The 43,279-nt window shown below is 42.0% G+C and carries 37 protein-coding genes (1 of these 37 running past the window's edge); 16 read left to right on the top strand and 21 right to left on the bottom strand.

The genetic code is table 11. The features are described from left to right. The 4 genes from QZ576_RS13980 to QZ576_RS13965 form a co-directional block, all read right to left on the bottom strand. A partial coding sequence (locus QZ576_RS13980) for a GNAT family N-acetyltransferase (RefSeq protein ID WP_297098208.1) occupies nt 1-1,115 on the bottom strand: 1,115 nt, incomplete at its 3' end. Nucleotides 1,116-1,165: 50 nt separating this feature from the next. Next, nucleotides 1,166-2,329 carry a GNAT family N-acetyltransferase gene (locus QZ576_RS13975; RefSeq protein WP_297098206.1) on the bottom strand — a complete coding sequence of 388 codons (1,164 nt, stop codon included), beginning with the start codon at nt 2,327-2,329 and terminating at the stop codon, nt 1,166-1,168. Nucleotides 2,330-2,446: 117 nt separating this feature from the next. Continuing rightward, on the bottom strand, nt 2,447-3,217 hold the full coding sequence (locus tag QZ576_RS13970) for a Bax inhibitor-1/YccA family protein (protein WP_297098204.1): 771 nt from the start codon (nt 3,215-3,217) through the stop codon (nt 2,447-2,449). A 171-nt stretch (nt 3,218-3,388) separates the two neighbouring features. Continuing rightward, a complete protein-coding gene (locus QZ576_RS13965; protein ID WP_297098201.1) occupies nt 3,389-4,093 on the bottom strand; it encodes a hypothetical protein in 705 nt (234 codons plus the stop codon). A 138-nt stretch (nt 4,094-4,231) separates the two neighbouring features. Here QZ576_RS13965 and QZ576_RS13960 point away from each other — a divergent pair, with 138 nt between their 5' ends. From QZ576_RS13960 to QZ576_RS13920, 9 genes are all read left to right on the top strand, one after another. Continuing rightward, a complete protein-coding gene (locus QZ576_RS13960; RefSeq protein ID WP_297098199.1) occupies nt 4,232-5,578 on the top strand; it encodes an oligosaccharide flippase family protein in 1,347 nt (448 codons plus the stop codon). Nucleotides 5,579-5,580: 2 nt separating this feature from the next. Then, nucleotides 5,581-7,131: a hypothetical protein gene (locus tag QZ576_RS13955; RefSeq protein ID WP_297098198.1), complete on the top strand. Its 1,551-nt coding sequence runs from the start codon at nt 5,581-5,583 to the stop codon at nt 7,129-7,131. Nucleotides 7,132-7,184: 53 nt separating this feature from the next. Further along, nucleotides 7,185-8,315 (top strand): AI-2E family transporter, encoded by a 1,131-nt coding sequence (locus tag QZ576_RS13950; protein WP_297098196.1) that lies wholly within the window; start codon nt 7,185-7,187, stop codon nt 8,313-8,315. A gap of 190 nt (nt 8,316-8,505) precedes the next feature. Beyond that, nucleotides 8,506-9,666, top strand: coding sequence for a cytochrome c3 family protein (locus tag QZ576_RS13945; protein WP_297098195.1), 1,161 nt, complete (start codon nt 8,506-8,508; stop codon nt 9,664-9,666). Between the two features lie 32 nt (nt 9,667-9,698). After that, nucleotides 9,699-12,638, top strand: a complete 2,940-nt coding sequence (locus QZ576_RS13940) for a TAT-variant-translocated molybdopterin oxidoreductase (RefSeq protein WP_297098193.1) — start codon at nt 9,699-9,701, stop codon at nt 12,636-12,638. A gap of 6 nt (nt 12,639-12,644) precedes the next feature. After that, on the top strand, nt 12,645-14,030 hold the full coding sequence (gene nrfD, locus QZ576_RS13935) for an NrfD/PsrC family molybdoenzyme membrane anchor subunit (protein ID WP_297098191.1): 1,386 nt from the start codon (nt 12,645-12,647) through the stop codon (nt 14,028-14,030). After that, complete coding sequence (locus QZ576_RS13930; protein WP_297098189.1) at nt 14,023-14,520, top strand: DUF3341 domain-containing protein; 498 nt, start codon at nt 14,023-14,025, stop codon at nt 14,518-14,520. Before nrfD ends, QZ576_RS13930 begins: the two co-directional genes overlap by 8 nt. Nucleotides 14,521-14,530: 10 nt before the next feature. Continuing rightward, nucleotides 14,531-15,088 carry a cytochrome c gene (locus QZ576_RS13925; RefSeq protein ID WP_297098187.1) on the top strand — a complete coding sequence of 186 codons (558 nt, stop codon included), beginning with the start codon at nt 14,531-14,533 and terminating at the stop codon, nt 15,086-15,088. Between the two features lie 98 nt (nt 15,089-15,186). Continuing rightward, nucleotides 15,187-16,347 carry a hypothetical protein gene (locus tag QZ576_RS13920; protein WP_297098186.1) on the top strand — a complete coding sequence of 387 codons (1,161 nt, stop codon included), beginning with the start codon at nt 15,187-15,189 and terminating at the stop codon, nt 16,345-16,347. A 547-nt stretch (nt 16,348-16,894) separates the two neighbouring features. On the opposite strand, the gene QZ576_RS13915 is transcribed toward QZ576_RS13920, so the two are convergent. Beyond that, nucleotides 16,895-17,203, bottom strand: coding sequence for a hypothetical protein (locus tag QZ576_RS13915; RefSeq protein ID WP_297098183.1), 309 nt, complete (start codon nt 17,201-17,203; stop codon nt 16,895-16,897). Nucleotides 17,204-17,234: 31 nt separating this feature from the next. On the opposite strand from QZ576_RS13915, the gene QZ576_RS13910 reads away from it, so the two are divergent. The 6 genes from QZ576_RS13910 (at nt 17,235) to QZ576_RS13885 (ending at nt 21,954) form a co-directional block, all read left to right on the top strand. Then, nucleotides 17,235-18,158 carry an ABC transporter ATP-binding protein gene (locus QZ576_RS13910; RefSeq protein WP_297098181.1) on the top strand — a complete coding sequence of 308 codons (924 nt, stop codon included), beginning with the start codon at nt 17,235-17,237 and terminating at the stop codon, nt 18,156-18,158. Between the two features lie 10 nt (nt 18,159-18,168). Then, complete coding sequence (locus QZ576_RS13905) at nt 18,169-19,512, top strand: ABC transporter permease (protein WP_297098179.1); 1,344 nt, start codon at nt 18,169-18,171, stop codon at nt 19,510-19,512. Nucleotides 19,513-19,826: 314 nt separating this feature from the next. Further along, a complete protein-coding gene (gene cysK, locus QZ576_RS13900; protein WP_297098177.1) occupies nt 19,827-20,738 on the top strand; it encodes a cysteine synthase A in 912 nt (303 codons plus the stop codon). A 144-nt stretch (nt 20,739-20,882) separates the two neighbouring features. Beyond that, a complete protein-coding gene (locus QZ576_RS13895) occupies nt 20,883-21,353 on the top strand; it encodes a DUF302 domain-containing protein (RefSeq protein WP_297098175.1) in 471 nt (156 codons plus the stop codon). Between the two features lie 27 nt (nt 21,354-21,380). Further along, nucleotides 21,381-21,689: a heavy-metal-associated domain-containing protein gene (locus tag QZ576_RS13890; protein ID WP_297098173.1), complete on the top strand. Its 309-nt coding sequence runs from the start codon at nt 21,381-21,383 to the stop codon at nt 21,687-21,689. A 112-nt stretch (nt 21,690-21,801) separates the two neighbouring features. Further along, on the top strand, nt 21,802-21,954 hold the full coding sequence (locus QZ576_RS13885) for a hypothetical protein (protein ID WP_297098171.1): 153 nt from the start codon (nt 21,802-21,804) through the stop codon (nt 21,952-21,954). A 53-nt stretch (nt 21,955-22,007) separates the two neighbouring features. Here QZ576_RS13885 and QZ576_RS13880 read toward each other — a convergent pair whose 3' ends face one another. The 16 genes from QZ576_RS13880 to QZ576_RS13805 form a co-directional block, all read right to left on the bottom strand. Next, nucleotides 22,008-23,207 (bottom strand): ABC transporter permease, encoded by a 1,200-nt coding sequence (locus QZ576_RS13880; protein ID WP_297098169.1) that lies wholly within the window; start codon nt 23,205-23,207, stop codon nt 22,008-22,010. Between the two features lie 5 nt (nt 23,208-23,212). Continuing rightward, nucleotides 23,213-24,394, bottom strand: a complete 1,182-nt coding sequence (locus QZ576_RS13875) for an ABC transporter permease (protein WP_297098167.1) — start codon at nt 24,392-24,394, stop codon at nt 23,213-23,215. Between the two features lies 1 nt (nt 24,395). After that, a complete protein-coding gene (locus QZ576_RS13870; RefSeq protein ID WP_297098165.1) occupies nt 24,396-25,382 on the bottom strand; it encodes an efflux RND transporter periplasmic adaptor subunit in 987 nt (328 codons plus the stop codon). Between the two features lie 24 nt (nt 25,383-25,406). Further along, nucleotides 25,407-26,933: a TolC family protein gene (locus QZ576_RS13865; protein WP_297098164.1), complete on the bottom strand. Its 1,527-nt coding sequence runs from the start codon at nt 26,931-26,933 to the stop codon at nt 25,407-25,409. A 33-nt stretch (nt 26,934-26,966) separates the two neighbouring features. After that, entirely contained in the window at nt 26,967-27,545 is a 579-nt protein-coding gene (locus QZ576_RS13860) for a TetR/AcrR family transcriptional regulator (protein ID WP_297098161.1), read from the bottom strand. A 170-nt stretch (nt 27,546-27,715) separates the two neighbouring features. Beyond that, nucleotides 27,716-28,654, bottom strand: a complete 939-nt coding sequence (locus QZ576_RS13855; protein WP_297098159.1) for a sugar phosphate isomerase/epimerase — start codon at nt 28,652-28,654, stop codon at nt 27,716-27,718. Between the two features lie 210 nt (nt 28,655-28,864). Further along, nucleotides 28,865-31,150 carry a patatin-like phospholipase family protein gene (locus tag QZ576_RS13850; RefSeq protein WP_297098157.1) on the bottom strand — a complete coding sequence of 762 codons (2,286 nt, stop codon included), beginning with the start codon at nt 31,148-31,150 and terminating at the stop codon, nt 28,865-28,867. Between the two features lie 91 nt (nt 31,151-31,241). Next, the gene (locus QZ576_RS13845; RefSeq protein WP_157470744.1) at nt 31,242-31,418 is read right to left on the bottom strand and encodes a hypothetical protein; all 177 of its coding nucleotides are present in this window, start codon (nt 31,416-31,418) and stop codon (nt 31,242-31,244) included. A gap of 60 nt (nt 31,419-31,478) precedes the next feature. Beyond that, on the bottom strand, nt 31,479-32,249 hold the full coding sequence (locus tag QZ576_RS13840) for a LytTR family DNA-binding domain-containing protein (RefSeq protein ID WP_297098154.1): 771 nt from the start codon (nt 32,247-32,249) through the stop codon (nt 31,479-31,481). A 93-nt stretch (nt 32,250-32,342) separates the two neighbouring features. Further along, nucleotides 32,343-33,413, bottom strand: a complete 1,071-nt coding sequence (locus tag QZ576_RS13835) for a sensor histidine kinase (protein WP_297098152.1) — start codon at nt 33,411-33,413, stop codon at nt 32,343-32,345. A gap of 19 nt (nt 33,414-33,432) precedes the next feature. After that, nucleotides 33,433-34,827, bottom strand: coding sequence for a TolC family protein (locus QZ576_RS13830; RefSeq protein WP_297098150.1), 1,395 nt, complete (start codon nt 34,825-34,827; stop codon nt 33,433-33,435). A gap of 156 nt (nt 34,828-34,983) precedes the next feature. Continuing rightward, nucleotides 34,984-38,031 carry an efflux RND transporter permease subunit gene (locus tag QZ576_RS13825; RefSeq protein WP_297098148.1) on the bottom strand — a complete coding sequence of 1,016 codons (3,048 nt, stop codon included), beginning with the start codon at nt 38,029-38,031 and terminating at the stop codon, nt 34,984-34,986. After that, complete coding sequence (locus tag QZ576_RS13820) at nt 38,031-39,104, bottom strand: efflux RND transporter periplasmic adaptor subunit (protein ID WP_297098146.1); 1,074 nt, start codon at nt 39,102-39,104, stop codon at nt 38,031-38,033. The genes QZ576_RS13825 and QZ576_RS13820 overlap by 1 nt, the downstream gene beginning before the upstream one ends. A 107-nt stretch (nt 39,105-39,211) precedes the next feature. Continuing rightward, entirely contained in the window at nt 39,212-39,982 is a 771-nt protein-coding gene (locus QZ576_RS13815; protein WP_297098144.1) for a glycosyltransferase family 2 protein, read from the bottom strand. Nucleotides 39,983-40,185: 203 nt separating this feature from the next. Continuing rightward, complete coding sequence (locus QZ576_RS13810; RefSeq protein WP_297098143.1) at nt 40,186-41,307, bottom strand: adenylate/guanylate cyclase domain-containing protein; 1,122 nt, start codon at nt 41,305-41,307, stop codon at nt 40,186-40,188. Between the two features lie 9 nt (nt 41,308-41,316). Beyond that, on the bottom strand, nt 41,317-42,480 hold the full coding sequence (locus tag QZ576_RS13805; protein ID WP_297098142.1) for a Pycsar system effector family protein: 1,164 nt from the start codon (nt 42,478-42,480) through the stop codon (nt 41,317-41,319). A 176-nt stretch (nt 42,481-42,656) separates the two neighbouring features. Here QZ576_RS13805 and QZ576_RS13800 point away from each other — a divergent pair, with 176 nt between their 5' ends. Next, a protein-coding gene (locus QZ576_RS13800; RefSeq protein WP_297098141.1) for a BamA/TamA family outer membrane protein crosses the window boundary here: on the top strand, nt 42,657-43,279 show its start. Its footprint extends 3,013 nt past the window's final position; 623 of the gene's 3,636 nt are visible here — the first part of the coding sequence; the start codon lies at nt 42,657-42,659; its stop codon lies off the right edge, out of view.

The following is a 43,279-nucleotide window of genomic DNA, read 5'->3' as shown; positions in this document are numbered from 1 at the left end:
CGCATGGTGTAATGCGTTTTGGCCTTTTTAGCGCCTGTTGCCTCGTAAATTGCAATAATTTTCGGGTTGAAATCACCTGCCCACGACAACTCAACTTCGGTGTAATGTTTGTGCGATTTCTGTTTCATTATCTGTTCCTGGTGCCAGAAAATTCCTGATTCGATACCGGCACGCTGGTATTTTGGATCAACCCCCATCAAAAAGATCCTGGTGCGATTCATCACCTTTTTCTTTTTGTAATAAAAGAACTTTAAAATACCGGGTAAATTCAGTTTGCCGTTAAGTTTTATCAATAGCTGATTAATGTCCGGAATCATCACAAACATAGCAATCGGCTTATCTTCTGCGTACGCAAACCAGATCATTTCAGGATCAAGAATCGCTTTCGATTCGGTAAGAAAATCATACAGATCGTCCGGATCAAGCGGTTTGTAATGTTCATGATCTGACCAGGCCGCATCGTAAATGGTACAAAAATCTTTTACGAACTTATCGGTTTGTTTAAAATCGAAATGTTTGAACTGGTATTGCGGTTTTTTAGCCACCCAGCCGGCAATTTTCCAGAAACGCTCGGGAAACGGGACAGTGTAATCGAGGTGGAAACAATACTGCTCGAAATACACTTCGAAACCAAAGTTGCGAAACAGCTTTTCGTAATACTTAGGATTGTAAGGCATTCCAAAACCCTGCGGCATAAAACCATCAACCAGTAACCCCCAGTTTACGTAGTTCTCGCCAAAATTTATCGGGCCGTCCATGGCTTCCATGCCATTTTCTTTGTTCCAATCGGCAGCCGCTTTAAAAAGTGTATTTGCTGCTTCCTGGTCGTCGATGCACTCAAAAAAACCACAGCCACCTGTTGGTTGCTCGTAAGTTTTTGCCAGGTTGAAATTTATAAATGCAGCAATCCGACCGATTAAATTCCCTTTATCGTCAACTAAAATCCAACGAATAGCTTTTCCATTCCGAAAGGTTTTGTTCTTTTTCGGATCAAAAATTCCCTCAACCATCCCCTGCAAAGGAGCGGCCCAGTTTGGATCATTCTTATAAATGATGTGTGGTACTTTATGAAATTGTTTCTTCGTCTTTTTGTCAACGACCTCTAGTAACTGCATCTGTCAAATTTGTCGCAATAATAGTTTAAAAAATACAATCTGTGCCAATTTTATTCAATAATCGGTGCCCGTACAAATTCTTTGTCCCGATCGAATAAATAGCGCATTGTGCAGTGGGTTTGTGTGCGGTCGGCGCCAAACGATTTAAACATGGCATTCATCTTCGGATTAAAATCTCCGATCCAGCTCATTTCCATATCGTCGTACCACTTTTTTCGTAGCATTACTTTTTTGAGATGATGGAAAATTGCCGATTCAATTCCCTTGCCCTGGTAACCCGGAACCACACCCAAAACAATTACCCGACAACGAGTAATAGTTTTTCGTTTTTTTAGATACAGCAGTTTTAATCCTTGCCATAAACTCAGTTTGCCGGTTTTTAATTTTTGCAGAATCTGGTTCAAATCAAGTATCTGCATAAAAAAAGCAATGGGCTTTCCGTTGTGGTAGGCGTACCAAATAAATTCCTCATCGAGAATAATTTTTGCACTCGACAACATATCTTTCAACAACTGAAATTTAATCGGCTTGTAATTGCCATGATTTCCCCAGGCCTTTTCATGTATCTCAAGAAAATCACGAATACATTTATCTTGATTTTTAAACGAAAAATGCTCGAACGAATAACCCGGTTTTTTCGCCACCCATTCTGCAATTTTCCAGAACCGATCGGGCAAGTCGGGATTTGTTATATCAAGCGAGTAACTGTATTGCTCGTAGTAAGTTTTAAAACCGTAAGCTGCAAATAAATCGTTGTAATACGGTGGGTTGTAGTTCATACCAAAAGTTTGTGGTTTAAACCCGTCTTTTAGCATTCCCCAGAAAAAGAAGTTCTCATCGAAATTTACCGGGCCATCCATGGCTTCCATACCTTTTTCTTTCAGCCAATCGCGTGCAGTGTCGAAAAGTTTAAATGCCGCTTCTTCGTCGTTTACACACTCAAAAAAACCACAACATCCGGTGGGCTGATCGTAGCCCGAAGAATAATCATCGTCGTAAAAGGCGGCAATCCGACCTACTAATTTCCCATTGTTTTTTAATACCCAACGCCGTGCATCGCCTTTTTTGAAACGCCCGTTCTTTTCCGGATCAAAAGTATTTTCGACCATCATCCGAAGTTGGGGGATCCAATTCCGATCCTTCTTGTAAATTATTTCCGGTACTTTATGAAAATCATCAACCAGGTTTTTACCGGTAACCTGAATAACCTCCATACCTTTCTGGTTTATGGTTGAACAATATTCGAAAATAATACTTCGCCGTTAAAAATGAAAAAAGGACTTACCCTTTCATTCAGAATAAGTCCTCTTTTAAAATTGAATTGAGCTATCTTAATCTCGGCTCGCCAGTTTTGACAGCAGACGCAAGATTTCGAGGTACAACCAAATTAGTGTTACCATTAATCCGAAAGCCCCGTACCATTCCATATATTTTGGAGCGCCAGACTCTGCAGCCCGCTCGATAAACGAAAAGTCGAGTACTAGGTTCAGTGCTGCAACAGCAACAACAACCAGGCTAATTCCGATGCTGAGGTTTGAATTGCCGTACAAAAACGACATTTCGGCACCAAACATTCCGGCAATAAAGCTGACAAAATATACCAGTGCAATACCGGCTGTAGCAGCAAAAACGCCCATCATAAATTTTTGTGTCACCTTAATAATTCCCGAGCGATACAAAAACAGCATCACCATAAAAACGGCCAGCGTAAGCATTACGGCACGCATTACAACTCCTGAATATTGCATCTCGAATATGGCTGAGATTCCGCCAAGGAACAGCCCTTCGAAAATAGCATAAATTGGCGCCGAAATACCCGAACTCTGCGGGCGAAATACCGTTACCAAAACGGTAATAAATCCACCTATTCCGCCAATTGCCAACCACGGTCCAACAGCAGCTAAACCGGCTTCAGGATTTGTGGCAACAGCTTCAAAAAACTTATTCCAGGTAAATACTGCACCGGCAATTACCAACAGCAACATTAATGCTGTTTTATTAATGGTTCCGTTTACAGTCATTACATCCGACTGCATTGTATAATCTCTGCTAAAAACTTTTTCTTTTAAAACAGGATTTGAAGATTTTGATAGATTCATCATTTTATTCAATTAAACGTTCAGTGCTCAGTTTATTGTTTTACTGAGTCGTGACAATGATAACAAAGAACCTGCCATGAAGTTTCGGCATGACAGCTTTGCAGTTAAAGAAAGTTAATTAGTCAAAATTGCAAGACACAAGTTGCGAGTATCAAGGATCCAGTATCCAGTGAGCTATTCCTTAAATTGCTCCTGAAAATACTCACTGGTTAACTCTTCAAATAAACTCTCGCCAAGCTTCACTGCATTTTCCGATTCGCTCAACTGAAACTCTTTTGCCAACTCAATACACTGTTCATTCAGCATTTTCGAGCGGCTTCCCATTCCAACAACCGAACGATAGATTGGCGTATACAATTTTTTGTCTTTCGCCAGTGTAATCAGCTCGTCGAAAAAAGGCTCGAACATTTCGTCGATAGCTTTTTTGTCAGCTATTGCCAATCGCCCAATCAGGTGAACTCCGGTAAAACGCACCAGGTGTTTTTTGCCGCGGCACCACTCCAGCGCTTTTACAAAAGCAAATTTGCTTTTCACCCACAAATTTGTTGAGGCTTGTTCGGCAATCTCGATATTCTCGAAACTTTTTGTCCAGAAATCCATCTGTTCTTCGGTTACCTCTTCCGGGTTATCAATTAAGGTAGCCAGAATCATGGTTTCGCGCCACTGTTTGTTCCAAAGTTTTAGCGCCAGCAAATGATCAGCATCGTACGCTTCGGCAATTTCGCGCAAATCGAGCAAGGAAACTCCCCAATTCATTTTGTAGGAAATCCCGCGTTCGTTCATCGCTGTCGCAACTTCTCCGCTTTGACGCAGACGGATCACTTTTATCAGCTGCTGAAATTTCTTTTCTGTTTCGTGATTATCGAGAATAAAATCCATTATTGCTACTTTGCGTTTTACTGTTCAACGAACAAAAATATAAAAAGCACCTGTATTTCTTTGTTTTCGCGAAAAAGCTTAATCAAAGCAATTATTTTTATGATATTTACATAAAATAAAACACCGCGTTTTAAGTGCATGAGCCTTTCCAGCTATTTCAGAAATATTATCCGCCGGTTTAACCAAAGTGAGTTTTATAAAAACATTGCTTCGCTGTTTACCGGAATGGTGCTGGCCCGTGCTGTTCCATTTTTATTCGCGCTGGCAATTGCACGTTTGTATGCACCCGAACAGTTTGGCGATTTTGTACTTTACCTTACAATAGCCTCGGTGCTTTCCATCATATCCACCGGCAAATACGAAAAAGCAATTATCCTGGTTGAGACCTCAAACGAACGGAAATTAATCGGGAGTTTTGCCCAGAAAATAAATGCTGCCGTAAACTTAATTGCACTTGCTGTAGTTGGCTTATCTATCCTGGTTTGGCAGCCAGAAGAAAGCGAAAAAATACATTTGTTACTTGTTCCGTTTTACGCTTACTTTTTTAGTGCCATTCAACTGATCCGGAATATTTACATCAGCAAAAAGCAGTTTAACCGGCTATCGGTTTTAGAAATAACGAGAGCGATTTTAACGGGCGTTTTGCAATGCTCATTTTTTCTCTTCCCGTCAACCGGGTTATTTTTAGGAGCTGTAATCGCTCAGCTTTTCACCTTTTTTGTATTCTCGTTTCGGGTTGAGGAAGCAAGTTTGTTTCGCCTCGGAAAATTTAATATGGAAGAAAAGGCACTGGCACAACGCTACATTAAATTTCCGAAATTTTCGATCCTTTCAGAGGTGATGAATTTTGTAAGCAGTCAACTACCGGTCTTTCTTTTTAAACCGTTTTTTGGCGATAAAATGCTGGGGCTATATTCTTTTTCGCACCGCTACATCAGTGTGCCGGTTCAGTTGCTAAGCATTTCCATTTCCAGCGTTTATATCCAAAATGCAAAAACGCTCGAACAAACACCTGCCAAATTAAAAGAACTTACCTACTCCCTTTTCCGAAAACAAGTTTTGCTTGGCATCATTCCATTTGCCATACTTGGTTTTTGGGGGCAACAACTTTTCATCATATTTTTTGGAGAAGAATGGGCATTCTCTGGTTACCTGGCCCAGTTTATTGCGCCCTGGCTTTATTTTGTAATGCTGGGTTCGCCGCTTTCGGCAATCCTGATCGTTAAGGAAAAACAAAACGTATCGATGTGGTACAACATATTTTTGCTCATTGCCCGCATTGCCAGTTTACTGGTTGGAGGATTGATCTTAAAAGATGTTGTTTCCACCCTAATTTTGTATAGTTTGTCGGGGGTGGTATTTTTCGCGTTTTTAACGATTTACTCCTTGTTTTTGGCAGGCGTAAATTTGAAACAGGCGGGAGTTTACTTTTTAAAAATGGTACTTTTGATCATTCCAATTGCACTGCTTAAAATCTGGTTGTAAGAATGTTGTATCTCAAAAAATATAGTTGGACGACAGAAAAAAATGTCAGTGTTACCGGCTTTGCCTGGCTGGGCGAAGAATATTTTGATGGACAGGATTTTGCAGCACAAACACAAAAACACACCGCTAATTTTAGGCAATTTAAAGATTTTATTTCCCGATTGAACGGACAATTCTCTATCGTTGTAAACAACGAAAATGAAACCTGGGGCACGTGTTGTCACACCTGGAGTTTTCCGTTATTCTATAAAATAGACAAGGATAATTTTTTCATCAGCGACCAACCCGAAAAATTACAGCAAATAAAGGCTGACGAAGAAATTGATGCATTTGCATCCTCTTATTTTTTGCAATTTGGCGTAACGCCTTTTCAACAGACACTGCACAAAACCATCGCACAAATTCAACCTGGCGAAATTATTAGGTTCAAAAATAATTCGGAGGAAATAAATTCTGATTTTGCATTTCAACTTCAACAAAAACCAATTGCAGAACGCACTACAAAATATATTGCAACTCATTTCCGAACCGTTTTTGAAAAGTACTACAAGCAAATAAAAAACAAACAAATATTACTGCCGCTTACACGTGGCTACGACTCGCGTTTACTGGCTTGTCTACTGGCAGAGTTCGGTCACAAAAATGTGCTATGTGCCACATGGGGAAGAAAAAATAATAGCGAAAAACAGACTGCCCAAAAGGTGGCCGAAAAGCTTGGATTTAAGTACCGGTTTATTGAGTACAACGAAGAGTTGATTAATAATTTTAAAAGCGACCCGACATTTACCAACTATGCAAATTACGCGGGGCACTACTCGTCGATGCCGTATTTGCAGGATTACTTTTCCATAAAATTGCTGAAAGAACAAAAGCTCATCGACGAAAATACGGTGGCGCTGCCCGGTCATCCCGGCGATTTTTTACGAGGCGCCCACCTTAATAATTCAATCCTCAATCTGGAAGTATCGGAACTGGGAACTGCCTTGATAAAAACATTGGGAACTTCACTTCCGGCAAAACCTGAATTTAAAGCAACCCTGCAGGAAATCCTCGAAGAAAATCTTTTAAAACAGAAAAATATCTCTCCGGCTGAAGCCTACGAATTTTGGGATTTACAGGAGCGGCAGTGTAAGTTTATCAGCAACTCCAACCAGGTTTATTCCTTTTTCGGAGTTGATGTTTTAATGCCACTGTTTGATAAAGAAAGCCCTCAGTTTTTTGCCGGTATAAATGCCCGAAACAAAAACCGTGAGCAACTTTACAACCAAACGCTCGAAGATCATTTTTTCAAAAAACACGGAGTTGATTTTGATTTAAAGCAAATTGCAGATCAGGAAAACTCAAAACTCCAGAGGCTAAAAAACGGGATTATTAAAGCAGCACCACATCACTTAAAAACCTTGTATTACCCCATGAACGACGGAATTTTTTACCGCGAAATAACCGATCAATTGCGGCAAAACATAAAAATGAAACATCCGCTTAAACCACATTCGTTTAATGCGTACATCGTTCAATGGTATTTGCATTTTCTGGCTTCTCAATCTAAATGACAAACTATTTCGTTCATCCTAAATTTGGTTATATTTGTTAAAAACGATCAAAAATGATTCAACTTAAAGGCTGGACACGCAATACACTTTTTATTGTCGGACTTCTTTTTATCATTTTTCTGTTGTGGTATTTTAGTGCCATTGTCACCTACATTCTTATTTCGGTGGTGCTATCGTTTATTGGCCGCCCACTCACCCGCTGGCTGACAAAAATAAAATACAAACGTTTTAAAATCCCCAAAGGGCTGGCTGCTTTTGCAACGCTCGTCAGTTTATGGATCGTTTTTATTTCTTTTTTCAGGTTCATTATTCCACTCTTGCTCAGCGAAGTAGAAACCCTTTCGCAAATTGATTTCACCCTCGTTCTCGATTCCATTGAAGATCCTTTGCTGAATCTCATTCACTTTTTTGGCAAAGACACGGTGAGCATCGAATCGAAAAACTTTATGGATATTGTAACAGAAAGCCTGGGCGCTGAAATTGATTTTTCGCAGGTATCGAATTGGTTTGGGCTGGTTGCCGGAACAGTTGGTGAGCTGCTAATCGGTTTCTTTTCCGTTTCGTTTATCACCTTTTTCTTTTTGAAAGAAGAAACGATGTTCCGCACTTTCATCATACTACTGGTGCCTACCCATTTGGAAGAAAAAGTTGCCCATATTCTCGATTCCATTTCTTACTTATTACGACGCTATTTTATCGGCTTACTTTTCGAAGTTTTTATGGTAATGCTGCTCGATACCATTGGCCTCACCATTGTTGGCATCGAGTTTAACCACGCGGTTGTAATCGGTTTGTTCTGCGGAATGTTCAACGTTATTCCCTATCTCGGCCCGTGGATGGGTGCAGCACTCGGCTTACTAATTGGGGCAGCTTTACATATTAATCTCGATTTTATGAACGAAGTTTTGCCAACTTTAGGATGGATGACCGTAGTTTTTCTTTCCGTTCAGGTAATCGACAATGTTCTTTTTCAGCCACTTATTTATTCCAGCAGCGTAAAAGCACACCCGCTCGAAATTTTCCTTGTAATTATGGCCGCCGGAAGTATGGCCGGAATTATCGGAATGATCCTGGCTATTCCTGTTTACACGATTCTTAGGGTAATTGCAGCCGAATTTTTCGAGAACATGAAACTGGTGAAAAAGCTTACCGAACACCTCGAAAAAGAGAAATCGAAAGGCTGAAAAATCCCGCACCTTATCGATATTAGAAATGGAAAAATCATTTTCCATAAATGTAACCAATCGCATTTCCCAAACATTCTCAGCTATTTAACGTAAAAAATCTAATTCTTTTAGAACCTTAAGGTCTTTTTATTGTTAATAGGTTAAGTCTAGATAAAAAGGCCTTTATTTTAATACTAAACTTAACAGAATGAGAGAACACTTCTTTTGGGGAGGTTTCATGAAAAAAACGCAAATTTTCATATCCCTGTTCGCTTTTGTTACCTGTATTTTGCTATCCACTAATTTGTATGCCGATTCTTCCGAATCAGTTGTAACCGATGGACATTCGCACGAAGATGTAAAACGCGGCGAACGTTTTTTCAAAGGTTTATTGCCCTTCGATCGTGAGTATTCGTCGTGTGTTTCCTGTCATAATTTGAACCGGGTCGACACGCTGAACTGGAATCCTTCGGCAATGGATATTGCAGTAAAATTCGTAGACAAGGATTTTGAATCGTTTCAAGCCTCGGTAATGAATCCGGTTGGTGTAAAAATGGAAGCTTCGCATGTTAATTTCGATATTTCAGAAGAAGATCTGCAAACAGTAAAAATTTATCTCGACAATTTGGCGCACACCGGGGTTCCTCCGGCAAAACCAACGCACTACAACCTCATTCTGTTCCTGTTTTTAGGATTGTTAATCACCTGGGCAGTTGTTGAGTTGATCTTCATCCGAAAAATTAAACTGAAATTCATTCCTCTGATAATATTGCTTGGCGCTTTTGGCTGGCAGGTAAAAATGATTGTTACCGATGCTATTAAATTGGGCCGCCAGGAAAATTATGCGCCCGATCAACCCATAAAATTTTCGCATAAAGTTCATGTCGGCGAAAACGGAATCGATTGTATGTATTGCCATACAACGGTAGAACAAAGTAAATCGGCGGGGATTCCTGCCACAAACCTTTGTATGAACTGCCACATTCTGATTCGCGAAGGAACAAACAGCGGCAAATTTGAGATTGCCAAAGTAGTTGATGCCGCAGAAAATGGTCATTCAATCGAATGGAAACGGATTCACAACCTGCCTGATCATGTTTATTTTAGTCATGCGGTGCACGTTGGCTCCGGAAAACTCGACTGTATGCAATGTCACGGTCCGGTTGAAGAAATGGATATTATGGAGCAACACAGCGACCTGTCGATGGGCTGGTGCGTTAACTGCCACCGCGATACCGAAGTGGATTTTGGCAATAATGGCTATTACGAACATTACGTGAAATTGCACGAAGAGATGAAATCCGGTGCGATCGACTCGGTAAAAGCAGTTGATATTGGCGCCAATGATTGTATGCGCTGCCACTATTAATTTTTCAAGTTTAAAGCAGAATCAAACAAACTATGACAAAATATTGGAGAAGTTTAGACGAGTTAAATAATCCGGCAGAGTTTAAGCAAAACGAGATTAAACTGGAGCTGGACGCCAAACGTGCCGTAATAAAAAAGGCTTCCGGCTCATCGCGTCGCGATTTTCTGAAGGTTTTTGGATTTAGCGTTGCAACCGCAGCGGTTGTTGCCAGCTGTAAACGGCCGGTCGATAAAGCGATTCCATACCTGGTAAAACCGGAAGAAGTTACACCCGGAATGGCCAATTATTACGCCTCAAGTTATTTTGAAGCCAACGAATATTGCAGTGTTTTGGTGAAAGTGCGCGACGGCCGCCCCATTAAAATTGAAGGCAACGATCTGTCACCTGTTTCGCAAAAAGGAACTTCTGCACGCGTTCAGGCATCGGTTCTTGATTTGTATGATGATGCCCGTTTTAAAACACCACTAAAAAGAGGCGAAGCAACCAACTGGGAAGAAGTTGACAGCTACATCACAAAAAAGTTAGAGCAGTTAAATACTGACAATCAAAAAGTTGTCTTGCTCACATCAAGTATAATTTCGCCAACAACAAAAAAAGTAATTGCAAGCTTTCAGGAAAAATACCCCAATGTTGAGTGGGTAAAATACGATGCGGTTTCGGCAAGTGGAATTTTGGAGGCCAACCAACAGAGCTTTGGTACGGCATTGATTCCTGACTACCGTTTCGAACGTGCACAAGTAATTGCCAGTTTTGGAGCCGACTTTTTAGGCACCTGGCTTTCGTCAACAGAATATACAAAAGGTTATGCAGCTGGCAGAAAAGTACTGGATAAAGGCGATGAAATGAGCCGTCATTACCAGTTCGAGTCGGGAATGACTTTGACAGGTTCAAATGCCGACGTGCGAGTCCCCATAAAACCATCGGAAGAAAAGACGATTTTAACAGCGCTGTATTACCAGTTAATGCAGGCAAAAGGTTTTATGACCATTGCAGCTCCAGGCAGCCCGGTTGATGTAACAGGATTGGCTGAAGATCTGCTGGCAAACGAAGGAAAATCGCTGGTAATTTCGGGGAGCAACGATTTAAATATCCAATTGATCGTAAACGCCATCAATAATCTTTTGGGAAATTACGGTTCAACGATTTTGTTCGACCGGCCATTAAATACTCATCAGGCAATTGATGCCAATTTTGAAAAAGTAATTGCCGGATTAAAAAATAAAGAAATTGCCGGAGTGCTTTGCTGGGGAGTTAATCCGGTTTACAATCATCCAAAAGGTCAAGAACTAAAAGAGCTGATTTCAGGAGCCGAGCTTTCAGTTTCGTTTTCCGACAGAAAAGACGAAACAACAGCCGCTTGTCATTGGGTGTGCCCTACCCCACACTACCTTGAAGCGTGGAACGACGCCGAGCCAAAAACAGGACTTTACAGCTTGTCGCAACCTACGATATCAAAACTTTTTGATAGTCGGCAGGGGCAGGAAACCCTGCTAAAATGGGCGGGCGAAGAGCAGCCCAACTATTACGAATTTTTAAAAACAAACTGGGAAGAGAGCTTCACCGGCTTGCAATCAAAATATTCTGATTCCCGATTATTCTGGAACGATGCCTTGCAAAAAGGTGTTTTCGAAACAGAGATAACTGCCGAAGCACCGGTGTATAGTGAAAATGGATTAGAAGATGCCTTACAACTCGGCGGTGCTGAATCACAGGGATGGGAAATTGTTTTCTATCAGAGTGTGGCTTTGAAAGACGGAAGTTCTGCCAACAACCCGTGGCTGCAGGAATTGCCCGATCCCGTTGCAAAGATCAGCTGGGATAATTTTGCTGCGGTTCCGGTAAAATGGGCTGAAGAAAATGGCGTTCAGAATGAATCGGTGATCACCATAAACGGAATTGAAATGCCGGTTTTTGTCCAGCCCGGACAAGCACCTGACACCATTTCTGTTGCATTAGGTTATGGCCGCGAAGTTGCTGGAAAAGTTGGCGACGGTGTTGGTAAAAATATGTATGCACTGGCATCGATACAAAACAATGCCAAACAACTTTGGCTTAGTGGTGCCGATGTGCAGACCACAACAAAAACTTTCGAACTGGCGCTGTCGCAAACACACCATTCAATGGAAGGCCGGCCAATAGTCCGTGAAACCAATTTCGATAAATGGCAACTTGATCCGGCTTCGGGCAATGAAATCCGCAAGGAGCATCTGGAACACCACGTTTCGATGTATCCCGAACAGGAATTTAAAGGTCACCATTGGGCAATGGCAGTCGATCTGGGAAGTTGTGTGGGATGTGGAAACTGTTCCATCTCGTGCCAGGCCGAAAACAACGTGCAGGTAATCGGAAAAGAACAAGTGCGCAACCGCCGAATCATGCACTGGATTCGTGTTGACCGCTATTTCTCGAACGATGCAGAAAATCCGGATGTGTATCATCAACCGGTAATGTGTCAGCATTGCGATAATGCACCGTGCGAAAATGTTTGTCCGGTTTCGGCCACGCCACACAGCGAGGAGGGATTGAACCAAATGGCTTACAACCGTTGCGTAGGAACCAAATATTGCGTGAACAACTGCCCGTACAAAGTGCGTCGTTTTAACTGGTTCCAGTACGTTCAAAATCCGGAGTTCGATTTTGCATCAAACAGCGATCTGGGACGTATGGTTCTTAACCCTGATGTTACCGTTCGTTCGCGAGGTGTGGTTGAAAAATGCTCGTTCTGTGTGCAGCGTATTCAGGAGAAAAAAGCGGAGGCTAAAGTTGCCGGCAGAATGTTAAAGGATGGTGAAGTTCAACCGGCATGCGTTCAGTCGTGCCCGGCCGATGCTCTGGTATTTGGCGATCTGAACGATGAGAACAGCAAAATCAACAAGCTGTTTAAAAACGAGCGCAATTACCATTTGCTGGAAGAATTGCACACCCTGCCATCGGTAGGATATTTAACTAAAGTAAGAAACAAAAAAGCATAAACGCCTATGTATAATTCAGCCGTAAGGGGAAAGCTAATTGATGGCGACAAGTCGTTCAGCCAGATCTCTAAGGATATATTAGCACCCATCCACGCCAAAACGCCGCTGTGGTGGTATGCAGCCATGCTGGTGAGTTTGGGCATGTTCGGATTTGGTTTGTATTGCAAATACATCACCGTTTCAACCGGAATTGGTACCTGGGGAGTAAATAACTCGGTAGCCTGGGGTTGGGCCATCATCAACTTTGTTTGGTGGATCGGTATCGGACATGCCGGAACAGCATTTTCCATTTTCCTGCTCATTTTACGGCAGAAATGGAGAACTGCCATTAACCGTGCAGCAGAAGCGATGACCGTGGTTGCCGTTTTCTGTGCCAGCCTTTTCCCGCTGTTGCACATGGGGCGTCCGTGGTTGTTTTTCTTCATTTTCCCGTATCCGAATACGCGTGGTCCGCTTTGGGTGAATTTTAACTCACCACTTTTCTGGGACTTTGTGGCCATTTCTGCTTACCTGCTTATTTCAGCAAGTTTCTGGTATTTCGGGATGGTGCCTGATTTTGCAACCATTCGCGACACAGCAAAATCAAAAATTAAAAAGGCCGTTTATGGATTTTTTGCCTTTGGCTGGACAGGTTCGAGCCGCGAGTGGTTACGTTTTGAAGGCCTGAGTTTTGTTCTTGGTGGAATTGCGGCTGTGTTAGTTGTTTCGGTACACTCGATTGTATCTACCGACTTTGCTGTTTCAGTACAAGCCGGATGGCACACCACCATCTTCCCTCCTTATTTTGTTATCGGAGCTATTTTCTCAGGATTTGCCATGGTGCTTACCCTGGTTATCACGATGCGCGGATTATATAAGATGAACGACTTTATTACCGACCGACACGTTGATGCGGTTTGCCGGATTCTGATATTTATTTCGCTGATTATGGGAACTGCCTACATGACCGAAATCTTTATCGCGTGGTATTCGGCTTCGGAATACGAAACGTATATGTTCTTTAAAAACCGTTTGTTTGGTGATTATGCTTTCCAGTTTTGGGCTATGTTTACAGCCAACGCTGTGATTCCGCAGTTGTTCTGGTTTAAAGCGGTGCGCAAACGCATGTGGATCGTATTCATTATTTCCATCATTATCAATATCGGTATGTGGTTCGAGCGTTTTAACATTGTGGTTACCACGCTTAGCCGCGACTATCTTCCTGCCGCATGGGCAAATTACTCACCTACCTATGTTGAAATAGGATTCTTTGTCGGTACACTTGGAATGTTTTTGGCCGGAGTGCTATTATTCTTCCGCTACATTCCAATGATTGCCATTTCTGAATTAAAAAGTGTGGCAAAATTCGACAAACCAAATAACGGACAACTAAAAGCAAAGAGTCATGAGTAAAAAATATATCCTTGGCGTTTTTGACGACGAAGCAACTTTAGTTGATGCCTTTGAAAAACTAAAAGACAAAGGAGTAATGCCGGTGGAGGTTTACACGCCATATCCCGTGCACGAAATATTGGAAGGAATGCCCATAAAAACACGCATTACACATGCCGCTTTCTTTTACGGATTGTTTGCAGCGCTGGGTATTCTTGGATTCCTGACTTATGCTGCCTCGATCAGCTGGCCTTTGCACTACGGAGGAAAACCGTTTAATGCATTCCCGTCGTTTATTGTGGTTACGATTGTAGCAACTATTCTAGCCATAACGCTGCTTACGCTTTTTACTTTTTCGGCACGGGCAAAAATATTCCCCGGCAAAAAAGCAGAGATCTTTCACGAACAAGCCACCGACGATAAGTTTGTTATGGTTTTCGACGAAGCCGGAATTGCAAACGATAGCGAGTCAGTAAAATCGATCCTCACAGAACATGGTAAAATTGAATAACTGTATCGGTATGAAGAAATTAAAATATATAACACTGTTTGGAGTATTGCTTTTTGCCTTTTCTTCTTGTGATTATAATCGCCGAACAACGGGCTGGCAATATTTCGATGATATGGTTACCTCCCCGGCTTACGAGAGTTACACACCCAACCCAAATTTTGCCGACGGAAAAACCATGCAGCCTCCTGTTGCCGGAACCATTCCACGAGGAACAGTTCCATATGCTTATGAGAAAAGCGATGAAGACCGGGCACTGGCAGCTGCCACACTGGTAAATAATTTGGAACCAAGCAAAGAAAACCTGCAACGCGGTGAAAAAATGTATGGCATTTATTGTATGCAATGCCATGGCGAAAAAGGCGATGGACAAGGATCGTTGTATGTGAGCAAAAAATACACGTATCCGCCGGCAAGTTTGCTGAGTGAAAAAATGATGGCGAATCCGGAAGCGGATATTTACCACGTGATTACAGTGGGGTTTGGGATTATGGGCGAGCATGGTTCGATGATAAAACCGGACGACCGCTGGAAAATCTCGATGTACGTAAAAGAGGTATTACAAAATTAAGTACGTCATGCTGAACTTGTTTCAGCATCTTCGTAAGATTCCGAAACAAGTTCGGAATGACGGAATAAAGAACAGATGAAGAATTAAAAGGAACAGATATGGAAGACCGATTAACACTTTCCAATAAGTTTAAAATGCTCACCTACGCGCTGATGGGTGTTGGTGTGGTTTCGTTTGCACTGGGTTTTGTTTTCGATGCCGAGCGCACCTGGGCAAACTACCTTTTAAACAACTACTATTTTGTGTCGCTGGCCATTGGCGCCGCCTTTTTTGCCGCCATCCAGTACATTACTCAATCGGGCTGGTCGGCCATGTTTAAACGTGTGCCCGAAGCCATGGTAGCTTATCTTCCGTTTGCTGCGGTTTTCTTCCTGATCCTGTATTTTGGTATGCATTCGGTTTTCGAGTGGACACACCATGAGGTTGTTTCGCACGACCATATTTTGCAGCACAAATCGCCTTATTTGAATGTGCCTTTCTTCTTTGCACGGGTAGTTGTATTCTTTGCTGCTTGGATCATTCTATCGAAAGTTTTGCGCAAATTCTCGTTAAAAGAAGACGAGGTTGGCGGCATGCTATATTTCGAAAAATCGGAGTTCTATTCCAAGATCTTCATTTTTGTGCTGGCACTTTCATTCAGCCTGTTTTCGGTTGATATGTTGATGTCGCTCGAGCCACACTGGTTCAGTACCATGTTTGCAGGAAGAAGTTTTATGGCCGGAGTTCTGCACGCCTCATCAATAATTGCGCTGATTGTAATTATTCTATCGAAGCAAGGGAAATTTCCACTACTAAACCACAGTCACCTGCACGATTTTACTCGTTATATTTTTATGTCGAGCATCGTTTGGGGCTACTTCAATTTTGCCGAATTCATGTTAATCTGGTACGGTAACATTCCTGAAGAAACTTCGTATTTTGTACATCGCTGGCACGGGGTTTACAAAATCCTGTTTTTTGCCAATATCGTTATCAACTGGGGCATCCCGTTTTTGGTACTGATGCCACGAAAAAGCTCGAGAAGCAAACTATTTATGATACCTGTGATCATTCTGTTGATGATAGGACAATACACCGAACTGTACTACATTATCTGGCCGGCAACGGTACATGAAGCAAAGTTTGGCTTACTCGAAATCGGGACTTTCCTGGGTTATGCCGGATTATTCTCTTGGGTAGTTGGCACAACGCTTACAAAAGCCAGTCTGGTTCCGAAAAATCATCCTTACCTGGAAGAAAGTATTCAGCACCATTTCTAAGGAATTATTCTTTAGCATACATTGCATTTTCTAGGAAGATGAATATAAATTTAAACCACCATTAGTTTAATCATATCTCAAGCCTTATCAGGCGGATTTTACTATTTGGCTTAGCCCAAATAGTAAACACAAAACCCAAGGCTGCGCCCACTTCACTCGGAAAAACTACGCGATGTCAGCTAAAATTCCTGAACTCGTCGTTCCTCCTCAGACAGCAGTAATTTTTTAACGCTGCCATCACTTGTTTTCCGGTTCACTGGCCGAGGCCGAAGCTTCGAAGTTGCTTTACAAATGTACATGCCTGTCATAAGTGGAACGGCCTCTGTTGATTTTTAGCCGGAGTTGAAATAAAACCTTAATGAGAGCGGGAAGCTCCGAAATATTGAGGAGATCACCCGTCCGAATTTGGGTTTTATAAAAACGGAGGATAAAGATTAACAGCCGCCTTGATTTTTTTGCATCGTTTTTGCATTAAGGCAAAAATGATGGCTTCCGGCAGGAAATTAATTACAATATAATTCCAGCGAATCATCCATATTTCAAAATATTAGTTTTTGGGAGTATACTCACATCCCCGGTTTTCTTGTTTCGGGATTACTCCCAAAGCTTTCCATTCTCGTTTTTTCCCTTTTGGGAGTATGCCCAAAGGCTCCCCAACGCGTTTTTCTCCTTTTGGGAGAACTCCCAAAGCTTCACTGATGCAGATTTCTTGCTTTAGGAGTACTCTCGAAGCCTCAAAGGATAATCCTGATTCCAATTCATCCCCTAAAAGTCCCCATTCGCCGATATTTCTTTCAAAAGGCAGTATTTTCGGACTTACTTTATGATTATTTAAAACCAAACCTGTAATTTGCACAGGTTAAATCTTACTATTCAATAAAAACAATATGGAGTTATTCGAAGCGCGCAATGTAAACAAGGTTTTTGCCAGCACTCAGGCTTTAACCGATGTTAGCATTTCGGTGAAAGAACAAAGCATTTTTGGCTTGCTTGGTCCCAATGGGGCGGGCAAAACCACCCTCATCCGCATTATTAACCAGATTACCGCCCCCGACAGTGGCGAAATTTTTCTGAACGGTGAAAAAATGACCCGGGCAGACATTTCGCAAATTGGCTACCTGCCCGAAGAACGCGGACTATACAAAAAAATGAAGATTGGCGAGCAGGCGATTTACCTCGCTCAGTTGAAAGGCATGTCGCAACGCGATGCAGCAAAAAACCTGAAACAATGGTTCGAGAAATTCGACATTATGCCCTGGTGGAACAAAAAAGTGGAAGAGCTGTCGAAAGGGATGCAGCAAAAAGTACAGTTTATAACCACTGTTGTTCATCAACCTAAACTGTTGATTTTTGATGAGCCTTTTAGCGGTTTCGACCCGATAAATGCCAACCTGCTGAAAAAGGAAATTCTGAACCTGAAAGCAGAAGGTGCAACCATTATTTTCTCTACCCACAATATGGGATCGGTTGAAGAATTGTGCGACCACATTGCACTCATCAACAAATCGAAAAAGATTGAAGACGGGCCAACCGACGAGATCCGGATGAAATACAAATCCAACACTTTCGACATAAAATACCGGGGCGAATTCAAAGATATTGACCTGGCTTTGGGAACCGATTACAAAATCATCAGCCACGATGAGTCGGAAAAAGCGAACACCCTGAAAGTGCAGTACATGAACGGAAAATCGAATAACGAGCTGTTATCGGCGATTATGCCGGCCGCCGAGATCATGTCGTTCGAGGAGCTGATTCCGAGCATGAATGACGTATTTATTAAAGCCGTTGAAGAGTCGAACAAAAACTAAACCAGCCAACATGAGCAACACATTACTGATATTAAAACAAGAATACCTGAAACGGGTAAAAAAGAAATCGTTCATCATATTAACCATCCTGATGCCGTTTTTAATTGCCGGCGTTTACGGTTTGGTCATCTATTTTTCGATAAAAGACGATACCGAAGAGCGCAAGATAGCCGTGTACGATGCCACCAATTTATTTCTTGGCGAATTCAGCGAAGAAGGAACGACCAGCTATCATTTTATTCCGAAAGAAGAATATGCAACGTTGAAAACCAACCTGAAAGGAAGTGGTTATTACGGCGTCCTCTTTATTCCATCAGATATTTATTCGAACAACCAGGCGCAGCTTTTCTCCGAGAAACAGTTGCCGTTTGAATTGACCGAACAGATTGAGCGCAAACTGAGTCGTTTTATCGAGAATGACAAGCGACAAAAAGTAATTGAAGAATCGGGCATTCCTGATTTAGAAGATCGACTGAGCAAAACACGCACCAGTGTAAACCTGAGTACATTAAAAATATCGCAGTCGGGCGAAACCAAAAAAAGCTCGTCGGTAGTGGCTTTTATTGCCAGTTACGCGATGGGGCTAATCATTTATTTCTTCGTATTTATGTACGGCGCCATGGTTATGCGCAGCGTAATGGAAGAAAAGAAAAGCCGCATCATCGAGGTAATTATTTCGTCGGTGAAACCAAGCCAGTTAATGGCCGGTAAAATTATTGGAACTGCTTTGGTTGGCCTCACACAGGTTGCCATCTGGCTTATTTTAGGAGGAATTGGGCTGGTAGTGGTGCAGAGTTTCTTTTTCACGCCTGAGTCGGCACAGCAAATGGGACAAAGCATTATGGAATCGCAGGGACAAATGAACCCGGCAGCCATGCAGGCAGCGCAGTCGAACCAGGTTATGGAAGTTATGGAAATGATCGGCAACCTGAATCTGCCACTTATTTTATTCTCTTTCGTGTTCTATTTCCTTGCAGGTTATTTATTATACAGTGCTTTATTGGGTGCTGTTGGTGCCGCTGTTGATAACGACGAAGATTCGCAGCAAATGGTTTTCCCGGTAACTTTCCCGTTGATCCTTTCAATTATGCTACTCTTCCCCATTGCGAAAAATCCTGAAGGTCCGCTCGCATTTTGGTGTTCTATAATTCCGTTCACTTCGCCGGTAGCCATGATGGCACGTGTACCTTACGATCTGCCAATCTGGGAGCTGTTACTTTCTATGGGACTGCTCGTACTTACAACAATCGTCTGTATTATGGCGGCGGCCAAAATTTACCGTATCGGCTTGCTCATGTACGGTAAAAAGGTAAATATTAAAGAGCTGATTAAGTGGCTTCGCTATAAAGGCTAATGCTTAAAATTAGTGATACCCTCACTCAGACTTAGGGTATCACTAAAAGTCCGATTTCTTAACAAAGAAGTGAAAAACATGATTTTTTTCATGATTTTTATTTAGAATAAATAAAAATTACATATATTGCACACGATATGAAAAACACCGGTAACAATATGATGATGTGTTGTTGTTTCCTTCAAAAAGGGAAAGGTGTTATAGTGTTTTAACTTGAGCTTAATTGCAAGATTATACGAGGCCTTTCCGTGAACGGAAAGGCCTTTTTTTTGTTTAATGAATATTTACCGAGATAACTCAATAATTAAAAACAGATGAAAGCAAAGAACATTTTAGAGACCATTGGCAACACGCCACATGTAAAAATTAACCGCCTCTACCCTGAGGATTACGAAGTTTGGGTGAAAGTTGAAAAAACAAATCCCGGAGGTAGTATAAAAGACCGTATTGCACTGGCGATGGTAGAGGATGCGGAAAAGAAAGGGATATTAAAAGAAGGTTCGGTGATTATTGAACCTACATCAGGAAATACCGGAATCGGGTTAGCACTGGTAGCAGCCGTAAAAGGTTACCGTTTAATTCTTACCATGCCAGAGTCAATGTCGTTGGAGAGAAGAAGAGCATTGAAAGTATTTGGTGCCGAGCTGGAATTAACACCTAAAGAAAAAGGGATGAAAGGTGCCATTGCCAAAGCTGAAGAACTGGCCAGTGAACTGGACAATGCCTGGATTCCACAACAGTTTAACAACCCGGCAAACGTAGCGGTACACCATAACTTTACAGCACAGGAAATTCTGAAAGACTTCCCTGAAGGTTTTGATTACCTGATTACCGGTGTTGGAACCGGAGGACACATTACCGGTGTTGCTGAGGTTTTAAAAGAGAAATTTCCGAACCTGAAAGTTTTTGCAGTTGAACCGGATTCAAGCCCAGTAATTGGCGGAAAAGATCCCGGTCCACACGGAATTCAGGGAATTGGAGCAGGCTTTATTCCTAACAACCTGAATACCGATCTGCTTGACGGAACGGTTGAAATCAGCAAAGACGAAGCTTTTGAATATGCACAAAAAGCAGCACGAGAAGAAGGTTTGTTTGTCGGTATTTCATCGGGAGCATCGTTGGCAGCGGTTGCCAAAAAGATAAAAGAACTTCCAAAGGGATCGAGAATTCTTACTTTCTCGTACGACCACGGCGAGCGCTATTTATCAATTGAAGGTTTATATTAAAACTAACTTCAATATACAGGAAGGGGATCATTCGGATGAGTGGTTCCCTTTTTTTTTATAGGTTTCTAAGCACCATCAAGCAAATCTATCAAACAAAAGTTTCCAATTGTTTGTTCTTTCTTCGTATCTTATTAAAAACTAAGAATGAAAGGATTAACTATGTTTTTCACCGGACTTATTGCAGGAATAATTTTAACAGTGGTTCTTTTGATTGTAATCATGCCCAAACAGATGTTTGTGGTAAACGAAAGCAAACTGGGATTTGACGAAACTGTTGCCGCCATTGAACAATCAGCAAAAAACAACAACTGGAGCATGCCGCATTTATACGATTTGCAGGCTACCATGAAAAAGCACGGTTTTGAAGTAAAACCTGTTAAAGTTTTTTCGCTGTGCAAACCCGATCATGCTTACCAGATTTTAAGCAGCGACCAGGAACGTGTTGTTTCGGCACTAATGCCATGCCGCGTTGCAGTTTACGAACGAAATGGAAAAACCTATGTATCGATGCTGAACTCCGGCCTCTTCTCGAAATTTATGGGGAACAAAGTTAAAACCGTTATGGGAGCGGCCAGCGAAGAAAATAAACAGATACTGGCTCCCGTTATCAAGTAATTAAAACTAAAAACAATAAAAACTACCATGAAAAAACTATTGTATTTATTCATCCTGATGGGATTTGTAGCCTGTAACTCAGGAACACAAAAAACCACTGAAGTTGCTCAACCGGAGCAGATTGTAGAATCAACTATTGATATTGGCGGATTGCATTGCGACGCCTGCGTGACTTCGGTAGAAAAGGGAGTAAATTCCCTGAGTGGGATTGAATCGGTAAAAGTGACACTCGCTGACTCCACTGCCATTGTTACATACAACGCATCGGCAGTGTCGATCGATGATATTGAAAAAAGCATTGAAAAGCGCGGATATACTATAAAAGCTGTAAAATAGGCGTTGCCGGCAGTTAAATTACTACTGCTCACAATGTTCTGGTGATAAATCACCTCGTTTTTCGGCATAATATTTGTAAAATTCCGTACATTGCATAAAAGCCATAGAAACAATGAAAGACAATTTTAAAAACGGAAAACCGGAATTACAAGAAACAGGTGCGGTGTGGAACGTAAAAGTTGACATTCCAACTGCCGTTTCTAAAGATTCCATCAGGCTTTACAAAAAAGCCCGAAAATTGAAACTGAAAGTAATTTTGAATTAAATAAAAAGCTTTGACCATCGGATCAAAGCTTTTTTTTTCTATTACTTCAGTTGTCACTTTCTAATTTTCCCTACATACAACCGAATGTAGAAATATGCAATCGTCAGAATGGCGTAACTCCCGGCCTGCAAATACAACTTTAGCACTTCTGATTTAACCTCTGTAATTCCCACGCCCATTGTGCGCAAACGCAAGTAGGCAGGAACAGTAGTTGTGCCGGGCAGAATTTTGGAAAGACCTACTAACCAATCGGGCATGGCAGAAACAGGCCACGAAATACCGCTTAAAAATAAGGCTATCGGCGACAAAAACATCATAAATACAATGGCCGACTCACGATGTTTAAAGAAAGTCGACAGTCCAATTCCGAAGAAGATTACTGCCAATAAAAACGGGAATAATAACATTAGCACATCAAACATATTGCCTTTGTCGGGATAGTTGAACCAATCGTGAATAATGATCAGTGCCAGACAAATATTAAATGCTGAGATTAGTAAATAAGCCCCAACCCGACCCAAAACCAGTGGAATGATTTCGCGTCTGCGTTTGTTTTCCGGCAACCTGAACGGCGATCCTTTTGACTCGGAAAAAGTACCTCCCATAATTCCGATACCAATCAGTAATGTTTGCTGAATGATGATGATGATCAATCCCGGCATGATAAAACTACCGTACGAACCAGCAGGAATGTAAAGCATATGCGTTTGAATACTCAGCGGACTAGCCGAAACTTTTGCCTGTCGCAACGATTTCCCTTCGGCCAGGTAATGCTGCACTCCTACTCCTGCCCCAAAATAAGCATTAACGGTTTGTGCCGCCGTGTAGAATGTTTTGTATTTTAACAGGTAACTACCATCGGCGTAAACAGCAACATTGGCCTGTTTGGTCGACAGTACGTTTTTCTGAAATCCCTTCGGGATAAGTAAAACACCATCAATTTTATTGGCCATAAAAAGTTCTTCGGCCTCTTTCAAACTTTGCGGATTATATGAAACCTCAACATCGCGCGATGCATCCAACATATTTGTGTATTTCCGGCTAGTGGCTGTTTGATCCAAATCGACAACACCAATCGGCAAATCGGTAAGCACTTCGTTAAAGTATCCGAAAGAATACAACAATGGATAAATTAGCAGCGCACCGACCAAAATCAACACAGCCCCGCTATCCGTAAAAATAGCTTTCAATTCATTCTTAAAATGAAAAGCCATTAATTCGAAGCTGTTTATTTTATTCTTGTCTTTCGTCATAATTCCTATTGTTTTCCCCAGTGTTTCGGATCGCTCAGGCTCTTCTTATACATTTTAAATACAGCCATTCCCGATAGCATAAATAGGAGGATGTAACACAAATACGGCAGCGCTTCTTTTATTGGTGCTCCGCGTAACGATTGCGAAATAAAAAGTTTCTCCCACCAGGTAAAAGGGAAGATCGCCGTAAGCATTTTTACAAAAGGCATCATTCCTTCTATCGGGAAAGTAAGTCCCGAGAATGTAATTCCCATCATTATATAAGCACTCCCAACCGACAGCGACAAACGCAGGTTTTTGGTTAATGAAACGAATATCAATCCCAGCATCTGGTAAGCGATAATCGTAATAAACTGACCGCAAAAAATGACAACAAAGCTGCCATTTAACGGCATTCCTTCAACCTCATAGAGCAGGTAGGCAATCAGCATTGCGAAACCCGAATAAATTACGGTGTACGGAAAAAGTTTCCCAACAATTGCCATACGCACACTGTTGTTTCCAGCTTCTAAAAGACTTTGTCCTGTGCCTCGTTTCAACTCATTCCCGAAAGTGTAAACCGAGCTCATAAAGGCAAACAAAAACAAAGTAAAGTAAAGCATTGCCGAGTTAAGGAAGTAGGCATAATTTGTATACGGATTGAACAAGACATGCTTTTGAATTTGCACAGGAACAACCCGCGCCATCGCTTTTTGAGCATTGTTGCCTTCAAGGGCCAGTTTTTTAATCTGAATTCCGGCCGACAAGGTATTAAGCGTAGTTAAAACCGAACGTTGGACAACTCCTGCAACCGTTACGTTTGTACCGTTGATGTAAACCGGAACAGGTGCTTCCATTCCCTGGAATACTTTTTTCTCCAGCTCATTGGGCAATACAACAATTGCCTGAACAAGACCCTGTTTTAACCACTCCTGCGCCTGGAACATATCAGGTGCTCCGGCTACAATCTCCACATCGGGCGAGGCATTTAAAGCATTTCCAACTTTTACGGAAAGTGATGAATTATCCTGATCCACCAAAGCAATGGGTAATCGTTTTGCCGCTCCTTGCTGAAAGATAAAAAAGAGCAGCAGAATACCCGTGATCGGCCCGATTAAAAGCAGAAACCGATAGGCAGGATTTTGCTGAATCCGCCTGGCCTCACGAATCATTACTTCAAAAATAGGATGTCTCTGTTTCCCGTCCATTTTATTTCATTTCGGGTAAGGTAACAACAGCTGTCATTCCGGGTCGCAGACCATCGATTTTATTCACCGGGCGCGCCTCAACTTCAAACGATTTTAAGTCGAATTCTCCCGAAGTTTTTGTTGCATTCCATCGGGCAAAATCAGCCGACGGGCTAATGTATTTTACTTTGAATTCGAACTCCTGCCCGTCAAGACCGGGGATTACAGCCTTAAACACACTTCCCATTTTAAAATGAGTCATGTAATCTTCGCGGATGTAAAGAGTCACCCAAATATCGTTCAGATCGAGTAGGGTTACTACCGGAAAACCTGTTGAAACCAATTCTCCTTCTTCCACATTTACTCCCGACACTTCGCCGTCGGCGATAGCATTAATTGATGTTTCTTCCAGGTAAGCTTCCACCTCGGCAATGGCTGCCTCAGCACGTTTTACCATTGCTGCAGCAGCTTCTTTATCTTCTTCGCGGGCGCCTTTTTCTGCTTTCTGCCAAATGGCCTTGGCTGCATTTGCAGTTTCGCGGGCGGCCTTCATTTGTGTTTCAACCTCGTCGCGTTTTTGTGCAGGCACCACTCCTTCGTCATATAAATTCTGAATGCGTGCAAATGTCTTTTCAGCAAACTGGGCGGCAGCTTCGGCTTTTACATAGGTACTGTAGGCTGCAGTAATATCTTCCTGTTGCGCTCCGTTTTGTGCTTTTCGGCTTTGAGCGCTTGCGGCAGTGCGGGCGGCATTTGCATTGGCCAGTTTTGCATTGATCTCAGGACTATCTATGGAAAAAATAAAGTCGCCTTTTTTAACTTTTTGTCCCCTATCCACAGCAACCTTCTGTATTCTGCCGGGAACTTTTGAAGCAATATTGTATTGCTGAGCTTCAACCTCTCCCTGCAGAATTACAGGCTCGGGTTTTGTAACAACAATAAATGTGTATACTATAAATGCTACGATAGCCACAAGTACAATTATTGAGCTTAACGTCTTCTTATTCATGATCTATGTTTTTTGCTTTTGTTTTTAAAGTGATTCGGTTACGGTATTATCTCCACTCGAGAAATCGATGTATTGTTCCGGAACACCCGCTGTTTGCAGGAAATTCGCCAAACCAACATCGTAATTATATAAAACACTCAAGCGTAATGTTTTTACCTGCATTACTTTTGTGTTGGCCTCAACCACGTCGGTAGACGTTGCAAATCCTTCATTAAAGGCTGTCTCTGTACTTTGGCGGTATTCGTTTGCCAACTCCAACGTTGTTTCCAGTTCGGTTTTTTGCTCCATTTGCATTTGCAATTCGTTATAGAGTTTTACCAAATACGCTTCCAAATCGTTGTTGGCTTTTTGTTCTGCATATTCAACCTGGTTGTGCAAAGTTTCGCTGGCCAGTATATTGTTCTTGCGGCTCATTCCCTGAAACAAATTCCATGTCATTCCAATTCCAAGTTCCCATTCGGGCATGTATGGCGAGAAGTTTTTGTCGGCAATGTTGTAATTACCCATTGCCGCAATCGTTGGTAAATATTCGTTTTTCTCTACCTTGTGTTTTATCTCAACAAGCTCCTTTTTACCCTGAATTTGTTTCAATTGAGGGTTTAATTCTTTGGCACGATCTAACCACGCAGCCAAACCTGTCAATTCGTTATTGATGAACAAATTGTTAGCAGGGATCACGAGGCCCATCGAATCAGTTGCCAATGTCGCTTTTAGGCCGGTTCGTAATATTTCAACATTCCGCACCGCCTGCTTCACTTCTCGTTCGGCCTCGTTTTTCGCGACCTCCGCATGAAGCAATTCAACTTTTGCAATCATTCCGTTATCGAATAATTTTTTTGCATCGTTGTAATGGTTCTCCATACTTATCAGCATTTCTTTGCGAAGTTTTTCCACTTGCAATCCGAGAGCCAGACCATAATAACGCGTAACCAATTCGGTTAGTAGAACACCTTCCGCATGACGCAATTCCTGCTCGCTAATATCCAGATTGACTTCGGCAGCCTGGTTCGCTCCGTTAATTTTGCTTCCGGCATAAATTGGCAGCGCAAAACTGGCTGTCAGTAACGCAAAATTCTTCTCCTGAATAATCTCATCCCAGTCGTGGGCTGCAATTGCTTCGCCTCCTTCAAGTAATTGCTGACGTACAATTTCGGTGCTCATGTCGTCGCTTAAATATGGGTAAAGCGCATTGGTTGCCGGATCGGGATTTGGAACGCCGTTAAAAACACCGTAATTACCCAGTGTTTCGTACAGCGGACTGATGGCTTCACCAACCGGAGTCAAATCGAGGTGCAAGGGATCGGACATTGCGACCGCCGTTGCATTTAACGAAACCTGCGGCAAACGCATTCCTTTCTTCGACTTGATCTCGAATTCTTTCTGCCTTATTTCTTCCTTCTGGCGCAACAGTGCCGGGTTTTGTCCCAGCATTATTTGCATCGCCTGATCGAATGACAACAATTGGCTCTGTGATTGCCCGTTAACCGTAATTCCCACTGCCAAAAGCAGCAGGAATAACAAGACTGTTTTCTGTTGTTTAATTGTTTTCATTTCTAGTATTGTAAGCTGTATTTTGTTGTTTTCTTATTTTAAGAACTTAAAAATCATCTTTAGCAAATGCTGAATGTCCGATTCGGTAATTGTCTCTTGCTGACCGTGCTTATATTTTTGATTGATAAACTGAATGGTTAGCAGAACTAAAACCAAATACAAATCGCTAACTGTAAGCTCGTCATCAAACGTACCGTTTGACCGGCCAATTTGCAGCAACTTGTCGATTAACTTTAAAGTGTTTTCATGGATTTCCTGATCGATTATAAATGTATAATCGTTGGTGAGCACGTATAAAAACTTCACTCTGATCGGTTCTTCATTGGCGTACTGCACAAAATGACGGATCAGGTTTTCAATGGTCTCCAAAACCGGTTTTTCCGGTACGATTAAAGTTTCAAAAAAGCCGAACACTTCACCGTAAACCTCTTGTAAAATGGCATTTACCAGTTCGTATTTACCTTTGTAATGCATATAGAAATAGCCCGAAGCCACTTGTGCATCTTTCGAAATTAGAGCCACTGAAGCTCCGCCAAAACCGTTATCAACCACCAGTTTCATGGTCGACTGTTTTAATCGCTCAATTTTTGTCTGATCTGTAATCCGTGCCATATCTCTGAATTAATAAATGAACGTTCATTCATTTATGCAAATGTAGTTGCTTTTTAGAAATTACGGGTGGTGTTTTTACTGAAATGATTAAATTTCAGGATGAAATAACATTTAGGGACAAAAAAAACCGGATTCAAATGAATCCGGTTTTTAGTTAAAATATCGTTTGCTTAAACAAAAAGCTTTGCATTAATATTATCGATACTTGCTTTCACACCTTCAAAAGGTTTTCCGTTACCCTGGTTGTCGTCTTCAACAAATAAGTATTTCAAACCAGCAGTTTCGCGTGCATCGTAAATACGTTTGTAATCGGCAACACCGGCTCCAACAGAAACAATATCGTCTTTGTCAACCGTGTAAAATGGCTCAACAACCTCTTTACCCATACCTTTAAAGTGCAACAGTTGGAAGCGTCCAGGATATTTGTTGAACATTTCAACAGGATCCTGACCTGCTTTCATTGCCCAGTAACAATCCAGTTCCATGGTGATGAGGTCTGCATCCATTTCTTTCAGGAATACATCGTAATAAGGTACCATTCCGTCGGTTGGTTTAAACTCGAAGTTATGGTTATGGTAACCAAACTGAATACCTACATTTTTCATGATCTCACCAACTTTATTCCACTCGGCAATCATCTTTTTGTAAGTTTCAATATTACGGTCTTTTTCTTCAATCCAAGGCTGAACGCAATATTCAACACCAATTTCGGCGTGTGCATCGGCCATTTTCTGAGCGCTTGCAGTTGTAATTCCTTCAGCTTCAACACTGGTGTGGCTGCTTACCACTTTCATACCATTGTCTTCCACCATTTTTTGGAATTCTTTTGGCTCAACACCATAAAATTTGCCATCGGCATACGAAGCCATCTCAACAAATTTATAGCCCATGTCGGCAATTTTCTTTAACGAACCAGCCGCATCCGCTGCCATTGCATCGCGAATACTATAAAGTTGCAGGCCAAGACCCATTCCGGTTGCTGCCTTAACTACCTCTGTCGCTTGCTCAACAGGTTTTTTACCACCCGAGCCACAAGCGTAGGTTCCCAATGCTAAAACACCTACTGTACCTGCTGTTGAAATTCTCAGAAATTCTCTTCTATTCTTCATGATCCTTGCTTTAGTTAGTTATACTGTATAAAATTTATTTAACTTAAAAACTCTAAAAATAATGAGATATTTTTTTGAGAGGGACTAAAATTATAAAGATTTTGCAGAAAATACCAAAAACGGTTGAATATGTCGCTTTAACACAAAAACAATTAATACTGACTTGTGTGCCCGATTTGCACTTATTCTTCAGAAAAAGTTGTTGATGAATTAAAACGGAAATCCGATGCTAAAATGAAAACGCGACTCATTATCCTGGTTATTTCCCGAAAACAACAATTGCATTGGCCCCAGTAACGAATCGTACTTAAATCCGAAACTATACCCCCAGATATTGTCGCCAAATGGCTGCGTGGTGAGATGATCGAATAAATCCTCGTAAGTATCAGCAGTGGCAGCCACATTCACTTTTGTAGTTACGTACAGCCCCGATGCAATTTCCCAGCTTAACGATGATTTTGCAACCGCATAATTGTAGGTGTAAATTTCGGCAAAATTAAATCCCGACAAGTCTTTGAACTGCATTTTACCGGGGCCAAATTGCGATCCGCCCAGCATATAAAGCCCGTTGGCACCGGAATCTTCTGTACTAAAACCGGCTCCCACCTCGAAATTATAGGTTAGCTTGCGGGCAAATGTTTTGTACCAGTTATGGTCGATAGTTAAAGTTGCATACGGATCATTAATCTCGCCGATTAAATAATCTCTTGGCTCGCTGTTATTGAGTTGCATGTCGCTGTTGGCCGACAAAATATGCTGGAATCCAATATTCAGTTTTATTCCCTTTTTGGGGAAATACAGATCGTCGGTGGTATTTACCTTGTAGTACACCTGATAGCCCCAGTCGTGCGATTTCAGGTAATCGAAATCCGTTTCCGGATAAATCGTCTGCAGATCGGCACGCGGTGTTAAACGGTTATATTTATAAAATGCGTTGCCCCCCAATTGATGATTCAGACCAAACAAATACTCCAGCCCGTAACCTCCACCAAAATACGCTCGCTTGTAACTGCCCAAACGTTTTCCGGCATCGTAGTACGGAAGTTTATAGCTGTAGGTATCCATAAAGAAATAGTCGGACAGGCGTTGTTTCTTGCCAACAAACTTATTCAATTTGATTTCCATGCCCGGATTTTCGGCAATATTTATCGAGAGTAACATGCGTGTTGCCGGCGCAATCATATTCCGCAAAGTAAAATTGGTGGTAATCCCAACTCCCAGATCATCGTCGTAGCGCGGAGCCAGCTTTACCATGGCCCTTGGTGTTTCTTTTACATGGAAAATCAGGGTGTAACCTTCGCTGTTCCAATCTCTTTTTAACGAATAAGTCAGTTTTGCAAAATGCATGGAACCATACATAAAATCGATGGCTTCTTTAATATCATCAGCGCTAATCATATCGCCAACTTCGATTCCCGATTTCGACAAAACAAAATTCTCGCTTAAATAATTCAGTCCGGTTACCTCTAATCCGGTAATCCTAATCTTTTCAGGTTGCGGAATTCGATCAACAGCCTCATATTTAAAATCGTATTTTTTGGCAAGTGTTTCTATTTCGCTCCATTTTTCACGGGCCGCATCTTCTCCAATCTGCTCTATTTCCTGTCCTTTCACAAAATCGGCTGCGGAATAATCGTGCAGGTCGGGAATAATCAACACATCGCATTTTGGGAACTGCTCTTTGGCGTCAACAATTCCACCCAATGCGATCGAGCGTTGCAGAATATCGGTCATCGATTGAATATCGTCAGCAGTTATATCTTCCTGAAAACCTACGTAAACACCAATAATTATATCGGCCCCCATATTTATGGCTTCCTGCACCGGAAAATTTCGCGTAACTCCTCCATCAACCAAAAGCATCGAGTCCATTTGAACCGGCGAAAAAACAGTTGGAATAGACATGCTGGCACGAATCGATTTCACCAAATCGCCGGAGCTGTGTTCAACGGTTTCTCCCGAAATCATATCAACCGACATACAATGAAACGGAACCGGCAGTTCGTTAAAATCCTCTTCTTCGGTAAGTGGCCAAAGCAGTTCCGAAAAATATGCTTCAAGGTGTTGCCCATCGATAACACCGGCAGGCAGATTTACTCGTTTTTCTCTTATCGGAATTTCAAAAAGGTACTTTTTCGTTTCCAGCTTTTCGTCCATAGCCACACTGCGCAGCCTTTCATTGTCGGTTAACAACAAATCCCAGTTGGCGTTTTTATTAATATCGGAAAGTTCGTCGGCCGTATAACCAACAGCGTATAAACTGCCCATAATACTGCCCATGCTGGTTCCGGTAATAATATCGGGACGAATTCCGGCTTCTTCAAGCACTTTAAGCACACCAATATGCGCCAGACCTTTTGCTCCGCCACCGCTTAAAACCAAGGCTATTTTTGGTTTTTCAGTTTGATTTTCTTCTTGTGAATAAACAGGAAATACAGCCAGTAGAAAAAATACAATGGCTACTAAATGATAAGTTGTGAGGATCGAATTTTTCATGCCCGAATGGCTTAGTTAATTTCCTTGTTTTCTGTGCTTAAATAAATTCAGGCCCCGAAAACAGTTCAATAAAATCCGGACCAGATTTATTTTAATCGCATGAATTTAAGAAATTAACCAATTCGTGCACATCTTTTTTCGACGAAAATGGATAACCACCCATGGTTTGCAGTGAGTAAATATTATGATATAAGATACTCTCTTTGTGAGGAGTAGCATCTTCAATCATTGCAATCGCTTCCTGGTATAACTGGTCTCTGTACTTCATTCTTCTTCGTGTTTAACTGACAAATATATTATAATCTTATAGATAGCACGGGTATTTTACTTATTTCCCCACCCATTCCTTAAACTCGGTTGCCTTTAAACGGCTAATTGTAATGGGTTCATCAAGAGGCGGAATGAGTCTCAAAATCAACTTCCCGCCAAAATGATTTTCGAATTTCCGGATGGCATTTATGTGCACAATCGAGCTTCGGTTAGTGCGAAAGAAAAGATCTGGATCGAGTTGTTCTTCCAGCTTTTCAATGGTTAAATCAATTACATGCTCTTTTCCCTGAAAAGTGACGGCTGTTGTTACGCGGTTTTCGGTGTAAAACCAGGCCACATCTTCCACATCGAGTTTAAAATACGAGGTTGCCCCGCTAATGAGAAAACGCTTCCGGTATTTCTTTTCGCCCGATGTTATTGCCTGCAGCAACTCTTTATAATCAGTAGCAGATTCGGGCTTTTCGTTTGACGCCGAAACCATGTGCTCGAATTTTTCGATAGATAACTGCAGCTTGTCTTGTTTAATCGGTTTTAGCAAATAATCGATGCTGTTTACCTGGAAAGCGCGCAAAGCATATTCGTCGTAAGCGGTGGTAAAAATTACCATGCTGGTTACATTTACCTGGTCGAAAACAGAGAAACTGATGCCGTCGGTTAGTTGAATGTCCATAAAGATCAGGTCGGGTGCCGGATTACTTTCCAGCCAGGCAACCGTGCTCTTTACACTTTCAAACCATTCAACAATTTGCCAGTCGGGCCGTAGTTTTTCAACCATTCCCCGCAGCAAACGATAGTTGTGTAACTCATCTTCAACAATAATAACTCTCACACTCTGCGTTTTAATTATTCTTTTCTCCGTTTATATGATTTTGCGGCGCAATATCCGAGTTAAATTTCAATTTTTCTGTAACTCAAATCGCATTCACAATAACGGCACTTTCACTTCAAAATGGTTCTCGTCGTACTGAACCACAATTTCTTTTTCGGTTAATATCTCGTAACGCTTCACCAGGTTTTTTAATCCTGTTTTAGTTGAATACGAGGCCTCTCTGCGATTTAAACTGTTGGAGACCACCAAATAATCATCCTCAACATAAACCGTAATCTGAAGCGGTGTTTCACGGCTTGTTATATTGTGCTTAATGGCATTTTCGATGAGTAACTGCCCGGTTAAAGGAGCGATATCTCTGTCTAGAACATTAATGGGCACTAGTGAATCGACATTAATTCCCTCTCCTAATCGCTCTTTATGCAAGGCACAATAGGCTTTCATAAAATCGAGTTCCTCGCCCAACTTCACCAGCCGTTTTTCTTTGCTCTGCAGTACGTACCGGTACACATCGGTAAAGTTTTCGGTAAACTCCACGGCCACATCCGGATCGTAAATAATCAGCGATTTTAACACACTAAGGTTATTGAATAGAAAGTGTGGATTCAGCTGATCTTGTAACGAGTTGTAGTCCATACGCAACTTTTCGCGTTTCATTTCGGCAATCTGCTCCTGCGAATCGAACCACTTTTGTGCAAAGCGGGCGATGGTAAGCGAATTGGCCACCATTTGCACGAAAACCAAACCGGTGATCATTCCCATAATCACACCCGATCTCGACTCTCCAATACCGAGTTTCGGATCGATAAAGTGCATGATCACCCGATGAGCAAAAACAAGGAACAATATTCCAACACTGATCTGCAGAAAAAGTCGCAGTTTTATCTTCTTCGGAACCGGTAGAAAACGTTCCAGAATATTATCGAGAATAATCTGAACCTCGGCAGCAGAATTAAAACCCACAATTACCACTACATAAATTACAAACGGAATATGAATATCTCCATCGGCAGGAATATGCGTAACATACGAAATAAAATGCAACACAAACACCGCAAAAATGCTGATAATAACAAAGCGCCCAAGCACACTAACAGGCTCGTAACTGGGCAACCTCGTTGCAAGTTTTTGCTTCTTTTTGCTATGTAGTTCAATACACTTCATTCCTTATTTAAGCGACGTTTTAATTTTCCTCTTCAGGAATATACAGATTTCCGGTTACGCTTTGCCACTTGGTTTTTAGCACCTCGAAATTGGCAATGGTTTGCGTTAACTGCGCTTTAGCCTGCACCCATTGTGCCTGAGCATTCAGCATATCGGTGGTTGTATTTAAACCTACCTCAAAACTGGCCTCGGTTTCGTTCATACTTTCCTCGGCCTCGGCAACACTTTTTTGTGCCAACAGAATGGATTCGTATGCTTCTTCAACCTGCACCTTTACCTGCATTACTTCAAGATTAATCAAATCATTTGTATGTTGCAAATCGGTTTCGGCCTGTTGCACTTTTAATTGTGCCGCGCGCTGTTTCTTTTTCCCTTGTCCCCACTGGAAAATAGGAATAGAAACCTGCGCTGCCAACATCGGCTGAAAATCGATTTCCTCGTACAAATCTTTTACCCAATAACTGGTGTATTGTGCGCTAACGCCAACAGTTGGCAAATAATCAGCACGTGTAATTTTAGCGTCCAACTCCGAAATCTCCTTTTGCTTTTCCAGAATTTTAAGCTCGTTTCGTTTACTGCCGGCTTGTACCAAACCGTCTTCGAGGTTAAACAATTTTACTTCGGGACTGGCTTCATGGCTAATTTGAATCTCAGTATCCAGTGGCTGACCCAAAATCTGGTTCAGATACATTTTGGCCACTTTTAAACCGTTTCGGGCTTTTATCAGGTTTAAATCAGCTTCGTTTTTCTGAACGGTTACGCGCAGTTTTTCACTTGCCGGTTGCAATCCAACTTCGTACATCGCCGTCATTTGGTCTTCCAGCTCGGTAAGCATCTTTATGTATTCTTCGGCAATAATGATATTCTCTTCAACGGTTGCCACCTGCCAGAATGCCTGGTCGGTTTGCTCAATCACTTCCGAATATTTCATATTCAAAGCCATATCAGCAATTGAAACTCCGGCATCGGCCTGTTGGTTAGAGTAGCGGATTTTCCCGCCGGCATAAACCGCCTGGTTAACTTCAAAACCACTGTTTATAAGTGTTAAACTTCCCAAATCGATATTAATTCCCGGGCTCCAAACATCGCTGGTTCCTGAAAAGTCACCATTCAAAGCAGCCTCTTCACTGTCGGCAGTTGGTAAAAAATACCCCGGCATGTTAATGGCATCCATTCCCGGGCGGTGCATCAACGATGACGAAAAGCCCACTGATGGTAAATAAGCCGTTCTTGCCACTTCCTGGTTTACCTGCGCTTCGCGGTTTTGCAGGGCTGCATTTTTCAATTCTTTATTGAAAGCAACAGCCTGCTCGCGGCACTCTTCCAGTGTCATTACTTTCTGCGCGAAAGTGTTGCCAAACACAGTAAGCAAAACGATAACTGTGCCGGCTATATATTTAATTGATTGATTCATTGAATTTTACTTTTATTGAATTCATTCATTTGTCTTTTTTAGAAAAGTTGACCCCGATTTTTACCTAACCGCAAGGATTAGCAACTGTCGTCCCCCATCGACAAATAAAAAACGGGGCAACTTTTTCTACTCTCTATCTACATTGCACAATCACAATTATGCTTTTGTGTTTAATTTACTTCCATCAACACGGTACAAAACGGTGTAAAGTACCGGAACAACTACAAGTGTAATTATCGATCCAACGGCCAAACCAAACATGATTACGATGGCAGTTGAATTAAACATCGAGTCGGTGATAAGCGGCGCCATACCCAAAATTGTTGTCAGCGAGGCCATCATTACCGGACGCAAACGCGATAACGCAGCGTCGATCGTAGCTTTCAACCGGTCTTTTCCACCCTTGATATTCTGGTTAATCTCATCGAGCAGAACCACGGCATTTTTAATCATCATACCAATCAATCCTAAAGCTCCGATAATTCCGGCAAAGGTGAGGTAAACTCCCGTTGTTGCCAGACCAAGAACGATACCTACAAATGCAAATGGCACCACAAGGAAAATGATTATTGGTTGTTTCAGGTTATTAAATAAACCGATGATAATGATCGCCATCAACCCGATTGCCAGCGGCAGGAACATAAACAGCGCTGTGTTGGCTTCGCCGGAACGAGCTGTTGCTCCTTCCCAATGTAATTCGTATCCTTCGGGTAAATCAATCGCTTCAACTTTCTGCTGAAACTTCGCCTGAACTTCGGCTGCTGTGTATCCGTCGGCAGCGTCGCATTGTGCTTTAATTGCCCGCCTATTATCTAAACGGTGAATCAGTTCGTAATCCCATGTTACTTTCATGGTATCAACAATTTGCGACAGCGGCACACTTGCCCTGCTTTGCTGTCCCCAAACCGGGATGTTCAGCAGTTGCTCGATATTTTCAGCCACTTTGTTGTCGGTACGCAAAACGATCGGCAGCATTTTATCGCCTTCGTAAATGGCACCAATCGGACGTCCGTTTGTGGCTACCAAAATGGAGTTACCCATATCAGAGCGCGACAATCCAAGCGGTTGTGCACGTTCAACCGAATAAACCGGAACAATTTTTTTGGTTTGATTTTTCCAGTCGTCGGTAACGTTTATTGCCGTTGGCTCTTCTAAAAAGATATGTTTTGCCTGATTGGCCAAATCCTTTAACACGGCAGGATCGGGACCAATAAACTGGGCCTCAATATCGGCATCGGCAAAAGCGGCACCGTACTCCATCACCCGGGCAAATGCATTCGGATAATTTCTGTTCAGGTAGTCTTCAATCTCAGGAATCAAAGTTTCAACCCGGTCGGTATTGTCTGTTTCAATAATAAAATCGGCATAGTTTGCTCCACCTGTTGGCATGTGGCGCATTAACAGGTAACGAGCCGGCGGACGGCCAACAGAACCGGTAACAGCATGCACGCCATCCATGGCCAAAATATCTTCCTGAATTTGTTTTACATCAGCTTCAACAGCATCAATATCGGCTCCCTGAGGAAGGAAGTATTCGATAAAAAACTGATCGTATTCAATTTTCGACATAAAGTCGACTTTTACAAAACGGAACGACCAGAATGCGAAGATCAGAATAGCAAAAGAACTTAGTGCAAACATGTATTTATTGCGAACGGCCCATTTCAGGAATTTCCCGAAAATCTTGTACAAACCTTTGTCGTAAGTTTCGGCATGTTCGCCTTTCGGACGTTCTTTGCGGTAGAAATATTTAGCGTTAAATGGTGTCTGAATCATTGCAAAAACCCAGCTTAAAGTAAGCGAGATAATCAACACGGTAAACAGCGAAGAAAGGAACTCACCGGCCTCGTTTGGCGACATGCGCAATGGCAGGAACGCCAGAATTGCAACCGCCGTAGCACCCAGCAACGGCAGCGCGGTTTTTTGCGCGGTATTTACAAATGCTTTGCTTCGGTCCATCCCCGATTTCAGGTCGACAAGAATTCCGTCGGCAACAACAATGGCGTTGTCAACCAACATACCCATGGCCAAAATAATGGCTGCCAGCGTAACACGATGCAATGGTAAGCCAATGGCCAACATCACAATCAGAGTTCCCATGATGGTAAAAATCAAACCGCTTGAGATAAGCAGTCCCGATCGGTATCCCATGGCAAACATCAGCACCACAATTACAATACCTACCGACATGGCAAGGTTGAGCATAAAATCTTTTACCGCATCATCAACACGGTCGGGCTGGTAATACACCTGGTTGATTTCGATACCAACCGGCAATTCCTTTTGTAATTCGGCCAGTTTTTCATCCAGTCGTTCACCCAGTTTTACCACGTTAATACCACTCTCATTCGACAAGCCAAGTGTTAAACCGGCTTTGTCGTTGTAAAAAAGTGCTTCGTTTTTTGGTTCGAGGTACGATCTTTCAATCGTTGCAATATCGCCCAAACGGAAGTTACCTCCGCCGGGAACCTGAATCAACAGATTTTCAATTTCTTCAATCGACGTAATTTTCTGCCCCACTCCTACACGAATCGATTCATCGCCGGTAACAATCGATCCCGGGTTGATGATAGCCGTTTCGTTTTGAATAGCCGCGGCAATATAAAGTGGGTTTACACTCAGTCCGGCCAGCTTTTCTGGCGAGAAAACAATGTCGATAGTTTCGGTTTGCTCACCAAAAATCTGCGAGCGGCGAACACCATTCACGCTTAAAAGTTCGCGTTCGATGTATTCCGCATATTTTGCCAACTCGTGATGGGAATATCCATCAGCAGTAATGGCGTACAAAATCCCGTAAACATCGGCAAAATCGTCGTTTACAATTGGCGCCATAGCTCCTGCCGGCAACGAACCTTTTGCATCGTTAACCTTCCGCCTCAGGTGGTCCCAAAGCTGTGGCAACTGCGGTGTTTTTACCGTTGGCTGAATGTAGATGGTAATGATCGACAAACCGGGGCGCGAAACTGATTCAATCTCATCGATATTTTCCAGTTTCTGAATGGCCTTTTCCAGCGGATCGGTTACCTCCAGCTCAACTTCGTGCGCTGTGGCTCCCTGGTAAACGGTAATTACTGTGGCTGCCTTAATCGGAATTTCGGCATCCTCCAGTTTTCCAATATTATTGTAAGCAATTATACCTCCAAGCAACACCGCAACCAGTATTGTGGAGATCATTGCTTTTTGATTCAGTAACTTTTCCAGCATTACAACAATCCTCCAATGTTAGTTACCGATGGTGTTTTAATGGGTTGAACTTTTTGGCCTTCCACCAGGTAATGCACTCCGGCCGTAACAACCTGTTCGCCGTTGCGAACACCCGACGCAATATTTACACGTCCCTGTGTTCCGTCGAGCGAAATTTTAACTTCGCGCTTCTCAACTTTACTTGTTGAAGGATTGAATACCCAAACGTAAGTGCTTGTTTTTTCGTGGAAAACTGCCGAAGCTGCTACAGACAACTTATTCTGCTCGGCTGTATTATAAACGGTAACTTCCGCAGTCATTCCCGGTGCTACGTTCAAATTATTTTTATTCTCGAACGAAAATTTCACTTCGTACAAACCATCGTGCATCGCTTTTTCGCTAACGCTAAACAGTTTTACCGGCAAGTTGCTAATGCCTGCATTGGCAACGTTCAGGTAACTTTCTTTATCGTTTTTTACCCGCTGAAGCTGACTTTCGGAAACTGAAACAACCGCTTCAAGATGCGAATTATCGATAATTGAAACGATTGGTGTTCCTGCTCCAACAGTTTGAAAATTCTCTACAAATTTTTCGTAGATATAACCTGAAAATGGTGCTTTCAGCTCGGTGTCGCGCAATTGGTTTTGTGCGTTTTCGTAAGCTGTTTTTGTCATCAGGTAACCCGACTTGATCTTTTCAAAAGTATTTTCAGGAATTTTATTTTGCTCAATCAACTGTTTGTAACGCATGTACTCACTTTCGGTCTGCTCGAACTGAGCTTTTGTGGTTTCCACCTGAAGTTTGTAATCGCGCTTGTCGATCTCGGCAATAACTTCGCCTTGTTTTACGTAGTCGCCTTGTTTTACATTGAGTTTTAATAAGGGACCGCCAACACGAAAAGAAAGCGAGGTAAGGCTTTTCTCCTTTATCTTTCCGTTCAATGTAATCGAATTCTGAGTTACGCCATCGCTAACTGTTTCGATCTTTACATTTTTAATTGTTTCGGCCACCGACTCTTCTCCGGTGCTGCTTTGGCAACCGGTAAAAGCAACCAAAGCAGCTGCTAATACGAATAAAATGTTCTTAAATTGCATATGATGTTTTTTGATTTATAATCCAATCACGCCGCAAAATTAATCGCGCTGATTACTAAAGAATTAGATTTTTGCACCGAATGATAAAATGTCGCCCTGAAATGCGCTTAAACTGTTTCAACACTTGTAATGCGTTCTCTCAGGTGCTTCATATACTTGTTCAACTGCAGCTGAACACTTGAAATGGTTGATTGGGTGTAGTTCTGTGAATTTTGGATGTTGTTCTGCACGCGCTTCATCATCAGTTCGAAATTGGAGATCAGTGCATGGACAATTTCCTTATCTCCCTCGTGCGGCACCTTCACTTTTTTGCTGTCTGATTTGCGCGCCACCCGCTCCAAATCGTTTAGCGCCTGGTAGCTAACACGTTTTCCCAAAGCCTGGTAATAAATGGTGAATAATACTTCAACTCCAAAAAGTATCTCTTTCACATCTTTTAAAATGGGTAGCAAGTCAGCTCTCAGCATGGCTTTTTCGCCCATCGCCGTGTCATACGGGTCGGCACCATAATTTATGGTAAAACTGGCGGGATTTCCAATAACCATATCAGCCTGATGATTTTGAATCGGGGATAACATGGCTACGAAATGTTCTTTTCGCAAATGAACCAGATTGGCGTTGATGAACAGCACAATTTCGTTGCTGGCAAACTCAACGCCACAGGCCATTGCATAACTCTTTCCATGGTTTTCAGGCAGCTTTAAATACTCGAAATGATAATGAGAGGCCAGTGTTTTCAGAACATCTTCGGTTCCGTCGGTCGACCCGTCGTCAACTACAATTACCTCGGCTTCAGGGTTGTGTTTGCAACAGGAAGCAACCACATTAAAAATGGTTTCCTCTTCGTTGTAGGTGCAAACAATAATGCTTGTTTTCATCTGTTTAATAGTGTTTATTTATTTTCGTAACAGATGTAACTCTCTATGAATTTTAATCATTCTCTTTTGTTCAGTTTAGAATGTTAAAATTCATGTTCGTTTCATTGTTTTCTGTTTTCAGAAACGAATGTAAACAGGATTGTTGGGCTTATGCGAAAGGAAATTCGTGAAATGCTAAAACTAACTCATGGAATGAAAACGACTTAGCTTTTAGCTTTATGTACTTCGTAAATTTTTATTGAATTTTTCTTGCCAAAAAATTTGATCAGGTCAACGTATTCAATTTTATAATCTTTGGAGCTTTTTATCAGTTTCACCGCAAATTCGCTGGTTACCAGAATCTTCTTTTTGTAGCGTTTACACTGTTTTTGAATACGCGCAGCAGTGTTTAACACATCGCCGTGAAACGCCAGTTCGCGTTTGATTTCGCCCACTTCGGCGGCCATTACTTTCCCTACGTTTAACGATGCGGTAAAAACGGGCATCATTCCATATTCTTTCTCAAAATAATCACGGCGTTTACTCAGCGCTTTTTCGTACAGGTAATAAAAATCAACCGCACTTTTATACGACGATTCCCGTTTGGTCGTCCACGAAATCACCACCTCGTCGCCAACAAACTGATACACACGCCCGCGGGTAGCCAGCAACGAATTGGAAACACATTTAAAACAATCCTGAATAAAGTAGCTGTATTTTTTGTGCCCCAGTTTTTCGGCCACAGCAGTCGACGACTGCAAATCGAGAAACATAAATATCAGCTCCTCTTCTCGTGGCTTCTGGTAGTACCCCATCATTATTTTCCCGAGCGGAGCATAACCAACCTGCTGCAAAAGCGTGTTAATCAACTGGTAAACATAGCCTCCAACAAATAATACGATAAGGAAAAACAGGATAGTTGAGTTAAATAAAAAGTGAGGCAAGTGCGAGACGGATTCGATAAAACTCAAATCTTCTGACACGCTGTAATGTACAATTCCCAGAAGAATACTGATTATCAAAAAGATCAGGATATCGAGGAAAACAACACCCACCGCCAGCTTACGCATTTTAAAATTGCGCACCAGGTTAGGGTAAACCATATTAAGCGTAAACCAGCTTAAAGTGGCAAACAGCGAAATCACCACCGACGACCATAAAACCTCATCAACCAAAAAGCTCATTCCTTTTGATAACATATCGCCCATGTGGTCGTCGCGAGCCCCAAGCATGCGCATAAACAGGGCAAAGCGAATTACTACATTCCAGTAAATTAAAGTGTAAATCAACAATTGGAACTGATGTCGCCGTACCGAGCCTTTATATGTTCTTTCAAGTTTTGGCATTAAACAACGTTACATGATTTTTGAGAGATACTGCACTAAAAAAGTAAGCACTGCCACCACAAAACTGGCCATAAAAACATGGTAGGAGTACCGCAGCAGCTTATATTTTTTAGCCAGCACTTTTCCCAGGTTGTATTGATCCTTGGTAAGTGTACCGTACAAATAATCGTAATCGGTCATCATTTCTTTTATGCCCTTTTGATATTTCTCGTACGGCATATTTACAAAGTTGCCAAAAAACAACAGGTTAAGTTTTCGCTTTTTCAGGTCATCATCGCTATACTGCCCCGATCCGTATTTTGGAATTACCGACAAGATGGCAAACACCAGCGATATTAAACAGCCGATAATTAGTATAATTCCGGGAATGAGGAAATTGTGTTCGCTGGTACGCAAAGTGAGTGCGCTCGTACTCATAAGTACCGACACCAGAACTGCGTTAATGGTAAGCATAATATTGGCCTTATTATCGGCTATCGAACTTAAATTGATCTGGTTACGCGCCGTAAGCCGGAACATAGTTTCGATACCGCGCGCTGTACTTTTCTGCGAGTGTTGCGGCAAATCGGGAGTTTTGTCGGCCGACAATTTATTGATACGCTTTTCTACTTTTTTGATGTTCTTCAGACGAACCGGTTCAAATGTATCCTGGGCGTAGTCGGTATGATAATTAATGCCCAGAATAAAATCAAGTGTTTGCTTCCAGTACTCCAGTTTCGAGCATTTTCGTTCAACAAAATTGCACATCTCCTTTCGCAGCAAATTCGAGATTTCCATAAAATTATCCATCCCGGCGTGCGCATGATCGGCGTCGCCAATAATCTCTTCGAGCAATGAATTTTTGGGCGCTCCCATTTTTGTTGCCTTAATGCACTTCTCCACCTCGATGATGAACGCCTCATCCATCCCCTTTTCAGCAAGAAACTGACGGGCAATTTTACAACCTTCCTCCTCGTGGTCTTTTAACGAAACCGCATGGCCAATATCGTGAAACCAGGCTGCCACTACCACAATGTCTTTGTCTCTTTCGCTCAAGTCTTCGGCTTCGGCAATGGTTTCCGACACTTTTGCAACCAACCGCGTATGCTCAATAGAATGGTAATTCAACAGAGCCGAAACTTTCTCTTCGTAATATTTGGTTGCAAATTCCTTAACCTCTTCAACAATTTTCATTCGTTCAAAATTTTAATTTTCCGTGGCAAACAGTAGCGCTAATTTAATTTTACTGAAGTTAAAAATAACTACTTTTGATTCAAAGTAAACAACAATATTCACGGAACTTTTATTTTTTAAGATGTTTCTAAGCCGGGATAAATGTTCGATATTGCAACTATCGACAAATCTGCATTATGCAAAACACTAACAACTTTGTTCTGATGACAAAATACCTGATTAAAATTAACATCGTTTTTTTTGCACTTATTGCAGGCTGTTATTCTCCTGTTTTTGCGCAAGACAATATAAGTTACAGTGTGTTTTTAGCCGGAAATACAGCTCCTGAAGAAGCAACCGAATCTGATGATTTTATTGATGAATTAACAGACATTCCACAACCACATGCTTTTGTTTACCTTGGGAATTACTCGGATTACAGCATTCACGACGATGAAATGGAATTCAGTTTTTCCCCGCAAATAAAAAATGAAGATACACCCTTACTTTTTGCCAACGGAATTAACGAATGGCACAACGGCAAAAAACAAACAAAAAGGGTACGAAAAGCCGTTCGCAAATATTTTCCGGATAACGAAGTTTACACCAACGACTGGGGCTGCCCCGGCCCTACCGAAGTGGAGCTAAACGATCAACTGACAGTAATTCTCATTGATACCTATTGGTGGCTCACCGCACTCGACACCCGCTCTGCAAAGTGCGGTATTGAAGATGACGAGGATGTTTTTATCTGGCTACAGGATGCGCTTCGACGAAACAAAAATAAAACAGTTATTGTGGCCGGATTTCACCCGATAGA

Source organism: uncultured Draconibacterium sp. (assembly GCF_913060805.1).
Classification (GTDB): domain Bacteria; phylum Bacteroidota; class Bacteroidia; order Bacteroidales; family Prolixibacteraceae; genus Draconibacterium.
The sequence above is the reverse complement of the archived record's forward strand: the minus strand, read 5'-3'. Positions and strand labels throughout refer to the sequence as shown.

Coding starts and splice junctions, on each gene's coding strand:
- QZ576_RS13870 (WP_297098165.1), bottom strand. CDS start 25,382: ATGAATAAGAAGACGTTAAGCTCAATAATTGTACTTGTGGCTATCGTA.
- QZ576_RS13805 (WP_297098142.1), bottom strand. CDS start 42,480: ATGAAAATTGTTGAAGAGGTTAAGGAATTTGCAACCAAATATTACGAA.
- QZ576_RS13920 (WP_297098186.1), top strand. CDS start 15,187: ATGGAAGACCGATTAACACTTTCCAATAAGTTTAAAATGCTCACCTAC.
- QZ576_RS13825 (WP_297098148.1), bottom strand. CDS start 38,031: ATGCTGGAAAAGTTACTGAATCAAAAAGCAATGATCTCCACAATACTG.
- QZ576_RS13895 (WP_297098175.1), top strand. CDS start 20,883: ATGAAAGGATTAACTATGTTTTTCACCGGACTTATTGCAGGAATAATT.
- nrfD (WP_297098191.1), top strand. CDS start 12,645: ATGTATAATTCAGCCGTAAGGGGAAAGCTAATTGATGGCGACAAGTCG.
- QZ576_RS13815 (WP_297098144.1), bottom strand. CDS start 39,982: ATGAAAACAAGCATTATTGTTTGCACCTACAACGAAGAGGAAACCATT.
- QZ576_RS13835 (WP_297098152.1), bottom strand. CDS start 33,413: ATGAAGTGTATTGAACTACATAGCAAAAAGAAGCAAAAACTTGCAACG.
- QZ576_RS13860 (WP_297098161.1), bottom strand. CDS start 27,545: ATGGCACGGATTACAGATCAGACAAAAATTGAGCGATTAAAACAGTCG.
- QZ576_RS13820 (WP_297098146.1), bottom strand. CDS start 39,104: ATGCAATTTAAGAACATTTTATTCGTATTAGCAGCTGCTTTGGTTGCT.
- QZ576_RS13940 (WP_297098193.1), top strand. CDS start 9,699: ATGACAAAATATTGGAGAAGTTTAGACGAGTTAAATAATCCGGCAGAG.
- QZ576_RS13955 (WP_297098198.1), top strand. CDS start 5,581: ATGTTGTATCTCAAAAAATATAGTTGGACGACAGAAAAAAATGTCAGT.
- QZ576_RS13945 (WP_297098195.1), top strand. CDS start 8,506: ATGAGAGAACACTTCTTTTGGGGAGGTTTCATGAAAAAAACGCAAATT.
- QZ576_RS13810 (WP_297098143.1), bottom strand. CDS start 41,307: ATGCCAAAACTTGAAAGAACATATAAAGGCTCGGTACGGCGACATCAG.
- QZ576_RS13880 (WP_297098169.1), bottom strand. CDS start 23,207: ATGACGAAAGACAAGAATAAAATAAACAGCTTCGAATTAATGGCTTTT.
- QZ576_RS13960 (WP_297098199.1), top strand. CDS start 4,232: ATGAGCCTTTCCAGCTATTTCAGAAATATTATCCGCCGGTTTAACCAA.
- QZ576_RS13950 (WP_297098196.1), top strand. CDS start 7,185: ATGATTCAACTTAAAGGCTGGACACGCAATACACTTTTTATTGTCGGA.
- QZ576_RS13910 (WP_297098181.1), top strand. CDS start 17,235: ATGGAGTTATTCGAAGCGCGCAATGTAAACAAGGTTTTTGCCAGCACT.
- QZ576_RS13925 (WP_297098187.1), top strand. CDS start 14,531: ATGAAGAAATTAAAATATATAACACTGTTTGGAGTATTGCTTTTTGCC.
- QZ576_RS13875 (WP_297098167.1), bottom strand. CDS start 24,394: ATGGACGGGAAACAGAGACATCCTATTTTTGAAGTAATGATTCGTGAG.
- QZ576_RS13885 (WP_297098171.1), top strand. CDS start 21,802: ATGAAAGACAATTTTAAAAACGGAAAACCGGAATTACAAGAAACAGGT.
- QZ576_RS13970 (WP_297098204.1), bottom strand. CDS start 3,217: ATGATGAATCTATCAAAATCTTCAAATCCTGTTTTAAAAGAAAAAGTT.
- QZ576_RS13975 (WP_297098206.1), bottom strand. CDS start 2,329: ATGGAGGTTATTCAGGTTACCGGTAAAAACCTGGTTGATGATTTTCAT.
- QZ576_RS13965 (WP_297098201.1), bottom strand. CDS start 4,093: ATGGATTTTATTCTCGATAATCACGAAACAGAAAAGAAATTTCAGCAG.
- QZ576_RS13890 (WP_297098173.1), top strand. CDS start 21,381: ATGAAAAAACTATTGTATTTATTCATCCTGATGGGATTTGTAGCCTGT.
- QZ576_RS13845 (WP_157470744.1), bottom strand. CDS start 31,418: ATGAAGTACAGAGACCAGTTATACCAGGAAGCGATTGCAATGATTGAA.
- QZ576_RS13850 (WP_297098157.1), bottom strand. CDS start 31,150: ATGAAAAATTCGATCCTCACAACTTATCATTTAGTAGCCATTGTATTT.
- QZ576_RS13855 (WP_297098159.1), bottom strand. CDS start 28,654: ATGAAGAATAGAAGAGAATTTCTGAGAATTTCAACAGCAGGTACAGTA.
- QZ576_RS13930 (WP_297098189.1), top strand. CDS start 14,023: ATGAGTAAAAAATATATCCTTGGCGTTTTTGACGACGAAGCAACTTTA.
- QZ576_RS13905 (WP_297098179.1), top strand. CDS start 18,169: ATGAGCAACACATTACTGATATTAAAACAAGAATACCTGAAACGGGTA.
- cysK (WP_297098177.1), top strand. CDS start 19,827: ATGAAAGCAAAGAACATTTTAGAGACCATTGGCAACACGCCACATGTA.
- QZ576_RS13865 (WP_297098164.1), bottom strand. CDS start 26,933: ATGAAAACAATTAAACAACAGAAAACAGTCTTGTTATTCCTGCTGCTT.
- QZ576_RS13830 (WP_297098150.1), bottom strand. CDS start 34,827: ATGAATCAATCAATTAAATATATAGCCGGCACAGTTATCGTTTTGCTT.